This is a genomic window from Polaromonas sp. AER18D-145 (assembly GCF_002379095.1).
Lineage (GTDB): Bacteria > Pseudomonadota > Gammaproteobacteria > Burkholderiales > Burkholderiaceae_C > Polaromonas.
In genome coordinates this window covers 1-56,006 of record NZ_NBZV01000010.1, presented here as the reverse complement: position 1 = coordinate 56,006, position 56,006 = coordinate 1, and the positions used below count along the sequence as shown (strand labels likewise).

The 56,006-nt window shown below is 64.5% G+C and carries 55 protein-coding genes and 1 pseudogene (1 of these 56 running past the window's edge); 14 read left to right on the top strand and 42 right to left on the bottom strand.

What is annotated here, in order from left to right; genetic code table 11:
- The 4 genes in view from B7G52_RS07605 to B7G52_RS07590 are tightly spaced (at most 21 nt apart) and all read right to left on the bottom strand, a layout consistent with a single transcriptional unit that may run on beyond the window.
- Window positions 1–661 carry the 5' portion of an acyl-CoA dehydrogenase family protein gene (locus tag B7G52_RS07605; protein WP_096697016.1) on the bottom strand. Its footprint begins 626 nt before the window's first position, so 661 of the gene's 1,287 nt are visible here — the first part of the coding sequence; its start codon is at window positions 659–661; the stop codon falls past the left edge of the window.
- Window positions 662–682: 21 nt separating this feature from the next.
- On the bottom strand, window positions 683–1,465 hold the full coding sequence (locus B7G52_RS07600) for an alpha/beta fold hydrolase (RefSeq protein ID WP_096697015.1): 783 nt from the start codon (window positions 1,463–1,465) through the stop codon (window positions 683–685).
- 3 nt (window positions 1,466–1,468) lie between these two features.
- Window positions 1,469–2,515, bottom strand: coding sequence for a peptidase M29 (locus B7G52_RS07595; protein WP_096697014.1), 1,047 nt, complete (start codon window positions 2,513–2,515; stop codon window positions 1,469–1,471).
- Window positions 2,516–2,534: 19 nt separating this feature from the next.
- Entirely contained in the window at window positions 2,535–3,068 is a 534-nt protein-coding gene (locus B7G52_RS07590; protein ID WP_096697013.1) for a flavin reductase family protein, read from the bottom strand.
- 74 nt (window positions 3,069–3,142) lie between these two features.
- On the opposite strand from B7G52_RS07590, the gene B7G52_RS07585 reads away from it, so the two are divergent.
- From B7G52_RS07585 to B7G52_RS07565, 5 genes are all read left to right on the top strand, one after another.
- Entirely contained in the window at window positions 3,143–3,613 is a 471-nt protein-coding gene (locus B7G52_RS07585) for a MarR family winged helix-turn-helix transcriptional regulator (protein ID WP_096697012.1), read from the top strand.
- A gap of 64 nt (window positions 3,614–3,677) precedes the next feature.
- Window positions 3,678–4,616: a GNAT family N-acetyltransferase gene (locus B7G52_RS07580; protein ID WP_371329001.1), complete on the top strand. Its 939-nt coding sequence runs from the start codon at window positions 3,678–3,680 to the stop codon at window positions 4,614–4,616.
- A 16-nt stretch (window positions 4,617–4,632) separates the two neighbouring features.
- The gene (locus B7G52_RS07575) at window positions 4,633–5,526 is read left to right on the top strand and encodes a DMT family transporter (protein ID WP_205853035.1); all 894 of its coding nucleotides are present in this window, start codon (window positions 4,633–4,635) and stop codon (window positions 5,524–5,526) included.
- Between the two features lie 7 nt (window positions 5,527–5,533).
- Window positions 5,534–6,118, top strand: coding sequence for a chromate transporter (locus B7G52_RS07570; RefSeq protein ID WP_096697010.1), 585 nt, complete (start codon window positions 5,534–5,536; stop codon window positions 6,116–6,118).
- The gene (locus B7G52_RS07565; RefSeq protein ID WP_096697009.1) at window positions 6,115–6,687 is read left to right on the top strand and encodes a chromate transporter; all 573 of its coding nucleotides are present in this window, start codon (window positions 6,115–6,117) and stop codon (window positions 6,685–6,687) included. The genes B7G52_RS07570 and B7G52_RS07565 overlap by 4 nt, the downstream gene beginning before the upstream one ends.
- 111 nt (window positions 6,688–6,798) lie before the next feature.
- Here the strand turns inward: B7G52_RS07565 and rlmB are convergent, their stop codons facing one another.
- Entirely contained in the window at window positions 6,799–7,548 is a 750-nt protein-coding gene (gene rlmB / locus B7G52_RS07560) for a 23S rRNA (guanosine(2251)-2'-O)-methyltransferase RlmB (protein WP_096662517.1), read from the bottom strand.
- A 731-nt stretch (window positions 7,549–8,279) separates the two neighbouring features.
- On the opposite strand from rlmB, the gene B7G52_RS07555 reads away from it, so the two are divergent.
- Entirely contained in the window at window positions 8,280–9,137 is an 858-nt protein-coding gene (locus B7G52_RS07555; RefSeq protein WP_141397400.1) for an adenylate/guanylate cyclase domain-containing protein, read from the top strand.
- Between the two features lie 85 nt (window positions 9,138–9,222).
- On the opposite strand, the gene B7G52_RS07550 is transcribed toward B7G52_RS07555, so the two are convergent.
- A complete protein-coding gene (locus tag B7G52_RS07550) occupies window positions 9,223–9,960 on the bottom strand; it encodes an ABC transporter ATP-binding protein (RefSeq protein ID WP_096697007.1) in 738 nt (245 codons plus the stop codon).
- A 106-nt stretch (window positions 9,961–10,066) separates the two neighbouring features.
- On the opposite strand from B7G52_RS07550, the gene B7G52_RS07545 reads away from it, so the two are divergent.
- Both B7G52_RS07545 and mnmH read left to right on the top strand, forming a co-directional pair.
- A complete protein-coding gene (locus tag B7G52_RS07545; RefSeq protein ID WP_205853036.1) occupies window positions 10,067–10,684 on the top strand; it encodes an arylesterase in 618 nt (205 codons plus the stop codon).
- Window positions 10,681–11,736, top strand: coding sequence for a tRNA 2-selenouridine(34) synthase MnmH (mnmH, locus tag B7G52_RS07540; RefSeq protein ID WP_096697006.1), 1,056 nt, complete (start codon window positions 10,681–10,683; stop codon window positions 11,734–11,736). Before B7G52_RS07545 ends, mnmH begins: the two co-directional genes overlap by 4 nt.
- Before the next feature lie 153 nt (window positions 11,737–11,889).
- Here mnmH and B7G52_RS23550 read toward each other — a convergent pair whose 3' ends face one another.
- From B7G52_RS23550 to B7G52_RS07435, 22 genes are all read right to left on the bottom strand, one after another.
- Window positions 11,890–12,063, bottom strand: a complete 174-nt coding sequence (locus B7G52_RS23550) for a hypothetical protein (protein WP_170954706.1) — start codon at window positions 12,061–12,063, stop codon at window positions 11,890–11,892.
- A 25-nt stretch (window positions 12,064–12,088) separates the two neighbouring features.
- Window positions 12,089–13,276, bottom strand: coding sequence for a PLP-dependent transferase (locus B7G52_RS07535; protein WP_096697005.1), 1,188 nt, complete (start codon window positions 13,274–13,276; stop codon window positions 12,089–12,091).
- A gap of 152 nt (window positions 13,277–13,428) precedes the next feature.
- Window positions 13,429–13,953: a phosphoribosyltransferase gene (locus tag B7G52_RS07530; protein WP_096697004.1), complete on the bottom strand. Its 525-nt coding sequence runs from the start codon at window positions 13,951–13,953 to the stop codon at window positions 13,429–13,431.
- An 83-nt stretch (window positions 13,954–14,036) separates the two neighbouring features.
- A complete protein-coding gene (locus B7G52_RS07525) occupies window positions 14,037–15,365 on the bottom strand; it encodes an adenylosuccinate synthase (RefSeq protein WP_096697067.1) in 1,329 nt (442 codons plus the stop codon).
- 58 nt (window positions 15,366–15,423) lie between these two features.
- Window positions 15,424–16,638, bottom strand: a complete 1,215-nt coding sequence (locus tag B7G52_RS07520) for an ATP phosphoribosyltransferase regulatory subunit (protein WP_096697003.1) — start codon at window positions 16,636–16,638, stop codon at window positions 15,424–15,426.
- A gap of 128 nt (window positions 16,639–16,766) precedes the next feature.
- The gene (locus B7G52_RS07515; protein ID WP_096662537.1) at window positions 16,767–16,955 is read right to left on the bottom strand and encodes a DUF2065 domain-containing protein; all 189 of its coding nucleotides are present in this window, start codon (window positions 16,953–16,955) and stop codon (window positions 16,767–16,769) included.
- 9 nt (window positions 16,956–16,964) lie between these two features.
- Window positions 16,965–17,867 carry a protease modulator HflC gene (gene hflC / locus B7G52_RS07510; RefSeq protein ID WP_096662539.1) on the bottom strand — a complete coding sequence of 301 codons (903 nt, stop codon included), beginning with the start codon at window positions 17,865–17,867 and terminating at the stop codon, window positions 16,965–16,967.
- 9 nt (window positions 17,868–17,876) lie between these two features.
- Window positions 17,877–19,307, bottom strand: a complete 1,431-nt coding sequence (gene hflK / locus B7G52_RS07505) for an FtsH protease activity modulator HflK (protein WP_096697002.1) — start codon at window positions 19,305–19,307, stop codon at window positions 17,877–17,879.
- 43 nt (window positions 19,308–19,350) lie between these two features.
- On the bottom strand, window positions 19,351–20,490 hold the full coding sequence (gene hflX, locus B7G52_RS07500; RefSeq protein ID WP_240523363.1) for a GTPase HflX: 1,140 nt from the start codon (window positions 20,488–20,490) through the stop codon (window positions 19,351–19,353).
- 38 nt (window positions 20,491–20,528) lie between these two features.
- Window positions 20,529–20,798 carry an RNA chaperone Hfq gene (gene hfq, locus B7G52_RS07495; RefSeq protein WP_096697000.1) on the bottom strand — a complete coding sequence of 90 codons (270 nt, stop codon included), beginning with the start codon at window positions 20,796–20,798 and terminating at the stop codon, window positions 20,529–20,531.
- 50 nt (window positions 20,799–20,848) lie between these two features.
- Window positions 20,849–22,192: a ribosome biogenesis GTPase Der gene (gene der, locus B7G52_RS07490; protein WP_096696999.1), complete on the bottom strand. Its 1,344-nt coding sequence runs from the start codon at window positions 22,190–22,192 to the stop codon at window positions 20,849–20,851.
- Between the two features lie 182 nt (window positions 22,193–22,374).
- Window positions 22,375–23,496 (bottom strand): outer membrane protein assembly factor BamB, encoded by a 1,122-nt coding sequence (gene bamB, locus B7G52_RS07485; protein ID WP_096696998.1) that lies wholly within the window; start codon window positions 23,494–23,496, stop codon window positions 22,375–22,377.
- A 29-nt stretch (window positions 23,497–23,525) separates the two neighbouring features.
- On the bottom strand, window positions 23,526–24,236 hold the full coding sequence (locus B7G52_RS07480) for a tetratricopeptide repeat protein (RefSeq protein WP_096696997.1): 711 nt from the start codon (window positions 24,234–24,236) through the stop codon (window positions 23,526–23,528).
- A 51-nt stretch (window positions 24,237–24,287) separates the two neighbouring features.
- Window positions 24,288–25,598 (bottom strand): histidine--tRNA ligase, encoded by a 1,311-nt coding sequence (gene hisS, locus B7G52_RS07475; RefSeq protein WP_096696996.1) that lies wholly within the window; start codon window positions 25,596–25,598, stop codon window positions 24,288–24,290.
- Between the two features lie 11 nt (window positions 25,599–25,609).
- Window positions 25,610–26,884 (bottom strand): flavodoxin-dependent (E)-4-hydroxy-3-methylbut-2-enyl-diphosphate synthase, encoded by a 1,275-nt coding sequence (gene ispG / locus B7G52_RS07470; protein WP_096696995.1) that lies wholly within the window; start codon window positions 26,882–26,884, stop codon window positions 25,610–25,612.
- Window positions 26,884–27,909, bottom strand: coding sequence for a helix-turn-helix domain-containing protein (locus tag B7G52_RS07465; protein WP_096696994.1), 1,026 nt, complete (start codon window positions 27,907–27,909; stop codon window positions 26,884–26,886). Before B7G52_RS07465 ends, ispG begins: the two co-directional genes overlap by 1 nt.
- On the bottom strand, window positions 27,902–28,717 hold the full coding sequence (pilW, locus tag B7G52_RS07460) for a type IV pilus biogenesis/stability protein PilW (RefSeq protein WP_096696993.1): 816 nt from the start codon (window positions 28,715–28,717) through the stop codon (window positions 27,902–27,904). The genes B7G52_RS07465 and pilW overlap by 8 nt, the downstream gene beginning before the upstream one ends.
- Entirely contained in the window at window positions 28,714–29,859 is a 1,146-nt protein-coding gene (gene rlmN, locus B7G52_RS07455; RefSeq protein WP_096696992.1) for a 23S rRNA (adenine(2503)-C(2))-methyltransferase RlmN, read from the bottom strand. The genes pilW and rlmN overlap by 4 nt, the downstream gene beginning before the upstream one ends.
- 99 nt (window positions 29,860–29,958) lie before the next feature.
- Complete coding sequence (ndk, locus tag B7G52_RS07450) at window positions 29,959–30,384, bottom strand: nucleoside-diphosphate kinase (protein WP_096696991.1); 426 nt, start codon at window positions 30,382–30,384, stop codon at window positions 29,959–29,961.
- Between the two features lie 112 nt (window positions 30,385–30,496).
- A complete protein-coding gene (locus B7G52_RS07445; RefSeq protein WP_096696990.1) occupies window positions 30,497–32,182 on the bottom strand; it encodes a pseudouridine synthase in 1,686 nt (561 codons plus the stop codon).
- 10 nt (window positions 32,183–32,192) lie between these two features.
- The gene (gene scpB, locus B7G52_RS07440) at window positions 32,193–32,882 is read right to left on the bottom strand and encodes an SMC-Scp complex subunit ScpB (RefSeq protein WP_096696989.1); all 690 of its coding nucleotides are present in this window, start codon (window positions 32,880–32,882) and stop codon (window positions 32,193–32,195) included.
- A gap of 104 nt (window positions 32,883–32,986) precedes the next feature.
- Entirely contained in the window at window positions 32,987–34,021 is a 1,035-nt protein-coding gene (locus B7G52_RS07435; protein ID WP_096696988.1) for an RluA family pseudouridine synthase, read from the bottom strand.
- Between the two features lie 17 nt (window positions 34,022–34,038).
- Here B7G52_RS07435 and B7G52_RS07430 point away from each other — a divergent pair, with 17 nt between their 5' ends.
- The gene (locus tag B7G52_RS07430) at window positions 34,039–34,860 is read left to right on the top strand and encodes an outer membrane protein assembly factor BamD (protein WP_096696987.1); all 822 of its coding nucleotides are present in this window, start codon (window positions 34,039–34,041) and stop codon (window positions 34,858–34,860) included.
- On the opposite strand, the gene B7G52_RS07425 is transcribed toward B7G52_RS07430, so the two are convergent.
- Both B7G52_RS07425 and B7G52_RS07420 read right to left on the bottom strand, forming a co-directional pair.
- On the bottom strand, window positions 34,823–36,826 hold the full coding sequence (locus B7G52_RS07425; protein WP_096696986.1) for an ATP-dependent DNA helicase: 2,004 nt from the start codon (window positions 36,824–36,826) through the stop codon (window positions 34,823–34,825). The genes B7G52_RS07430 and B7G52_RS07425 overlap by 38 nt on opposite strands.
- The gene (locus B7G52_RS07420; RefSeq protein ID WP_096696985.1) at window positions 36,826–37,029 is read right to left on the bottom strand and encodes a DUF465 domain-containing protein; all 204 of its coding nucleotides are present in this window, start codon (window positions 37,027–37,029) and stop codon (window positions 36,826–36,828) included. The genes B7G52_RS07425 and B7G52_RS07420 overlap by 1 nt, the downstream gene beginning before the upstream one ends.
- 85 nt (window positions 37,030–37,114) lie before the next feature.
- Between B7G52_RS07420 and B7G52_RS07415 the strand changes: the two genes are divergently transcribed.
- Window positions 37,115–37,873 carry a PP2C family serine/threonine-protein phosphatase gene (locus tag B7G52_RS07415; protein WP_096696984.1) on the top strand — a complete coding sequence of 253 codons (759 nt, stop codon included), beginning with the start codon at window positions 37,115–37,117 and terminating at the stop codon, window positions 37,871–37,873.
- A 2-nt stretch (window positions 37,874–37,875) separates the two neighbouring features.
- Here the strand turns inward: B7G52_RS07415 and B7G52_RS07410 are convergent, their stop codons facing one another.
- The 6 genes and pseudogenes from B7G52_RS07410 to B7G52_RS07385 form a co-directional block, all read right to left on the bottom strand.
- Window positions 37,876–38,520, bottom strand: a complete 645-nt coding sequence (locus B7G52_RS07410) for a hypothetical protein (protein ID WP_096696983.1) — start codon at window positions 38,518–38,520, stop codon at window positions 37,876–37,878.
- Window positions 38,517–39,614, bottom strand: a complete 1,098-nt coding sequence (gene zapE, locus B7G52_RS07405) for a cell division protein ZapE (RefSeq protein WP_096696982.1) — start codon at window positions 39,612–39,614, stop codon at window positions 38,517–38,519. Before zapE ends, B7G52_RS07410 begins: the two co-directional genes overlap by 4 nt.
- Before the next feature lie 23 nt (window positions 39,615–39,637).
- Window positions 39,638–41,065, bottom strand: a complete 1,428-nt coding sequence (gene lpdA / locus B7G52_RS07400) for a dihydrolipoyl dehydrogenase (RefSeq protein WP_096696981.1) — start codon at window positions 41,063–41,065, stop codon at window positions 39,638–39,640.
- 135 nt (window positions 41,066–41,200) lie between these two features.
- Entirely contained in the window at window positions 41,201–42,478 is a 1,278-nt protein-coding gene (gene odhB / locus B7G52_RS07395) for a 2-oxoglutarate dehydrogenase complex dihydrolipoyllysine-residue succinyltransferase (protein ID WP_096696980.1), read from the bottom strand.
- A gap of 54 nt (window positions 42,479–42,532) precedes the next feature.
- Entirely contained in the window at window positions 42,533–45,412 is a 2,880-nt protein-coding gene (locus B7G52_RS07390; RefSeq protein WP_371329000.1) for a 2-oxoglutarate dehydrogenase E1 component, read from the bottom strand.
- Window positions 45,413–45,657: 245 nt separating this feature from the next.
- A pseudogene (locus B7G52_RS07385) lies at window positions 45,658–46,005 on the bottom strand (5'-nucleotidase C-terminal domain-containing protein); the annotation flags it as partial.
- On the opposite strand from B7G52_RS07385, the gene B7G52_RS24420 reads away from it, so the two are divergent.
- The 3 genes from B7G52_RS24420 to B7G52_RS07370 all read left to right on the top strand — a co-directional run bounded on the left by B7G52_RS24420 (window position 45,992) and on the right by B7G52_RS07370 (window position 49,161).
- The gene (locus tag B7G52_RS24420; RefSeq protein WP_170954705.1) at window positions 45,992–46,150 is read left to right on the top strand and encodes a hypothetical protein; all 159 of its coding nucleotides are present in this window, start codon (window positions 45,992–45,994) and stop codon (window positions 46,148–46,150) included. The pseudogene B7G52_RS07385 and the gene B7G52_RS24420 overlap by 14 nt on opposite strands.
- A gap of 289 nt (window positions 46,151–46,439) precedes the next feature.
- Window positions 46,440–47,741 (top strand): tetratricopeptide repeat protein, encoded by a 1,302-nt coding sequence (locus tag B7G52_RS07375; protein ID WP_170954704.1) that lies wholly within the window; start codon window positions 46,440–46,442, stop codon window positions 47,739–47,741.
- A 70-nt stretch (window positions 47,742–47,811) separates the two neighbouring features.
- Window positions 47,812–49,161 carry a FecR domain-containing protein gene (locus tag B7G52_RS07370; protein WP_096696978.1) on the top strand — a complete coding sequence of 450 codons (1,350 nt, stop codon included), beginning with the start codon at window positions 47,812–47,814 and terminating at the stop codon, window positions 49,159–49,161.
- A gap of 150 nt (window positions 49,162–49,311) precedes the next feature.
- Here the strand turns inward: B7G52_RS07370 and B7G52_RS07365 are convergent, their stop codons facing one another.
- The 6 genes from B7G52_RS07365 to B7G52_RS07340 all read right to left on the bottom strand — a co-directional run bounded on the left by B7G52_RS07365 (window position 49,312) and on the right by B7G52_RS07340 (window position 54,784).
- Window positions 49,312–51,225 (bottom strand): propionate--CoA ligase, encoded by a 1,914-nt coding sequence (locus tag B7G52_RS07365; RefSeq protein WP_096696977.1) that lies wholly within the window; start codon window positions 51,223–51,225, stop codon window positions 49,312–49,314.
- Between the two features lie 36 nt (window positions 51,226–51,261).
- A complete protein-coding gene (locus B7G52_RS07360) occupies window positions 51,262–52,239 on the bottom strand; it encodes an MDR family oxidoreductase (RefSeq protein WP_096696976.1) in 978 nt (325 codons plus the stop codon).
- A gap of 235 nt (window positions 52,240–52,474) precedes the next feature.
- Window positions 52,475–52,969, bottom strand: a complete 495-nt coding sequence (locus B7G52_RS07355; protein ID WP_096696975.1) for a heme-binding protein — start codon at window positions 52,967–52,969, stop codon at window positions 52,475–52,477.
- A gap of 247 nt (window positions 52,970–53,216) precedes the next feature.
- Entirely contained in the window at window positions 53,217–53,504 is a 288-nt protein-coding gene (locus B7G52_RS07350) for an encapsulin-associated ferritin-like protein (RefSeq protein ID WP_096662592.1), read from the bottom strand.
- Between the two features lie 100 nt (window positions 53,505–53,604).
- Complete coding sequence (locus tag B7G52_RS07345; protein ID WP_096696974.1) at window positions 53,605–54,228, bottom strand: isochorismatase family protein; 624 nt, start codon at window positions 54,226–54,228, stop codon at window positions 53,605–53,607.
- An 88-nt stretch (window positions 54,229–54,316) separates the two neighbouring features.
- On the bottom strand, window positions 54,317–54,784 hold the full coding sequence (locus tag B7G52_RS07340; RefSeq protein ID WP_096696973.1) for a DUF2721 domain-containing protein: 468 nt from the start codon (window positions 54,782–54,784) through the stop codon (window positions 54,317–54,319).
- A 300-nt stretch (window positions 54,785–55,084) separates the two neighbouring features.
- Between B7G52_RS07340 and B7G52_RS07335 the strand changes: the two genes are divergently transcribed.
- Entirely contained in the window at window positions 55,085–55,786 is a 702-nt protein-coding gene (locus B7G52_RS07335; RefSeq protein WP_096696972.1) for a hypothetical protein, read from the top strand.
- Window positions 55,787–56,006: the final 220 nt, after the last annotated feature.

Sequence of the window (56,006 nt, the reverse complement as noted above, 5' to 3'; positions counted from 1 at the left end):
CAACCGCCAGGTACAGCGAATCGCGCTGGGTCGCGCCCGGCTTGTCCAGCGTGCACAAAATGCCGTAGTAGTCGGCTGCGCCGGCCAGCGAGGCAAAAATCTTCTTGCCGTTGACGATGTAGCCGCCGTCAACCTTTCGGGCCAGGGTGCCGAAAGGCGCCTTGCCGGCGGCAGCGGCACCACCTTCGGAAAAAGGCTGCGAGTAAACCTTGCCCTGCTTCACCACGCGCTCGTAATGGATCTTGCGGTGGGCCTCGTGGTTGGCACGCTGCTCGGGCGTCATGTCGAGGTCGTCGGCGATGAAGCCGGTCCACATGGTGGAGCTCACATGCATGTTCAGCGTCAGCGCGGTGGCGCCGCAATGCCGGCCGATTTCGGCGGCGGTCATCACATAGGTGGCAAAGTCGGCGCCCCAGCCGCCGTCTTCTTCGGGCACACAGATGCCGAGCAGGCCGGCTTCGCGCAGGTCGGCGTAGTTCTCGAAGGGGAACACCGCATCGCGGTCAATCTGCTGCGCGCGCGGCGCGAATTTTTCGCGGCCGAGGCGGGCAGCAATCGCCAGCAGCTCGGTCTGCTTGGGCGTGAGTTCGGTGTAGTCGCCGGCGATCGACGGCGGCAGGTAGCGGGCAGCAGGAGGTGGGGAGACAGGCAGTGCAGACATGGGTCGGTTCCTCGGGTCAGGTCAGGGCAAAAAGTGTTGTTTCAGGAATGTCAGGACAGCGTGGTTGAACAGCTCGGGCTGCTCGATGTTGGCGATGTGGCCCACCTGCGGCAGGCAGACATAGGCGGCGCCGGGGATGCGGCCGGCCATTTTTTCCACCACCGCGGGCGACGCGTTGAGGTCCAGCTCACCGGCCAGGCACAGGGTGGGCACGGCAATGTTGCCCAGCGCGGCCAGCCGGTTGAAGGACACGATGGCCGACAGTGCGGCGCGGTAACTTTCCGCGGGGACGCGGGCCATCAGCGCGGCGCCTTCGGCGATCCGCACCGGCTCGGCGTCGGGCGCGAACATGGTCGGCACCAGTTTGTGGGCGAGGCCTGCCATGCCCAGCCCCTGGTCCAGCGGCGCAAAACGGCTCTGCAAGAACTGCTGTTGCCAAGCGCCATCGGCCTTGCCGAAAGCCGGCGAGGTGCTGTAGAGAATCAAGCCATGCACCAGCGCGGGATGCAGGGCCGCCAGCTCCTGCGCAATCATGCCGCCCATGCTGTGGCCGAGCAGCACGTTGCGCCTGGCGCCCACATGCTCGATCAGGGTTTTCAAGGCATCGGCCAGCAGCGCGTTGGTGCATGGCGACAGGGGCGCTGATGCGCCATAACCCGGCATGTCCCAGGCCACCGTCCTGAAGTCCTGGCTCGCCAACACCGGCTGGTTGTGTGCCCAGGCTTCCTTGCCGCCACCCACGCCGTGCAGCAGGAACACGGCGGTGTCGCCCTCACCTTGTTCGAGATAGGCCGGCATCGCCATGGCTCAGGCCAGCTCGCCGGTCAATTGCCCGGCGTCCACGATCACCTGACCGTCCAGCGCCACGGTGCAGCCGCGCAGCGGCAGATCGAAGTGCCCCAAGGTATGGCGCCCCGCCACCTCGTTGGCGCCTGTCGAGTACAGGAAGTTGCCGGCGAAGGCGCGCAGCTCGGTGCCGTTGAAGTCCTTCTTGTCGTACAGGGCCATCGCATCCCAGTGCGCCTTGGGGTTCATGCCCCAGCCCACATGCGAGACGGCGTAGGCTTCGCGGTCGCCCCAGGCAGCCCAGTAGCTGCGCATCAGGTCGGCGTCGACATGCTGGCCGGCAATGTCGGTCACGAAGTCGTTTTCAATCGTCAGCACCACGGCTTGTTCGAGGTAACGCTTGAAGGTCAGGTTGACATCGCCGGGGGCCAGCACCAGCCGTCCGTTGACGCTGCCCCGGGCCGGAAAGGCCAGGCACAGACCGCCCGGCCAGTGCGAGATGGTGCCGGGCCGGGCCGTGTAACCCCAGCCGCCACCGGCCTGCGCCCCGACCAGCGAAATGGCCAGGTCGGTGCCCGCCTGCGAAGTCACACGCATGGCCTTGGCGCTGCGCAGCAGCTTGATGCCGGCCTTGACCTTGGGTTCGAGCACGGGATCGGGCAGGCAGCGCTCGAGGATTTCGGGGTGTTCGTTGGACACCATGAGCACGCGCGCGCCGCCCTTCAGAATGTCGGGCAGCTCGGCCGCATGCAGCAGGCCTTCCACCGTCAGGTCGGCCACAAAGGTGCTGGCTGCGAGGGCCTGCACGACCGGCGCGAGCTGGCCGATGGCGTCCGAGGCGCCGGTCGAGCGCACCGGCACCGGCGCGGCCAGCCGGGGTGTGCTCAGCACCAGGTGAAAGGCCCGCGCGCCGAGGCGCGCCAGCGCAAGCTCGGCGAGCTGCACATTGACCGGCCGCGACTGCGTCTCGGAGAGAATGGCCGCGCTGTCGCCGGCCTTGACGCCACACAGCGCAAAAGTCTCGGCGAAGCAGTCAATCCATTTGGCTTCAATTCGTTCCTGCAGCATGAAAACTCTTTCTTAAAGGCTAAAGGCGTGAGCCGAGCGCGAAATACCCGCCGGCATGAAACAGGAGCGGCGCAGCCTCGGACAGCGTGAAACGCTCGACTTCGGCAATGAACAGACAATGGTCGCCGGCGATTTGCCGCGACACCGTGCGGCATTCAAACCAGGCACTGGCGCCATGCAAGAGCGGCAGGCCCCAGGCGTTTTCCGCATGCGCCACCCCCTCGAACTTGTCGTCCTGCGGCAAGGCAAAACGGCGTGACACCTCCACCTGGGCTTCGGCCAGCACGTTGACAACAAAACGATCAACCGCCTCGAAGACCGGCAGGCTGGGCGAACTGCAGCGCAGTGACCAGAGGATCAGCGGCGGCTCCAGCGACAGCGCCGAAAACGAATTGACCGTGAGCCCGACAAAGGCACTGTTGCTGGCACGGGTGGTCACCACCGTGATGCCGGTGGCGAACTGGCCCAGCGCGATGCGCAGGGCCCGGCTGTCCGGCGCCGCAGCGGGAACAAGGGCATCGGAACCCGGGGTGGCTTGCAGGGCAGCATTCATTCGTCGCATAATATATGAATATTCATGCAATACGCAAGCGCATCCACCCGGCCTCCTGTTTCGCGAGGCCCCCCATGAGCCGCTCCCGCAAACCGGCCGCTGCCCCAGCGGCCGAGGGTCGTTTCATCGACGGCTACCTGTCCTACCTGCTCGCGCGGGCCAGCCACACCGTGTACAGCGAATTCCACGCCCTAGTCCAGGCCGCCGGTTTGAGCCAGCTGGAATGGCGGCTGCTGGCCACCTTGTCGGACGGTGACGGCCTGACGATTGGCGAACTCGCGCGCGAGATCCTGGCCCAGCAACCGACGCTGACCAAACTCGTGCAGCGCATGGAGAAAGCCGGCTGGGTGCGGCGCGGCGAAGACCCGGCCGACGCACGCCGCACGCTGGTGTTCGAGACCGAACAGGGCCGTGCCACCGTGGCCGCACTGCTGGCCCAGGCCAAGGCGCACGAAACGTCGCTCTTGCAGGACTTCAGCGAACGTGACGTCACGACCCTGAAGAAGATCCTGCGTACCCTGATCAGCCGCGGCGACGGGGGCTAACACCAGTTGCCGGGTCGGCGTAAATTACTTGACTTTGTCAAGTAATTGATGAATCATGGCTTCCATGACACCGAGTACCGCTACCGTCTCCGCCGCTCACGTCAAGGCGGTTCGCCGCTTCAATCGCTTCTACACCCAGCGCATCGGCGTGCTGGCCCCTTACCTGGGCAGCGAGTTTTCATTGACGGAGGTGCGTGTGTTGTACGAACTGGCGCATCGCGACCAGCCCACGGCCACCGAGCTGGGCCGCGACCTCGCGCTGGATGCGGGCTACCTCAGCCGCATCCTGCGTCGTTTCGAGGCTCAAGGATGGATGGCCCGCATGCCCTCGCCCGCTGATGCCCGGCAAAGCCTGCTGCAACTCACCGAGGCCGGCCACCAGGCGTTTGCACCGCTGCAACAACGCTCGCGCGACGAGGCGGCCGCCCTGCTGGCACCGCTGCCCAGGCCGGCGCAGCAGCAACTGACTCAGGCGCTGGCCACCGTCCAGCGCCTGCTGGCATCTGACGCTTCCCCCGCCCCCCAAAACGTGGTGCTGCGCGACCCGCAGCCCGGCGACATGGGCTGGGTGGTGCAGCAGCATGGCGAGGTCTACGCCCGCGAGTACGGCTGGGACAACACCTTCGAAGCGCTGGTGGCGGAGATCGTCGCCGGTTATGTGTGCCAGCACCAGCCCGACTGGGAACGCTGCTGGATCGCCGAGGTCGACGGCGAGCGGGTCGGTTCGGTGTTTGTCGTGCGCAAGTCCAAAACCGTGGCGCAGCTGCGCCTGCTGATCCTGACGCCGCAGGCCCGCGGGCTGGGGCTGGGCGCACGCCTGACCGATGAATGCCTGGCCTTTGCGCGCGGCAAGGGCTACAAAAAAATGGTGCTCTGGACCAACAGCTGCCTGGACAGCGCGCGCGCCCTGTACGCCAGGCGCGGCTTCAAGCTGGTCAAAAGCGAGCCCTACACCGGCTTCGGCAAAGACCTGGTCGGCGAGACCTGGGAACTGCGGCTGTGAACCGCCCGCCGCCCCGGTGAAGCTCAACCTGGCCCTGCTGGCCGCGGCCGCCACCGGCGTGCAGGTCGGCGCCGCCATCGTGACCTCGCGTTTTGTCGTGGCCGACGTGCCGCCGCTGACCCTGGCGCTGCTGCGGTACGCGATTGGTTTTGCCTGCCTGCGGCCCTTCTTCTTGAAGTCTCTCATGGCCCCAGCCCTTGAGGGACAAGCGCGAGCAGCTCTTAAAAATATAGCAACCGCCGACTGGCTGGTCATGGCCGCGCTCGGCACCGGCCAGTTTGCGGTGTTGATCGCGCTGCTCAACTACGGCTTGCAGCACATCGGTGCCGCCCAGGCGGCGCTGATCTTCAGCCTGTTCCCGCTGCTGACCCTGTTGCTGTCCAGTGCCCTCGGGCGCGAACGCATTTCTGCCGCGCTGCTGGCCGGCGTGTTGCTGTCCATCAGCGGCGTGGCGCTGTCGCTGTGGCCCAAACTCCAGGCGCCGCACCCGGGCCACTGGTGGGGTGAGGCGGCGGTGCTGGCCAGTGCCGGCGTCGGGGCGCTGTGCAGCGTGTTGTACCGCCCTTACCTGCAGCGCTACCCGACGCTGGCGGTGTCCAGTTTTGCGATACTGGTGTCGGTGCTGTTTCTCGGCCTGCTGGCCCTGACCGAAAACTGGCCGGCGCGGGTCATGGCGCTCGGCCTGATCGGCATCTCCAGCGGCATTGGCTACTTCTGGTGGCTCTACGCCCTCAAGCACGAGTCGCCGACGCGGGTCACCGTGTTTCTCGCGCTCAACCCGCTGACGGCGGCCCTGCTCGGCGTGCTTTTTCTTGGCGAAGCCCTTTCCCCGTGGTCGGCAGCAGCTATCTTTTTAATAGCGTCCGGTTTGTGGCTGGCGACCCGCGGCGCGGCGCCGGCCCGGCGATAATCGGCCCATGAATGCACCGCCCGGCCCAGAAAAAGCCACCCGCCCGCAGCCCCAGTCCCTGACCGACCTGTTTGTCTCCTTCACCCTGCTGGCGCTGCAGGGTTTCGGCGGTGTGCTGGCCGTCGTGCAGCGTGAACTGGTCGAGAAAAAACGCTGGATGACGCGCGAGGAGTTTGTCGAGGAATGGGCCGTCGCGCAAATCATGCCCGGGCCCAACGTCGTCAACCTCTCGCTGATGATCGGTCACCGCTACTTCGGCCTGCGCGGCGCCATGGTGGCCCTGGCCGGCATGCTGGCGGTGCCGCTGCTGGTGGTGTTGCTGCTGGCGCTGGTGTACGCGCAGTTCGCCGGCAACCCCGGCGTGGCCGGCGCCCTGCGCGGCATGGGGGCGGTGGCCGCGGGCCTGATTGCCGCCACCGGCCTCAAACTCATGGGCGCGCTGAAAACCCACCCGCTGGGGCTGCCGGTCTGCATTGCCCTGGCCGTGGCGTGTTTTGCCGCCATCGCCTTGCTGCGCCTGCCGCTGGCTTATGTGCTGCTCGGCCTCGGCGGGCTGGCCTGCACCCTGACCTTCCGCAAGCTCGCGCCATGAGCCTGAACCTGCAATGGACCGACTGGCTCGGCATGTTTGTGCATTTCCTGTCGCTGTCGCTGCTGTCGATAGGCGGCGCCATCACCACCGCGCCCGACATGCACCGCTACCTGGTGGACCGGCAGCACTGGCTGACCGATCCGCAGTTCAACGCCTCGGTGGCGATTGCGCAGGCCGCGCCCGGACCCAACGTGCTGTTTGTCGCGCTGATGGGCTGGCAGGTGGGACTGAACGCGGGGGGCCCGCTGCTGGGCCTGTTCGGCGTGCTGGTCACCATGCTGGGCATCATGCTGCCCAGCACCACGCTGACCTACCTGGCCGCCAGCTGGGGCCACCGCAACCGCAACCTGCGCTGGGTGCGCGCCTTCAAGCAGGGCATGGCGCCCATCGTGATTGCGCTGCTGATCGCCACCGGCTGGATCCTCGCCAGCGCCAACGTCACCAGCCAGAAAGACTGGCCGGTGGCGCTGCTGACCGTGGTGACGGCGCTGATTGTCTGGCGCACCCGCATGCACTTGCTGTGGCTGCTGGGGGCCGGCGCGCTGCTGGGCTGGTTCGGCTGGATCTAGCCGCACAGCACATACCCTGCCGCGAGGCTGGTGGCTTGAAATGAAAATGGGCTTGCGCCCTTTCGGGTCGGGCGCCAGCAGCTATCAAAAAGAGAGCAATTGGCGCCGCACTCAGCTACGCTGGCGCAGAGCCTCATAAAGGCAGACGCCGCTGGCCACCGAGACGTTGAGGCTTTCGACGGCGCCGCGCATCGGGATGCGGACCAGCTCGTCGCAGGTCTTGCGTGTCAGCTGGCGCATGCCCTCGCCTTCGGCGCCCAGCACCAGGGCCACCGGGCCCTTCAGGTCCACGTCGTAAATGGTTTTTTCGGCATCGTCGCTGGTGCCTATGCACCAGATGTTGCGTTCCTTGAGCTCACCCAGGGTGCGCGCCAGGTTGGTCACCATGAAATACGGCATGGTTTCGGCGGCGCCGCTGGCCACCTTGGCGACCGTCGCGCTGATGCCGGCCGCATGGTCCTTGGGCGCAATCACCGCGTGCGCGCCGGCCCCGTCGGCCACACGCAGGCAGGCGCCGAGGTTGTGCGGGTCGGTCACGCCGTCGAGCACCAGCAGCAGCGGCGACTCTTCCCCGGCGGCCTCGAGCTGCTCGAGCAGTTCGTCCAGCGACTTGACCTGCGGCACGGCATCGACCCGCGCCACCACGCCCTGGTGGCCGTGGCTGCCGCACATCTTGGCCAGCCGCAGCCCGTCCGACTCGATCAGCCGGATGCCGGCCTCCCGGGCACGGTCAACAAACTGGCGCATGCGCGCGTCGCGCCGCGACACGTCAAAAAACACCTCGAAAACGGATTGCGGCGCGGTTTTGATGCGCACGCCGACGGCATGGAAGCCGAACAGGACTTTGGGGGAAGAAGACATTCTTTGATTATCGCTGCACCACCTCGCCTCCTGACAGCAGGGGGGCGCCGGGGAGATAGGCGGCAGGACGGCCAGCCCAAAATGGCAACTATTGATGTTTTCGTAATTCATGACGCCACACCGTTCGGGCTGAGCCTGTCGAAGCCCTTCGACAAGCTCAGGGCGAACGGTAGTAAGTTGCCTATCATGATTTATGGAAGTCTCAATAAATGTATTGAGATTTTGAGATGGCTTTCCAAACGGAGACGTGATGGGTTTACGCCTGAAGTTCAATCTGGTGCTGGTGATCGTGTTCCTGGCCGGTTTTGCGGCCAGGAAGCCACGCTGAACCCGCCCCACCCGCGTGTGGCGTCCGTACAGGACGACGCCATGCCCGGGGCCGTGGACATCGGCAACACCGCGGTGGCTGGCCAAGCACTGCTGCGCCCCATCGACCGGGTGCCGAGCCCGCACGAAGACAGCAGCGCCGGCACGCCGCGCAGGAATGTGCTGGGCATCGTGATGTTCCTGAACCTGGTGGCCTCTGCCAGACATCCGGTGGACCAGCACATGGCGCTCAGGGAGCGCTTCAACGAACTGATTGGCAAGGCGCTCAAGGGTGTGGCCGAATCCTCGCGCATCGTGATGGACACCGGCGACGGCGTGGCCGTCTGCTTTCTCGGCGACCCCGAGGAGGCGCTGCAATCGGCGCTGCTGCTGTGCGCGGGCTGCTGCTGCAGAAATATGGCCAGATGCCGGCGGTACGCATCGGGTTGCATTTGGGGCCGGTGCGCATGGTGCATGACGCCCACCAGCGTATCAGCGTGGTCGGTGACGGCATCAACGTGGCCCAGCGCATCATGGACTTTGCCCAGCCCAACCAGATCGTGGTTTCGCGGGCCTACCACGACGTCATTTCGCGCATCATGGACAACGCCGCCGGCATGTTCAGTGCCATGGGTCCGCACCTGGACAAACACCTGCGTTCACACGAGATCCATGCCGTGCTGGACCGGCCATCGCGGCCGCCCCCTGCCGCGCCGGCGCGCAGCGGGTTTGAAAACACCGCCTCGTTCGCGGCCCTGGCCACGCTGACGCCCGAGGCGGTGGCCGAGATCGAAGCCGAACTCGCCAGAAGCATCGGGCCGCTGGCCAAAGTCCTCGTCGGCAAGGCCGTAGCGCGCACCGTCAGTGCCCAAGGCCTGCGCGAGCTGCTGGCGGTGTCGATTCCCGACCCGGCGACGCGGCAGCTGTTCCTCCAGCCGAAAAACCACAAGACCCAGCCTGTGCCCCACCCGGCCAGCCGGCCGGACTGGTCCGGCACCCTCAACCCATTCCATCCCTCCAGCCGGCCGCGCACGGACCCCAGCCAGAGCGTCAGTTCGCGCAGCACGACGGTATCGGCCCTCTCCTCCCCCTGCTTCAGCGACGCGCAGCTCGCGCAACTGGAGCGGGCCCTGAGCCAGCTCATCGGCCCGCTGGCGAAAATGATTGTGAAGAAGGAAGTGGCGCGGCATACCGCGCTGGAGACGCTGCTGCAGTCCCTGGCGGCCGAAATCGACCGGCCTGTCGACCGGGCCGGCTTTCTGGCGGCGATGCAAAAACTCTAGCGCCAGGGTCTGCGCCGTGCCCCGATCGCTATTCTATTGATAGCATCCTGCACAGGTAAATCGGGCGCTACAGGCCAATTTTACCCTAAGCCGCGACGACCTGCCCAGCCTCGATGGTGATGCGCCGCTCGCAGCGCGCAGCGATGCCGGGGTCGTGCGTCACGAGCACCAGCGTGGTGCCCAGTTCCTGGTTGAGTTCGAACATCAGCGCCATGACTTTTTCGCCGGTGGCAAAGTCCAGGCTGCCGGTGGGCTCGTCGGCCAGCAGCACCGCAGGCTGCACCACAAAGGCCCGGGCCAGCGCCACCCGCTGCTGCTCGCCGCCCGACAGCACCTTGGGGTAGTGGCCCAGGCGTTCACCGAGGCCGACCCGCTTGAGCATCTCGGTGGCCTGCGCCCGGGCGTTTTTTGCGCCCGACAGTTCCAGCGGCAGCATCACGTTTTCCAGCGCGTTGAGGTTGCCCATGAGCTGAAAACTCTGGAACACAAAGCCGACCTTCTGGGCCCGCAGCGCCGCGCGGTCGTCTTCACTGAGCGCAAACAGGTCCTGGCCGGCCAGCCGCACCGTGCCCTGGGTGGGCGTGTCCAGCCCGGCGATGATGGACAGCAGCGTGCTTTTGCCCGAACCGGAAGCACCGACAATGGCGGCAGTCTCCCTGGCCGCGAGTGCGAAGTCAATATCGCGCAAAATGGTCAGCGTGCCCGTCGAGTCGCTCACGCTCTTGAAAACATGCTCGACGGAAATAATTGAAGGTGAACGGTTTCCCGCCCCTGCCGCCAAGGTGGACGGCGCCGCAGAAACAGGAACAACGGGTTCAAACATGCCAGCCTTGTCGGATATTTTGGGAATTATTTTTGGAATGAATCGCCCTGACTTTACCAAGCCCGGGCGGCGCGCGGGTCTGCTGGGCCTGATGCTCTGCACTTTCATGCTGGTATTGCCGCAGAACGGGCGGGCCCAGGCAGTTGCCCAGGCGGCGGCCGGCACCGGACCGACGATTCTGGTGGTCGGCGATTCGCTGAGCGCCGAATACGGCCTCAAACGCGGCAGCGGCTGGGTCAGGCTGATGGAGCAGCGCCTGGCCAGCGAAAAAATTCCGGCCCGGGTGGTCAACGCCAGCATCAGCGGCGACACCACCTCGGGCGGGCGCTCGCGCCTGCCGGCCCTGCTGAGCCAGCACAAGCCCGGCGTGGTCATCATCGAGCTGGGCGGCAACGACGCCCTGCGCGGCCTGCCGCTGGACATGACCGAAGGCAACCTGCGCGCCATGACGCAGGCGGCCCAGAAGGCCGGCGCCAGGGTGCTGCTGGTGGGCATGCAGGTGCCGCCCAACTACGGCAGCGACTACGCGGCCAAATTTTCCGGCCTGTTTGCCAAGGTCGCGAAAGACCGCAAGGCGGCGCTGGTGCCTTTCCTGCTCAAGGGCGTGGGCGACACCGACGATGCCACCCGGCTGTTCCAGGCCGACCGCATCCACCCGAACGAGCAGGCGCATCCGCTGATGCTGGCCAATGTCTGGCCGGAACTGGGAAAACTTCTCAAGTGAGCGTCGACCGCATCACGGCCCAGGAGGCGCTGGTCCGCCTTGCCGATTTCTCAACCATCATCGACGCCCGCAGCGAAGGCGAATACGCCGAGGACCACCTGCCCGGCGCCGTCAACTGGCCCAGCCTGAACGACGAGGAACGCAGGATTGTCGGCACGCGTTACAAGCAGATCAACCAGTTCGAGGCGAAAAAGCTGGGCGCCGCGCTGGTCGCCAAAAACATTGCGGCCCACATCCAGCGCGAGGTGCTGGACAAGCCGCGCGAATGGCAACCGCTGGTGTACTGCTGGCGCGGCGGCAAGCGCAGCGGCTCGCTGGCGCTGATCCTGGACCAGATCGGTTTCAAGGTGACCCTGGTGGACGGCGGCTACAAGGCCTTCCGGGCCGCCCTGGTCGCCGACCTGCCGCAACTCGCCGCCCGCCACAGCTACCAGGTGGTGTGCGGCACCACCGGCAGCGGCAAGACCCGGCTGCTGCAGGCCCTGCAGGCCCAGGGTGCGCAGGTGCTGGACCTGGAAGCGCTGGCCAACCACCGCAGTTCGGTGCTGGGCCTGATCCCCGGTGTGCCGCAGCCCAGCCAGAAGGCTTTTGACAGCCTGATCTGGGCCGCGCTGCGCAGCTTCGATCCGGCCCGCCCGGTCTACATCGAGAGCGAAAGCAAGAAGGTCGGCAACGTGGCCGTGCCCGAAGGCCTGATCGCCGCCATGCGCGCCGCCCCCTGCCTGCAGCTGGAGCTGGCCGAAGACGAACGTGTCGCGCTGCTGCTCGAGGACTATGATTTTTTCGTCAAGGACATCGCGTTTTTCTGCGAACGCCTGGGCGCGCTGACCGAGGCCCGCGGCAAGGAGACCGTGCAGGACTGGCAGGCGCGTGCGCGCAGCGGCGACGTGGCGTCCGTGGTGCGCGAGTTGCTGGTCAGGCACTACGACCCGGTGTACCTGCAGTCGATGCGGCGCAACTTCAGCCACTACGAAACCGCCCGGGTCCTCGCGCCACGCGACCACACGGCCGCAGCGATGGCCGAGCTCGCAGCCCGCATGCTGGCCAGCTGAAACGCAGACGCCAACAAACAGGCCCCGGAGGAACAGCTGCCTGTCCCTGCGGGGCCTGGTTGCCGCATCAGCTATCAAAAAGAGAGCTGCTTGCGCTGGTAGATCAAGGGCTGGAGCCCGATTTGATTCAGATGACCGAAGGTCTCCGGCACCTCAGGGTGCGGGATCGGCCGGTGGCGGCGTGCCGCCTGCGTCTTCGCCATCGGGCGTATCGTCATCGGGCAGGTCCGGCTTGCCTTCGGCCTTGCGCTTGAGCTTTTCTTCTTTCTTCTTCTTTTTGGCCAGCTCTTTCTGACGTTTTTCGTAGGAATAATTGGGAGTTGCCACAGCGTGCTTTCTTCAGGAATATGTCCTAACTGTACTGCATAGCCGCCAGCGCCTTCGCCAGGTCGGCCTGCAGGTCGGCCACCGCCTCCAGCCCGATCGAAAACCGCACCAGGCCGCCCTGGAAGGGCCAGGGCGTGGTCCGTATCGCCGGCACGTCGTAAGGCACGCACAGGCTCATGGGGCCGGCCCAGCTGTAGCCGAGCTTGAACAGCTGCAGGCTGTCGCAGAAGCTGTCCACCTGGGCTTGCGGGTAGCCGGCCTTGAACACGATGCTCAGCAGGCAGGCCGCGGCTGTGCAGTCGCGTTGCCAGGTCGCATGGCCGGGCGAGCCGGCCAGCGCCGGGTGCAGCACGGCTTCGATCTGCGGCTGCTGCTGCAGCCAGGCCGCCAGCGTGCGCGTGGCGCTGTCCTGCGCGGCGTAACGCAGGGCCATGCTGCCCAGCCCGCGCAGCACCAGTTCGGCGTCGTTGCCGGCCACGCCGTAACCGACACGCATATGGCAGAAATGCACCAGGTGATGCAACGCCTCGTCGCGCGTGACGACCGAACCCATCAGCACGTCGGCGCCGCCGCTGGGGTACTTGGTCAGGGCCTGCACGGAAATGTCGGCGCCCAGCGCAAAGGCATTAAAGGCGATGCCGGCGCCCCAGGTGTTGTCCAGTGCGGTCACGATGCCTTGCGGATGCACGTCGCCATGCGCCTTGACAACCGCCACCAGCGCTGGCAGGTCCGGAAACTCCAGCGTGATCGAACCCGGCGCCTCGAGCCAGACCAGGCGCGTTTTGCCACTCAGTTTGGCGGCCAGATCGGCGGGCTGCATGGCGTCGTAATAACGGGTGCTGACGCCCCAAGCGGCCAGCTCATGCTGCGCAAAGGCCTTGTTGGGGCCGTAGGCGTTGTCCGGAACCAGCACCTCGTCGCCAGCCTTGAGCAGCGCCATGTCCACCAGCACCACCGCCGCCAGCCCGCTGGGAACCAGGGTGCAGAAGCTGCCGCCTTCCAGCGTGGCGATGCGCTCTTCCAGCGTGAAGGTGGTCGGCGTGCCATGCAGGCCGTAGGTGTAGCCGGTCTTGTGTTTCCAGTCGCGTTGGCGCAAGGCCGCAACATTAGGAAAGATGACCGTCGAGGCCTTCTGGACGGCGGGATTGACGGCGTCAAAGCCGGCGGGCGGCTTGTAGGGATGGTGGATCAGCTGGGTGGAAATATCGCTCATGCACCGATGTTAGCTGAGCCCCCCCGGTCGCTCACTGCGTGTAGCTCCCTGCCCCCCCGAGGGGGCCGCTGCGCCTGCGGTCCGGCAAAGCCGGTCCCGCGGCCCCTGCTTGAAGGGAAAGGCCGCGATTCAGGCGTCAATCCCCGGTGGGGCTAAATCTTCCACTTTTCCATCAGTTGCGCGGGTCGCAACGCATCGTAGCCCTCAAAGGGCTGGTGAATCCACGGGTTGGTCGGCAGGAACTCGACCGAGTAGTCGGGCTGGAAGGCGGACACGCCCTTGGTCCAGATCACCGCGCTGCGCAGCTCGCTGATCGGCTTGTAGTTGTTGCGCAGCTGGTGGATCACGGCGTTGAGTGTGTGGCCGGTGTCGGCCAGGTCGTCAACCAGCAGCACCTTGCCGGCGATCTCGCCCTTGGGCGTGGTGATGAAACGCGCGATGTCGAGGTTGCCCTGCACCGTGCCGGAGTCGGCGCGGTAGGAGCTGGTGGACATGATGGCCAGCGGCTTGTCGAAAATGCGCGAGAGGATGTCGCCGGGCCGCATGCCGCCGCGCGCCAGGCACAGGATGGTGTCGAACTTCCAGTCGGACTGGTGGATCTTGATCGCCAGTTTTTCAATCAGGTTGTGGTACTCGTCATAACTGACATAAAGGTGCTTGCCGTCTTCGGTCAACATGAAAATGCTCCTGATTCAATAGCTGGTTGCGCCCGCCCCGACTGGGCTGGAGCACGATTTAACTGAAAACCCTGCAAAAACGCTCAGGCCACGAACGGGTGGCGCAACAAGATCGTGTGGTCGCGGTCGGGGCTGGTCGAGATCATGTGAATCGGCACGCCGGTGACTTCCGCGATGCGGTGCAGGTAGCGCTGGGCTGCGGCCGGCAGCTTGTCGTAGTCGGTCACACCCACCGTGCTCTGGGTCCAGCCCGGCAGGGTTTCGTAGATCGGCTTGCAGCGGGCAATCTCTTCGGCGCCCATGGGCAGGATGTCGGTAAGGTGGCCGTCAAGTTCGTAGCCGGTGCACAGCTCCAACTGCTCGATGCCGTCGAGCACGTCGAGCTTGGTGATGCACAGGCCGGACAGGCCATTGACCTGCGCCGAACGTTTGAGCAGGGCCGCGTCGAACCAGCCGCAGCGCCGGCTGCGCCCGGTGGTCACGCCTTTTTCGGCACCCACGGTGCTCATGTGGTAACCCGGCGTGCCCGGTGTTTCCCAATCGAGCTCGGTCGGGAAAGGACCGCCGCCCACGCGGGTGCAGTAGGCCTTGGTGATGCCCAGGATGTAGTGCAGCATGCCCGGGCCGACACCGGCGCCGGCGGCCGCGTTGCCGGCCACGCAGTTGCTGGAGGTCACAAACGGGTAGGTGCCGTGATCCACGTCGAGCAGCGTGCCCTGCGCGCCTTCGAACAGCAGATTCGCGCCCTCGGCATGCGCGTCGTTGAGTTCGCGCGACACGTCGGCCATCATGGGCTTGAGCAGTTCGGCGTGGCGCATGGCTTCGTCATAGACAGGCTGAAACTCGATGGCCGGCGCGTTGAGGTAGCCGGTCAGCACGAAGTTGTGCAGGTCCAGCAGCTCGCGCAGCTTGGCGGCAAAGCGCTCGGGGTACTTGAGGTCCTGCACGCGCAGGGCGCGGCGGGCGATCTTGTCTTCATAGGCCGGGCCGATGCCGCGGCCGGTGGTGCCGATCTTGACGGTGCCGCCGGTTTCGCGGCGGGTCTCGCGCGCAATGTCGAGGGCCGCGTGGAACGGCAGGATCAGCGGGCAGGCTTCGCTGATGCGCAGGCGCGAACGCACCTCGACACCGGCTTTTTCCAGCCCTTCGATTTCTTCAAACAGCTTGGCGGCCGACAGCACCACGCCGTTGCCGATGTAACACTTGACGCCCGGGCGCATGATGCCGCTGGGGATCAGGTGCAGGGCCGTCTTGATGCCGTTGATGACCAGCGTGTGGCCGGCATTGTGGCCGCCCTGGAAACGCACCACGCCCTGCGCGCTTTCGGTCAGCCAGTCCACCAGCTTGCCCTTGCCCTCGTCACCCCACTGGGTACCCACGACCACCACGTTGCGGCCGGCGGTTGCGGCGATTGTCTTTGTCATCTTCAGTCTGCTTTCAGGAGGGGTTAGTTATGCGGGCGGCGCGGCTTCAGGCCGGCTTGTTGCCCAGCGGCTGGACCTGCCACTGGCCGGCCACGCTGGCCAGTTCGCGGTCACAGTCAAATTCATCAACTTCGTGTTCATGGCCGGGCAACACGCAGGCCACGGTTTCACCGCCGGCGCGCAGCGCGGCAATTGCGCTGCGCAGCCCGGCTTCTTCGCCCCAGGGGGCGCGGATGGCGGGACGCAAGGGTTTGGGTGTCAGCACGCTGACCAGTTCTTTCAGGTCCAAGCTGAAGCCGGCGGCCGGACGGTTGCGCCCGAACACGGCGCCGACCTCGTCATACCGGCCGCCGCGCACCAGCTCGGCGCCCTGGGCGCCGTCGCGCTGGCCACGGCCATAAATCGCAAAACGGGTGCCGCTGTAATAGGCATAACCACGCAGGTCGGCCAGGTCAAAACCGATGCTGACATTGTTCGCCAGGCTGCTGACATGGGTGGCCAGCCACTTCAGGTTCTGCAGCGCCTTGAGCGCTTCGGGCAAAGCCTTGAACGCTTTTTCGGCCTCAAGCAGTACCTTCTCGTCGCCATAGAACTGCAGCAGTGCGAGCAGTCCCTGGCGTGCCGCGGCGGGCAACTCGCCATTGAGGCTGGCCGTCAGGCTTGCCAGCTCACTGGCATCCTTGCTCGCCAGGGCGGCATGAATGCGGGCCAGCATGGCCGCACTGACTTTGGCGCCTGCCAGCAGGCTGCTCACGATGCGCACATCGGCCATGTCCACCGACAGCTTCGTTACGCCGGCGGCGGTCAGCCCCTCCAGCGCCAGCAACTGGGCTTCGAGGTCGGCTTCCAGGCCGGCGTGACCATAAATTTCAGCGCCGAACTGCAGCGGCTCGCGCGTGGCATGCGGGCGGTCGGCGCGGGTGTGCAGCACCGGGCCGCAATAACACAGGCGGGCCACGCCCTGGCGGTTGAGCAGGTGGGCGTCGATGCGGGCCACCTGCGGTGTGGTGTCGGCGCGCAAGCCCAGGGTGCGGCCCGAGAGCTGGTCCACCAGCTTGAAGGTCTGCAGGTCCAGCGCCTCACCGGTGCCGGTCAGCAGGGATTCGAGATGTTCGAGCAGCGGCGGCATGACCAGCTCGTAGCCGTAGCTGCGCGCCGTGTCGAGAAACAGGCGACGCAGCTCTTCAATGTGACGCGCCTCGGAGGGCAGGACATCGGCAATTTGATCCGGCAATTGCCATGATGACGACCAGGCGGGCATGTATTTATCGTGGGCTGTTAAAAACAGGATTTTACCGGGCTTGGGGCCTGTTTTCGGCCCGCGCCGGCACACAGGTGCCCGACGGACTCAAATACAGGCGCCAGACCAGCCGCGTCAGCAGCTGGCGATCAGAGCAGAAAGGCCATCCACACCAGGCCGGCAACGATGCTGCCCAACCCGAAAAAGCGGATCTGGCCATCCGTGAGTTTGAGGATCTTCTCGAACATGCCGCGCCAGCCGCGCGGCGAGAAAAACGGCAGCAGCCCCTCGATCACCAGCATCAACGCCAGTGCCTGCCAGATCGTGCTGCCGTCCAAGAGGGGCCGTTACTTTTTGCCGGCCGGAGCCGTACCGCTGCCTGAGCTGCGCATGGCCTTGAAGAAGTCGGACGAAGGATCGATCACCATCACGTCGCCTTTTTTGTCGAAGCTGGCCTTGTAGGCGTCCAGGCTGCGATAGAACTGGGCGAACTGCGGGTCACGGCCAAAGGCGTCGCTGTAGGCGGCGGCAGCCTGCGCATCGCCCTCACCCTTGATTTTCTGCGCTTCGCGGTAGGCATTGGCGATGGTGACCTCGCGCTGCCGGTCGGCATCGGCGCGGATTTTCTCGCCCTCGGCAGCACCGGTGGAGCGCAACTCGTTGGCGACCCGCTTGCGCTCGGCCTCCATGCGGCGGTAAACCGACTCGGTGATGGCCTCCACATAGTCGACACGCGTGATGCGCACGTCGATCACGTCAATGCCCCAGGGTTTGGCGCCGCGCACGACTTCCAGCACCTCGGTTTTCACGTCGGCCATCAGGGCTTCACGCTTGAGCGACAGCAGGTCCTTGACGGTCCGCTTGTTGATGGCTTCCTGGAAGGCATTGCGCACAACCCGGTTCAGCTGGTTGGCACCGGCACGCTCGTCCAGACCCACGTTGCGGATGTACTCCGAGGGCTGGGTGATGCGCCATTTGACATACCAGTCGATCACCACGCGCTGCTTCTCGGCAGTCAGCATCGGTTCGGCATCGGTGCTGTCCAGGGTCAGCAGCCGCCGGTCGATGTACGACACGTTCTGGAAAGGCGGCGGCAACTTGAAGTTCAGGCCAGGCTCGAGGATGACTTCCTTGATCTGGCCCAGTGCGTACACCACACCGAACTGCCGCTGGTCGACCACAAACAGCATGGAACTGAGCAATGCCAGCGCCACCAGCATCGAAGAAGCAATAAATCCAACTCTATTCACGGCAGTTCCTTAGCGTGTTTCGCGGTCGCGGGTGCGTGAGGTGTCACGGGCCCGCGTATCAAGGGTCGAGGTGGAGGGAGCGACCGGGGGCAAGGCCGCCGAGCCGGCCGGCTCGGCGCCGGTCTTGGCGGCACCACCCTGGGCGGTGGCCTGCATCAGCTTGTCGAGCGGCAGGTACAGCAGGTTGGAACCCTGGCGCGACTCCACCAGCACCTTGGTCACGTTGCTGTAGACCTGTTGCATGGCGTCGGTGTACATGCGGTCGCGCGTCACCTGGGGCGCCTTCTGGTACTCCGCCAGCACGGAGCGGAAGCGCTGTGCATCACCCTGGGCCTGTGCCACCACCCTGGCCTTGTAGGCTTCCGACTCTTCCTTGAGGCGCGATGCCGAACCGACCGCGCGCGGAATCACGTCGTTGGCGTAGGCCTGGGCTTCGTTCTTCGCGCGTTCGCGCTCCTGCCCGGCCTTGAGCACGTCGTCAAACGAGGCCTGCACCTGCTCGGGCGGACGTACACCGCTTTGCTGCAAATTGATGCCGACCACTTCCACGCCGACCTTGTAGCGGTCCAGGATGGTCTGCATCAGGGTGCGCACGCGCGGTCCGATCTGGTCGCGCTCCTCGGCCAGCGCCGAGTCCATTTTCATCTTGCCGACCACCTCGCGCACCGCGGTTTCAGCCGCCTGCACCACGGTAGCGGCCGGATCACGCGTCTCGAAAAGGTAGGCGCGCGCGTCGTTCAGGCGGTACTGGACCGCAAACTTGATCTCGACGATGTTCTCGTCTTCCGTGAGCATGGCCGACTCACGCAGGCCGGTGGCCTTGATGATGGTGTCGCGGCCCACGTCGACGGAGCGGATCTGGGACGCCACGACGATTTCATGGCGCTGCACAGGGTAAGGAAGGCGCCAGTTGAAACCGGCACCCACGGTCGAGTTGTACTTGCCGAACTGGGTGATGACGGCCTGCTGGCCCTCCTGCACGATGAAAAAGCCGGTACCCAGCCAGATCAGCACGGCCACGCCGGCGATCAGGCCGATACCGATACCCGCACTTTTCATGTCGGGCTGGAACCCGCCGGGGCCGCCACTGCCGCCCCCGCCGCCCAGTCCACCGGTGCCACGGCCGCGCTGCCCGGCATTTTTGGCGCCGCCAAAAAGACCGCCCAGCTTGCGGTTGAAGTCACGCCACAATTCGTCGAGATCGGGCGGTCCCTGGTTGGGGCCCTGACCCTGACCCTGACCCTGCGGCCGGTTCGGCGCTGGTGGCCGCACAGGCGGCACCTCATCGCGGCCGGACTCGGGCTTGGACTCGTCGGGCGGGGTCTTGCTGTCGTCGTCGCGGCCCCAGCGCGGATCGTTCAAATTGAACATTCCTCGGGCGCGATGCCTCAGCCTTCCTGGCAGGGTGGTCAGCGTCTGTAACACAGGGTTCAGGTTCATGAAATCGAGCTCACTTTTTTTATGATTCCCACATTGTGCCTAATCAGGCCACGGCCTCATCGATTGGGGGGCTATCTTCGACGGGCGCTTGCAACGCATGCCGGGCCAGCAGCTCGCGCAACAGCGGCAGGCCCTCGCCGGTCTGTGCGCTGACAAAAACCCGGTCCACACGCCGGCCCGTGTCCGAAAAGGCATCCTTGACCTCGAAACTGTCACTTAGCTGCAGCGGCCGGCGCGCTTTTTCAAGGGCGTCGAGCTTGTTGAAGACCAGAATCTGCGGCACGTCGGCCGCGCCGATCTCGGCCAACACGCGCTGCACCTGCTCGATCTGCTCGAGATGGTCCGGGTTCGCGCCATCGACCACATGCAGCAGCAAATCGGCGTCTGCGGCCTCCTGCAGCGTGGCGGCAAACGCATCCACCAGGCCGTGCGGCAGGTCGCGGATGAAGCCGACCGTGTCCGACAGCGACACCGACCGGGCGGCGTCGCCAAGGTACAGCTGCCGGGTCGTGGTGTCCAGCGTCGCGAACAGCTGGTCGGCCGCGTAAGCGCGCGCCTTGACCAGGACGTTGAACAGCGTCGTCTTGCCGGCATTGGTGTAGCCGACCAGGGAAATCGTGAAGGAGTTGCGCCGCTCACGCTGGCGCCGCTGGGTCTGGCGCTGCTTCTTGACCTTCGTCAGGCGTTCCTTGGTGCGCTTGATGGACTCGCCGATCATGCGTTTGTCGAGTTCGATCTGTTTCTCGCCCGGACCGCCGCGAACACCGGCGCCGCCAGTCTGCCGCTCCAGGTGGGACCAGCGCCTGACCAGACGCGTCGACAGGTACTGCAGGCGCGCCAGCTCGACCTGCAGCTTGCCTTCATGGCTGCGCGCGCGCTGGGCAAAAATCTCGAGAATCAGCAGGGTGCGGTCGTTGACCGGCAGGCCGAGCACCCGCTCCAGATTGCGTTGCTGGGCCGGGCTCAGGGACTGGTCAAACAGGATTTCGCTGGCGCCCGTCTCCAGCGCGAGCATCTTGATCTCGTCGGCCTTGCCGCTGCCGATGAACAGGGCTGCATCCGGCGCCCTGCGCTTGCAGACCACACGGGCAACCGGCTGCAGGCCGGCCGTCTGGGCCAGCAGGCCCAACTCTTCCAGGCCGGCATCAAAATTGGGGAGGCCCAGATCGACCCCGACCAAAATGGCCAGAGGCGCTGCCGCCGGGGAGAGGTCCTGGGAACTCAGCTGGCTGGGCTTTCTTGGGATTCTGATGCAGCGAAGTTGACTGCACGGCCAGGAACAATGGTCGAAATGGCGTGTTTGTAGACCATCTGGGTGACGGTGTTGCGCAGCAGGACCACATACTGATCGAAAGATTCGATCTGACCCTGAAGCTTGATGCCGTTGACGAGGTAAATCGACACCGGCACATGCTCCCGGCGCAAAGTATTGAGGAAAGGGTCCTGCAAGAGCTGACCTTTGTTGTTGCTCACGATATTTTCCGTGTTCAAGAGTTGATAAGACTTCACCTTACCACAGCCGATTGGCCGTGCATGTAGTCCTAGGTGGAATCTTTGTCCGCATAGGGGTTGCTGGACGATTTCATCTGGATGCGCAGCGGCGTGCCCACCAGGTCAAACTCCTTGCGGAAGCGCCCTTCCAGAAAGCGCTTGTAGGCGTCGGTGACGTGTTCCAGCGAATTGCCGTGAACAATGATGATGGGCGGGTTCATGCCGCCCTGATGCGCATAACGCAGCTTGGGACGGAACATGCCGGCCCGTTGCGGGCTCTGGAACTGCACCGCCTCGAGCAGCAGGCGGGTCAGCACCGGGGTCGACATCTTGCGGTTGGCCGAGGCATGGGCCTGGACAATCGACTTCCAGACCGGACCCAGGCCCTGGCGCTTGATCGCCGAAATATTGTGGATGGTGGCAAACTTCAGGAAGGACAGCCGGGTTTCGATGGAGCGCTGCAGGATTTCCTTCTGGTAGGCGTCCACCGCATCCCATTTGTTGACGGCCAGCACCACCGCGCGCCCGCTTTCCAGGATGTAGCCGGCAATATGGGCGTCCTGGTCGGTCACGCCCTGGGTCGCATCCAGCAGCAGCAGCACCACATTGGCGCTTTCGATGGCCTGCAGGGTCTTGACCACCGAGAACTTTTCAATCGCCTCGAACACCTTGCCCTTGCGGCGCAAACCGGCGGTGTCGATCAGCTCGAATTTCTGCCCGCCGCGCTCGAAGGGCACGGAAATGGCGTCACGCGTGGTACCGGGCTGGTCAAATGCCACCAGGCGCTCTTCGCCCAGCCAGGTGTTGATCAGCGTCGATTTGCCCACATTGGGGCGTCCCGCCACCGCCAGCTTGATCACCGACGGGTCGCTTGGCTCGCCCTCCTCGTCCGGGTCCGGCAGGTTCAGCGGCTGCAGCGCCATCTCGACCAGCGTGCGCATGCCCTGCCCGTGCGAGGCAGACACCGGAAGGACCTCGCCCAGACCGAGCTCGAAAAACTCGGACAGCTGCACGCCCTCGGTCATGCCCTCGGCCTTGTTGGCGGTCAACACCGTCGGCTTGCCCAGCTTGCGCAGGTATTTGGCGATCTCGTGGTCCTGGGCATTGACCCCGGCACGCGCATCGACCACAAACACCACGACGTCGGCCTCAGCCACCGCCTGCCGGGTCTGCTTGGCCATTTCCTTGTAGATGCCATCGACGGCCTTGGGCTCGAAGCCGCCGGTGTCGATGACGATGAACTCCTGTGCGCCCAAATGGCCATTGCCGTAGTGGCGGTCCCGCGTCAGGCCGGCATAGTCGGCCACGATCGCGTCACGCGACTTGGTCAGGCGGTTGAAAATCGTCGATTTGCCCACATTGGGGCGTCCGACCAGGGCGATAACAGGTTTCACAAGAGAGCATTCAGGGTGGGGGGAAGAGCCCCCAGGGGGGACAGCGAAGTGCACGACATGATGATCGTGGCGGCTATCTTCATACCAGCAGGGGCCGCGGATCTGGCTCTGCCAGTCCGCAGGCGCAGCGCCCCCCCGGGGGGCAGCGCAGTACACGAAGTGACAAGCGTGGGGGCCAACATTTACTCGGGCGCGAAGCCGAAAACAGCGCCTGAACGCGTGACCGCAATCAGGATATTGCCGGCCAGCACCGGAGAGGCCGCCACCGGCGAGCCGTCGGTCACGAGGCGGTTCAGCGAGGAGCCGTCCGCGCGGGACAACAGGTGCACAAACCCGGCGGAGTCACCGACGGCGATGGAGCGGCCCACGACCAGCGGCGCACTCAGGCTGCGGTAACGCAGGCTGTCCGAGCTCCAGGCGCTTTCACCGTCGCTGCGGCGCCAGGCCAGAACCTTGCCGTCGGCTTCGGTGCCAAACACCAGGCTGTCGTCGCCATCGATCCCTTGCGCGCCGTTGGCGGGCTTGGTCCACAGCAGGACGCCGCGCTGGGCATCGACACAGCCGACGCTGGCCTGGAAAGCCCGGGCGCAGACCGTGTTGCCGGTGCGGCTCACGGTGCCGACCAGGTCCACCAGGCGCTCCACATCATTGATGCCGCGCGGCGAGGCAATCGGGGCTTCCCAGCGGATGCTGCCATTGAGCGGATTGAGGCCGGTCAGGCGGCCGGCCAGGCCCACCACCAGTGTGTCGCCGACGGCGAGCATGACACCCGACTGGCGCAGCACCAGCGGTTCGCTGGGGCGCTGCTGGGCCCAGAGCTTGCGCCCGGTCTGCCCGTCAAAAGCATTGACCGACCGGTCAGCCGCGAGCACAAACACCCGGCCGCCGGCCACAAACGGTGCGGTGAAGGCCTGGGCCGCCAGTTTCTGGCGCCAGATTTCCTTGCCACCCGACAGGGCCACCACTTCATTGGCCCGCGTGACCACAGCGGCGACCTTGCCGTCACTGCCCACGCCGGCCGCGATTGGTGCGCCGACACTCGCGCGCCAGAAGTCGCGGCCACTGCGCGCGTCCAGCGCCACCACGGTGCCGTCGGTGCTAGCGGCCACCACGGTGTCGCCCGAGACGTTCACCTGGAGCGGGAAAGCAACCTCGCCGATACGGGCGGTCCAGACCTGTTTGGCCGGTACCAGCGCCACCACCGGCTGCAATTCGGCCGGCTGCGGCTTTTTGACGGAGCTGCTGAACATCGAGCACCCCGCCAGGGATGCTACCAAAAAGATAGCTGCAGGCGCTTTCAACATATGGGCCAGAGACCGAAAAGACTTGAAAATCACGGCTTGACCTCCGGGGCGGGCGCGGGAGAAACTGCAGCGGCGGCTGCAGCAGGGGCCAATGCCGCCGACGGGTTCAACCCGAGCGCATTGAGTTTGACTTCGACCAGGCGCCGGTACTCGGTGCGCTCATCCATGCCTTTGTAGGCTTTTTCGTATTCGGCCCGGGCTTCGCTTTTCTTGCCTTGTGCGGCGAGGATGTCGCCGCGGCGATCCGCCGCCAGCGGGATAAAGTCCTTGGGAAAGGTGCCGGTGAGCTGCTGCAGGGCCTCGTCGTAGGCCTTGGCTTCCAGCAGCAATCCCGCCAGGCGCAGCTTGGCAATCGCCTGGTACCCCTCATCGGCGCTCTTGCCGGCCACCCAGCTCAGGGAGCCCTTGGCGGCATCGATGTTGCCCTTGTCGTAGTAGGTCCTGGCCGCCAGCAGGCCGGCCTGCTGGGCGAAGGCCGTCCCGGCAAAACGTTCCTTCATGTCGGTCATGGCGCGGTCCAGCCGGCTGGCGTCTCCCGACTGGGCGGCACGCTCGACCTCGTCGTACATCATGGCCGCCTTGGCGGACTGATCGCGCTGCCAGTAGTTGTAGCCGTTCCAGGCTGCAAAAGCGCCAAAAATGACAATCAAGCCCCAGGTGATCAGGTCGCCGTACTGCTTCCAGAAGTGTTTCAGCTCGTCGAGCTGCTCCTGTTCTTCCAAATCGAGATGTTTTGCCATAGAGCTCTGCTGGTTCCGCCAAATGAATTATGTTGATTGTAGGGGTCGCTGTCAGACGCCGGCCCGCAGGCTGTGCGCCCACAGGGCCACGGTCTCCAGCGGCTGCAGGGTTTGCGCCTGGGCGGCCTCGACCTTTTCGCCGCGCAGGGGCTTGACGGCCACGCTGCCCTGCGCCAGTTCGGCCTCGCCAAAGATCAGGGCGAAGCGGGCGCCGCTGGCATCGGCCTTCTTGAACTGGGATTTCATGCTGCCCATGCCGTCGGCGGCCGCGCCGGCGGCCGCATGCATCTGCACACTGACGCCCAGGGCGCGCAAGGCCTGCAGGGTTTTCAGCACCACGGGCAAAGCCGAGGCTTCAGGAACAATCGCATAGGCGTCCGGCACCGGCAGGTCCGCGGCCCCGCCCTGCTCCTTGATCAGCTCGAGCACCCGCTCCACGCCCAGCGCCCAGCCCACGGCAGGCGCGGCCTTGCCGCCGATCTGCTCGATCAGGTAGTCGTAACGGCCGCCGCCGCAAATCGTTCCCTGCGAGCCCAGGCTGTCGGTGATGAACTCGAACACCGTGAGGTTGTAGTAGTCCATGCCACGCACCAGCCGCGGGTTGATGCTGTAGGCGATGCCGTTGGCCTCGAGAATGGCCTTGACGCTGCTGAAATGGGCCAGCGATGCCTCCCCCAGGAAATCAATCAGCCGCGGCGCGGCCTCCACCAGGGCCTGCATTTTCGGATTTTTGGTGTCCAGGATGCGTAGCGGATTGCTGTGCAGCCGGCGTTTGGCTTCTTCGTCGAGCTGGTCGGCGCTGGTTTCGAAATAGCTGATCAGCGCCGCGCGGTGCTGCCTGCGTTCGTCGGGCTGTCCCAGGCTGTTGAGCTCCAGCCGCACGTCCTTCAGGCCCAGCTCTTTCCACAAGGCATCGGCCAGCAGGATCAGCTCGGCGTCGACTTCGGCGCCGGGAAAGCCCAGCGCTTCGGCGCCGATCTGGTGAAACTGCCGGTAGCGGCCGCGCTGCGGGCGCTCGTGCCGGAACATCGGGCCCATGTAATACAGGCGCTTGCCACCGTCGTAAAGCATGCTGTGCTCGGCCACGGCCCGGACCACACCGGCGGTGTTTTCGGGCCGCAGGGTCAGGGCTTCGCCGTTAAGCCTGTCCTCGAACGAGTACATCTCTTTTTCGACAATGTCGGTCACCTCGCCGAGGCCGCGCACAAACAGCGCCGTCGGCTCGACGATGGGCGTGCGGATGTTGCGGTAGGCATAACGCGCCATCAGCGCACGCACCTTGTCCTCCAGCCATTCCCAGCGCGCCGAATCAGGCGGCAATATGTCGTTCATGCCTTTGACGGCAGTCAGTTTTTCAGCCATGGAATCTTTGTTTAAGCGACCTGGGCGACGGCTGGCGTGCCAAAGCGCTTTTCAATGTAGTTTTCGACAATGACCCGGAACTCCTGCGCGATCTGGTCGCCGCGCAGCGTCACCGCTTTTTCGCCGTCAATATAGACCGGTGCGGCCGGTGCTTCGCCCGAACCCGGCAGGCTGATGCCGATGTCGGCATGTTTGCTCTCGCCCGGTCCGTTGACGATGCAGCCCATCACCGCGACCTTGAGTTTCTCGACGCCGGGGTAGCGGGCCCGCCAGACCGGCATCTGGGCGCGCAGGAAATCGTCGATTTCCTTGGTCAGTTCCTGGAAAGTGGTGCTGGTCGTGCGGCCGCAGCCGGGACAGGCGGTGACGCTGGGCACAAAGCTGCGCAGGCCCAGCGCCTGCAGGATCTCGGAGGCGATCAGCACCTCTTGCGTGCGCGCTTCACCGGGCTGCGGCGTCAGCGAGACACGGATGGTGTCGCCGATGCCTTCCTGCAGCAGGATCGACAGTGCGGCGGCGGACGCCACCGTGCCTTTGGTACCCATGCCGGCTTCGGTCAGGCCAAGATGCAGCGCATAACGCGAGCGTTTGGAAAGTTCACGGTAAACCGAGATCAGGTCCTGCACGCCGCTAACCTTGCAGGACAGGATGATCTGGTGTCTGTCCATGCCCATCTGTTCGGCCAGTTCGGCCGAGCCAATGGCCGAGGTGATCAGCGCCTCGTACATCACCTGTTTCGCGTCCCAGGGCTGGGCACGCCGGCTGTTCTCGTCCATCAGGGCGGCCAGCAGTTCCTGGTCCAGGCTGCCCCAGTTGACACCAATGCGCACCGGCTTGTTCCAGCGGACCGCCGCTTCTATCATCTGCCCGAACTGCCGGTCGTGTTTGTCGCCCTTGCCCACGTTGCCGGGGTTGATGCGGTACTTGGACAGCGCCTCGGCACAAGCCGGGTAGTCGGTCAGCAGCCGGTGGCCGTTGTAATGGAAGTCGCCGATCAGCGGCACGTCGATGCCCATGCGGTCGAGCTGCTCGCGGATATACGGCACCTGCGCCGCAGCTTCCGGCGTGTTGACGGTGATGCGGACCATTTCCGAGCCGGCAATGGCCAGTTCCTTGACCTGGATGGCCGTGCCGATCGCGTCCACCGTGTCGGTGTTGGTCATGGACTGCACACGCACGGGCGCATCGCCGCCCACGGTGACCACACGCGAACCCCAGACCACACGTGCCTGGGACGACAGACGCGCCTTGGGCGCGGCCGACTCCACGGGAAAACATGCTGCCACTACTTCACCTCAAAACGTGCAACGTTGTCTTTGCTCACAGTAACCAGGTCAAAGGCCTTGCCCCGCACCTCGACCTGCGTCGCATCGACCCGACCCACCACGGCCGCCAGCGGCAGGACACCCGCTGCCCCCGCCTCCTCGCCAGCAGCCAGGGTACGGCGCAAAACCACCGTGCCTTTGGCATCGGTGACTTCGACCCAGGACGCCCCTTTGGCCTTGAACACGATGATGCCGGCCGCTGCGGGCGACACGGTCACCGCCGCAGCCGGCGTGGCTGGTACCGCCATGGCCACCGACACAGCTACAGGCACTGGCGGCGGCGCGACAGTGGACAGCTGCGGTGCCAGCGCAGGGGCGGCTGGAGCCACACCCGCAGAGGCAGACGGCTGGGCCGCGCTGTCGGCCACGGCGGGTTTGTCCATTTCCAGCAATTCGGTCTTGGCCATGGCCACCCCGGACAGCGCGCCCGGCGGGGCCGCAGGTGTGTCGGCAACGGCAGGCGAAGGTGTCGCCAGCTGGTTGGCGATGCCGGACTGCTGGGCGGCTGGCAGGAAGATCAGGACCAGGGCACCCAGCACCAGCAGCAAGCCCGCCAGAACGGCTGGCCGGGAGATCTGCGCCAGCAGGGAGGGACCGGGTCCATCACCAGGGGAACGGAACGGGGCGTTGATGGGCGCACTCTGCTGCCCGAGATTGGGCTTGCCGGTTTGCGGCAACAGCGCCAGCACCTGAGCCGTATCGATCTTGAGGGTGCGGCAGACGCTCGCTGCCAGCGCTCGGACAAATACGGCGTCCGGCAACAGGTCCAGCCTGTCGGCCTCCAGCGCTTCGAGCTTTTTGACCGGTACCTTCAATGCCACAGCCAGCGCCGCGATATGCAGGCCTGCGGCCTCGCGCGCCTGCCGGATCAGGGAACCGGCACTGACCGCAGGCACGGCATCTGCCTGGTCTTGCAGGACGTGAGGCGGCAAGTCTTGCTGCGCCAGTGCAGCACTGCCCCGCAGTTGGCCGTCAGCGTCAGTCATTGAAGGCTCCTCTTTCGTAAGCTGCGGCCTCGCGTGACTGGCCGAAGCGCTTTTTCAGCTGATCGGCCAGCTGCAGCATCGCTTCGCGGTTGCCCAGGCTGCGCTCCACCTTCACACCCAGCCACAACGTTTCGGCATTGGCCAGGTTGCTGTTATTCAAACGGCGAATGTAAAACTGCGCGCGTACCAGGTCCCCGCGCTGGAAAAGCAGGCTCGCCAGGTTGTAGCCGGTGACCGGGTTGCCGGCGTCCAGCTCATAGGACTGCAACAGGCTGCGCTCGCCCTCCGCTTTCTGCCCTGCCCGCACCTGACAAAGCCCCTGCGTCATGAGTGTTTTGGCCTGGCCGCTGTACTGGGGCGTGGCGATGGCCCGCGCGAACAGTGCGGCCGATTCGCTGTGGCGGTTTTGCTGGCATAGCAGCCAGCCATAGTTGTGCAGCACGTCGCCATCCCGCGGATTGAGCGACATGGCCCGGCGGAAACTGTCCTCGGCGAGCGCGTTGTCATTCATGCGCATGTAGACCAGGCCGCGCAGGTTGTAGGCATCGGCATAGGTCGGGTCGGTCACCAGCGCCTGCTTGAGTTCGTCGAGGGCGACGTTGGTCTGCCCCTGCTGAAAATAATTGGCAGCCAGCTCCAGGCGGATGCGCGCGCGTTTGCGCACGTCCGGCTCGTCCGACTCCGTCATGATTTCCCCGCGCCCGCTCGCGGCGCCCGGGGCGGAACCCGGTTTGCCGGCACAGCCGGCGAGCAGCACAGCCGCCCACCAGCAGACAGACATCAACAGGACATTGCGGACACGCTTCATACACCGACCTCTCTGGAGACTATCTTGATGCCCTTGAGCATACCTTGCCGCTGCGTGGCCATGCGCTGCTGGACGCCGGTGCGGTCCTGCACATCGCCGGCGAGCTGGCCGCAGGCGGCATCGATGTCGTCGCCCCGGGTTTTTCGCACGGTGGTCACGATGCCGGCATCCATCAGGATTTTGGCGAAAGCGATTACCTGCGGCATGTCGGAACGCTTCAAGCCGGAGGCCGGAAACGGATTGAAGGGGATCAGGTTGAACTTGCAGGCCAGGCCTTGCAGTGAATGCCTGCGCATCAATTCCACCAGCATGCGCGCATGTTCGGGCTGGTCATTGACGCCGTCGAGCATGCAGTATTCAAAGGTAATGAAGTCCCTGGGCGCCGCGGCCTGGTAACGCGTGCAGGCCTCGAGCAACTCAGCGATCGGGTATTTTTTGTTCAGCGGCACCAGGTTGCTGCGCAGCTCGTCTTCCGGCGCATGCAGCGACACCGCCAGCGCGACCGGGCAATCCTGCGCCAGGCGGTCCATCATGGGAACGACGCCCGAGGTCGAGACAGTCACGCGCCGGCGCGAAAGACCATAGGCATGGTCGTCCAGCATCACGCGCAGGGCCGGCAGCAGTTGCGCGTAGTTTTGCAGCGGTTCGCCCATGCCCATCATCACCACGTTGGAAATGACGCGCTCGGTTTTACCAAGGTGCTTGCGCAAAAAGTGTTCGGCATACCAGAGCTGGCCGATAATCTCGGCCGTTGTCAGGTTGCGGCTGAAGCCCTGGTGCCCGGTGGAGCAAAAACGGCAGCCAACGGCGCAGCCGGCCTGCGACGAAATGCAAAGCGTTCCGCGGTCGGCTTCGGGGATAAAAACGGTTTCAATGACATCGCCGGCACCGACGTCGAACAGCCACTTGATGGTGCCGTCGGCCGAATCGTGCCGGGAGACCGGCTTGAGGCCCTGGATATGGGCCGCACCGGCGAGTTTTTCGCGCAGCGACTTGGCCAGATCGGTCATCTGGTCGAAATCTGTCGCGCCCTTCTGGTGAATCCAGCGAAAAAGCTGGGTAGCCCGGAAACGCTTTTCCCCGAGCTGCCCGCAAAAGGCGGCCAGACCTTCCAGATCGTAATCAAGCAGGTTGGCCGTCATTGCATGGAGAATCCGCGCCGGCGCAGTGCCGGACCGCCCCAAACGCACCGACACCCCCACGGGGGGCAGCGAAACGCAGTGGAGCGTGGGGGCAACATGTCAGCGCGAATAGATGTTCATGCCCGCGAAGAAGAAGCTGATCTCCACCTGGGCAGTTTCGACGGCGTCGGAGCCATGCACGGCATTGGCATCAATGCTGTCGGCGAAATCGGCGCGAATGGTACCGGCGGCGGCTTTCTTCGGATCCGTCGCACCCATCAGGTCGCGGTGTTTCAGGATCGCGTTTTCGCCTTCCAGGGCGGAAATCATGACCGGGCCGGACATCATGAACTCAACCAGATCCTTGAAGAAAGGACGCTCCTTATGCACCGCATAAAAGGCTTCGGCTTCGCCGCGCGACAGATGCGCCATCCGCGCAGCAACCACCTTCAGGCCGGCAGCCTCAAAGCGTGCATAAATTTGACCAATGACATTTTTTGCCACTGCATCGGGTTTGATGATGGAGAGAGTGCGTTCGATCGCCATGAGATTTCCTTAACCTTGATTTTCTGGGATTTATTCAAATCGAATAAAGCCTCTGATTTTAACCCGCGGACAATGGCCCTTGGGCAAAAGAGCATGTGGACGCGCCGGGGAGTCAGCGGTTTCCACCGCGGTTGCCGCCCCCGCTGCGATTTCCGCCGCGGTTTCCACCTCCACCTCCACCGCTGCGCCGTGGGCCCGAAGCACCGCCGCCGCCGCCGCCCGTACCGCTACCTCCGCGGCGTTGGCCCTGGCCCGGTGCCTGCCGCTGGCGGGTAAAGGTTTCCGCGCCGATATAACCAAACGAGGTTTTCATCGGGTCGGGCTGCGCTCCGCCGGGGCCCTTGTCACCGCGGTCGCCGCCCCGGTCGTCGCGGCGTTTCGGGCCCTGCCCGCCGGTGTTGCCGCCAAACTTGCCGGGCGGGCCGGACCGGGGACCGGCGCCGGGGTTGCCCCCGTTGCCGCGCCCCCCCTTGGCGCCACGGCGACGGTTGGCGTCACGCGGCGCTTCGTTGCGGTTCATCGGTGGCTGGAGGTCCAGCGGATCGTGGCCGGCCTCATCGCCTGGTTCCCCCGGCTCGGCTGCCCGGCTTTTTTCCGGCATGACCTGCGCATCCGGTGCCCGGTTGGCGCCGTTGTCGGGCCGTCCCCGTCCGCCGCGTGGGCGGTCGTTGCGGCGCGGCCCGCGCCCTGTCCGGCCCTCGCCGGAGCCGGCTTCCCCGCCCGCCCCTGCTTCCCCGGTGCTCCTGTTGGGCCCACGCGGATCGGCGCGAGCTTCCGAACGTCCGACAGCGCTGGTCAGCGCGTCGATGTCGCGTTCGTCGAGTTCGACAAAGGCGCCGCGCTTGAGACCTCGCGGCAGCACCACCGCACCGTAACGGATGCGGATCAGTCGGCTGACGGCGTGACCCACCGCTTCGAACATGCGGCGCACCTCGCGGTTGCGACCTTCTGAAATCGTCACGCGGTACCAGCAGTTGGCGCCCTCGCCGCCGCCGGCTTCAATCGTGCTGAACTGGGCCAGGCCGTCGTCAAGCTGCACGCCGTCGAGCAGGCGCTTTTTCTCTTCGTTGTTCAGCGCGCCCAGCACACGCACCGCGTACTCTCGCTCCAGACCAAAACGGGGATGCATGAGTTTGTTGGCGAGTTCACCGGAACTGGTCAGCAGCAAAAGCCCCTCGGTGTTCAGGTCGAGCCGGCCCACCGATTGCCACTTGCCCTGAAACAGCTTGGGCAGACGGCGAAACACCGTCGGCCGGTTTTGCGGATCGTCATGCGACACCACCTCACCGGCAGGCTTGTGGTAGGCGATGATCCGCGGCGGCGGCGGGTCGATGCGCACGCGGATCGGCTTGCCGTTGACCTTGACCGTGTCGCCAAACTGGATGCGCTGGCCAATGTGGGCCGGTTCGCCATTGACGGAAATCCGGCCTTCCAGAATCAGCTGCTCCATTTCCAGCCGGGAACCAAGTCCCGCTTGCGCCAGCACCTTGTGCAGCTTGGGCGTTTCCGGCTGGGGCAGCAGCACGCGCTTGGGAAGCTCAAGCGCCACGTCCTCCTCTTCATCGGCATCGAACTGGCCGGTCACCACGTCTTCAAAACGGGCCAGCGCCGGCGTCACCTGCGCCACGCGCTCGAGCCTGCCCGGCAGCGCATTTGCCGCATCGCCAGCAGGCGGCACCTCGATTGCTATCAAATCAGGAGCTGACTGCGCAGCTGAATCGGGGGCTGGCGGCACAATGGGCTCATCAACCTGGGGGGTGGGAGCGGTGACCGGAGGCGGATTGTCTTTTTGATTCATGCGTTTGCGTTCAGGCGTTGGGATCGGTGGCCGTGAGGCTGGTTAACGGAGCGTCCTGCGAATGGCCGGCATCCGCCGCATCGGAAAGTTCTGCGACCAGCAAGCCGGCCGGCCCGGGCGCCGCCTCGTCGCCGGCCACAGCCGCGGACATGCCAAACTCGATCTGATCGAGCATGGACGCCTGCGCCGCCGTGGTGTCCATGACCGGCAACTGGTCCAGCGACTCCAGTCCCAGATCGTCGAGAAACTGCCGCGTCGTTGCATACAGCCCCGGCCGCCCGACAGTTTCGCGGTGGCCGATGACCTCGACCCAACCGCGGTCCTCAAGCTGCTTGAGAATCATGCTGTTGATGGTCACGCCCCGGATGTCTTCCATGTCGCCACGTGTCACCGGCTGTCGGTAGGCAATGATGGCCAGCGTCTCCAGCGTGGCACGGGTATAGCGCGGCGGTTTTTCAGGGTGCAGGCGATCGAGGTACTCGCGCATTTGCGGCCGGCTCTGGAAACGCCAGCCGGTCGCGACATGCACCAGCTCCACCCCCCGCCCGGACCAGTCGTTTTGCAGATCCTCCAGCAGGAGCTTGAGGGTGTCGGCTGTCAGTGCCCCGTTGAACAATACACCCATCTCACGCAAAGGCAGCGGCTGCTGCGCGCAAATAAGTGCCGTTTCGAGGACGCGCTTGGCATCCGTCGTATTCATGGTCTTGGTTCCGAAATGATTCGAGATAAAGGCGCCTGGCGGCGCAGTTCACATTCATGCGCAACCACAACATCTGGGCGCGCCATGCGGCGGGTAGCAGAAAACTACTGAATTTGATTGTATCCCAGCCCCAGCTGGGCAAGCGCCGCGGCCAGATCCGCCGGCAGCGGCGCCCTGAACTCGAGGGCTGCGCCGGTGACGGGGTGGGTAAAAGCCAGGCGGCAGGCATGCAGGGCCTGCCGCTCCATGCCCGCGGCAGGCTTGCCGCCATACACCTCGTCGGCCACCAGCGGATGGCCGATGGAGGCCATGTGCACCCTGATCTGGTGGGTCCGGCCGGTCTGCAGCCGGCAGCGCACCAGGCAATACGCCCCTTCGTTTTGCAGCAGGTAAAAGCCGGTGGAAGCGGTCTTGCCGGTCGTTTTTTCCAGGTCCACCACCGCCATGCGCAGGCGATTGCGCGGGTCGCGGCCAATCGGCGCCTCGACCTGGCGCGACTTCGACCCTTCCCAAGCGCCGTGGGCCAGCGCGATGTATTCACGACTGACACTTCGCTCGGCAATCATGGCCACCAGCTGGTCCATGACCTGGCGCCTGCGCGCCACCACCATCAGGCCGCTGGTGTCCTTGTCCAGCCGGTGCACAATGCCCGCGCGCGGCAGCAGGCTGGCCTGGGGATCGCGCGCCAGCAGCCCGTTGAGCAGCGTGCCGCTCCAGTTGCCGGGCGCCGGATGCACCACCAGGCCGGCCGGTTTGTTGATGACCAGCAGATGCTCGTCTTCAAAAAGAACCTCCAGCGCCATCACCTCCGGCTTGAAGGCCTGGCTTTGCGGCGTGGGTTTCAGTTCGATCTTGAGGTCGTCGCCGGCCTTGACCTTGGCGGAGACCTTGGTCACCGTGACGCCATTGAGCTGCACGGCAGCCGCCTCGATCAGTTGCTGCAGATAGCTGCGGGAGAACTCGGGCACAATGCCAGCCAGTGCCCGGTCCAGACGCGCACCGTGACTCTCCACGGGAACACTGACCTCGCGCAACTCGGCATCGGCGGCCGTCTCGCCCTCCCCCAGAATGTCATCGGTCAGAGTGCCCGCCGCAGTGGCGCTCGATATAATCAGTTTGCTTTGTACAGAATCAGTCATCAATAGGATCAATTGCGATGTTTTCCACCAAATTATCGGTTGTTCCGGCCACACGCCCCGTGGCAGCGGCCATGCTCGTCTGTGCATTTCTCCTTTCGGCATGTTCTTCCACCGTGAAAGACTCCACGGCCAACTGGAGCCCCAACAAGATTTACACGGAAGCCAGAGACGAAGCGAATTCCGGCGCCTACGACAAGGCTGTCCCGCTGTTTGAAAAGCTCGAAGGCCGCGCGGCCGGTACACCGCTGGCGCAACAAGCCCAGCTGGAAAAAGCCTATGCCCAGTTCAAGAGTGGCGAGCAGGCACAGGCACTGGCCACGCTGGACCGCTTCATGAAGCTGCATCCGGCCAGCCCGGCGATCGACTACGCGCTGTACCTCAAGGGTCTGGTCAACTTCAACGAGAACCTGGGCCTGTTCAGCTTTCTGTACAAACAGGACCTGTCCGAGCGGGACCAGAAGGCCGCCAAGGAGTCCTTCGAGTCCTTCAAGGATCTGGTCAATCGTTTTCCCGAGTCCAAATACTCGGCCGACGCACGCCTGCGCATGAACTACATCGTCAACTCCCTGGCCCAGTATGAAGTCCATGTGGCCAGCTACTACTACTCCCGCGGGGCCTACATCTCGGCCATCAACCGTGCGCAAACCGCGATTGCGGACTACCGCGATGTGCCGGTGCTCGAAGAAGCCCTGTTCATTCTGTACAAGTCCTATGACGCCCTCAACATGACCCAGCTGCGCGACGACACCAAACGCGTGATGGAAAGAAGCTTCCCGCAGAGCGAATACCTGTCCAAGGGCTTCAAGTCGGTGGATGGGCCCTGGTACAAGTTCTGGTAAGCAGATCCAGCCGTTCGCTCAACTCCTCTTCCGACGCGAGGCGCTGCATGGGCGGCAGCGCACGCAGCAGACGCTTGCCGTAACCCATGACGGCCAGGCGGCTGTCGCAGACCACCAGCACGCCCTGATCGGTTTCGCGGCGTATCAGGCGCCCGGCGCCCTGCTTCAGCGCCACAGCAGCTTCCGGCAGGAAATAGTCGTTGAAAGCGCTTTTTCCTTCTGACTCCAGCAGCCGCGACCTGGCCTCCACCATCGGGTCGTTGGGCGGCGGGAAAGGCAGCTTGTCGATGATCACCAGCTGCAGCGCATCACCCGGCACATCGATGCCTTCCCAGAAGGAGGCGGACGCCACCAGCACACAGCCGCGTCCGCCATGGCTGTCGGCCTGGCGAAAACGCTCAATCAGGGTCCGTTTGGGCATCGCTCCCTGCACCAGCACCTCGATCTCGGCCGAACTCTCAAAGCTCGCCTGCAGGGCCTCGCCGATGGCGCGCAAGGCGCGCAAGGTCGTTGTCAGCACCATGGTGCGGCCGCCCAGCCGGCGTGCCCAGTCCGCAGCGGAGGCCGCCACCGCAGCCGTGTGCGTCGGGTCGCCCGGCTTGGGGAAGTCTCGAGGAACGTAAAACGCCGCCTGGCGCGCATAGTCGAAAGGGCTGCCCACCTGCAACACCGTGGCGCCGGTCAAGCCGCAGGGCTGCGTGAACCAGCTCAATTGCGCATCGTCGCCCAAGGTGGCCGAGGTGAAGACCCAGGTTTTCGCCGCCTTGTCGTCGGTGAACACCCTGGCCTGGATGGCTTGGGCGATGTCCAGCGGGGACTCCACCAGCCGCAGCTGGGTGCCCACATCCAGCCAGCGGACACCGCCGGGCTCGGGCGCAAGGGCAAACGCACGGGCACGCGCCTCCAGTTCGGCCGCGCGCTCCTGCAGGCGCACGAAGTCCGGTGCCATGCCACTGACCGTGTTCAGGGCCTCACAGGCGCCAGCCAGCGCGGTGCTGACGGCCGCCAGCGCCTGCGTCCATTCGGCAGGGGCCAGGCCTTCGGGCGCGCCATCGTTCCAACGCAGCTTGCTGCCCGGATAGGCATTGCCCACGCACAGACGCAGGTCACGGGCCGCATGTTCGGTCGCCCCGGCCAGCGCCTGCCAGTCCAGCAGGCCGCGCGCCAGCTGCAGCCCGGTGCCCAGCATGTCGCGCGCAAAATCGAGGAGTTGCCCGGTCGACAGGTTTTTCCCGAGGAACTGCACGCCGGTTTCATTGAGCTGGTGTGCCTCGTCAAAAATCGCAATGCGCACTGTCGGCAGCAGTTCGGCCACGCCCGATTCACGCACCGCCAGGTCCGCAAAAAACAGGTGGTGGTTGATCACCACCACGTCGGCCGCCAGTGCTTCCCGCCGTGCATGGTTGACGTGGCAGGCGCGAAAGCGTGGGCACTGGGCGCCGAGGCAGTTTTCCCGGGTCGAGGTCACCCAGGGGATCACCGGTGAGCGTTCGTCCAGTCCGGGGAGTTCAGCCAGATCGCCAGTGTCCGTTCCACGTGCCCACTCCTCCACCTTGGCCAGCGCGCGAAGCGAGCTGCGCTCCGGAAAGTTGGCGTCATGGCGGGCCATCTCCATGCGGTGCAGACAGAGGTAACTGCCGCGCCCCTTGAGCAGGGCGGTGCTGACCGGCACGCCCAGAGCCTTGACCAGGGCCGGCAGGTCACGTCCAAACAACTGGTCCTGCAGGGCCTTGGTGGCAGTGGACAGCAGCACCCGCTCGCCGCTGAGCAGGGCCGGCACCAGGTAAGAGAAGGTTTTTCCGACACCGGTGCTGGCCTCCACCACCAGCGGATACGCGCCTTCGATGGCGCGCGCCACAGCCAGGGCCATCTCGGTCTGTCCGCTGCGCGGGACAAAATGCTCGGCTGCGCGCGCCAGCACACCTTCGGGGGCAAAAGCCTCCAGAACTTGCGATTCCAGGTTCATCAGGCGGGTTCGGGCGGGTCGAGGGCCAGCTCGAGCTGGGAGATCAGGTCACGCAGGAGCAGGCGGCGTTTTTTCAGGCGCCTGAGCATCAACTCGTCGATCGGCACGGCATGTGCGGTGAGGTCCACCAGGGCATTGAGATCCGCATGTTCGATTTTGAGGTCTATGAGGCGACGCTCCGGGGAGTGCAGGTTGAAGTCCAAGTTTTTTGATCCGGGAGGGCAGCTTCATCTGATAATACGTTGATTACGGAGATAAATCGAGTCCACATGACTCGGCCATTTCAATATGTCCAAAGGTTATCGAATCACGGCGTCAACCGGTATCCACAAGGGAGACCGCGACTACCAGCAGGACCAGGTGGCCCTGCTCAGCCATCCGCGCATCGCCGGCTGCATGCTCGGCATCGTGGCCGACGGCATGGGCGGCCGAAGCGGTGGGCGCAAGGCGTCCGACCAGGTCATGATGACCGCCAAACAGCTGTTCGAGCGTTATGCCCCCGACACCGACGATGCGGTGGCCATGCTCAAACAGCTGGTGGAAGAAGCCCACACCGTGATCAAGCTCACGGCCATTTCCGCCGAACAGGAGCCGCACAGCACGCTGGCTGCGTTTGTGATCAACCCGGGCGGCGACTGCCACTGGGTCCACGTCGGCGACTCACGTATTTACCATTTTCGGGGCGCCAAGCTGGTCACGCGGACCATCGACCACTCGTATGTCCAGACATTGGTGGACAAAGGCGAACTCACCGAGGAAGAAGCCAACGTGCATCCGCAGTCCAACATCCTGATGGGCTGCCTGGGCACCGAGGAGGCGCCACCGGTGAGCCAGCACTACATTCCCCACCTGGGTCCGGGCGACTCGCTGATCGCCTGCAGCGACGGTGTCTGGCATTATTTCAGTCCCAGTGAGATGGGCTCCGCCTTGTCAATGTTGTCGCCGCGCGAGGCCACCGAATTCCTGATCCAGAAAGCGCGGTCGCGGGCTCATGGCAGCGGTGACAACCTGTCGCTGGTGATCGTCAAGTTGGAGGCGCTGGCCTGACCTCAGCCAGGTGCGGGCAAGGGCTTGGCCGCCGGCTTGGTCTGCTCGCGCAGCCTCTGCTCGCGGGTGGCTTTTCTCTCCTGCGCTTCCTGCTGCTTGTCCTTGTAAATCTGGGCCTCTTTGGCACTGGCGGCCTGTTTGTCTGCACGCGCCTGGGCCCGCGCCTTCGAACCCTGGTCCTTGCCGGCAGCCTCGGCCGCATTCACCGCTTCGTTCTGCTTCAAATCAATGCGGTCGCTGGCCTTCTGGCGCGTCCGCTCTTCCCGGGCTTTGGTGGCCTCCAGCGCCGTCGCGCGGCGCTCGGCCGCCTGCCGCTCAGCCTCGGGCGACGATTTTTCCTCGGTCTTGCGAACCTGCTCGGCCGCCTTTTGCCTGCGCTCCTGCTCATTGAGGGCAACTTCCCGGAACTTCAGGTCGGCCATCGCCTCGCGCCGTCTGGCTTTGATGGCATTGAGGCAGTTGTTGACAAAAAACCTCTTGTAGCAGGCGTCTTCTTCCGCATCAAACGCCGCCTCCAGGGTGGTGCGCTCGGCGTTGATGCGCTGCCGTTCGCGATCGGCGGCGGCCGACACCAGTTCATCCTGGGTCTGAGCGCTTGAAGCGAAACCCAGGGTGGACAGCAGCAGAAAAAGAAACAGTTTTTTCATGTCAGGGTGGTATCCACATTTCTGCGCTCCAGCGCAAGAAACTCGGCAGACTGCATTTCATTGAGCCTGGACACCGTCCGGGGAAACTCGTGTGCCAGGGGACCTTCTGTATATAACGCCTCAGGGGGGACTTCCGCCGACATGATGAGTTTGACACGCCGGTCGTACAACACATCGACGAGCCAGGTAAAGCGCCGCGCCTCGGATGCCATGCGCACGGGCATGTGCGGCACATTGCTGAGAAGCACCGTGTGAAACTGGGTGGCGATTTCCAGATAGTCATTTTGCGAACGCGGCCCGCCGCACAGGGTCTTGAAATCGAACCAGACGACGCCGCCCGCCTTGCGCCTGGCATGGATTTTCCGTGACTCGATATGCAGCACCGGCGATTCATCATGGGACTCCGCCAGCCGCTGAAAAGTTTCCTCCATCTCCGCGTCTGCCTGCGGACCCAGCGGCGTGTGGTACAGCTTGACCTGCTCGAGCGTGCGCCGGCGGTAGTCGGTCCCGTTGTCCACGCTGAGCACTTCAAGGTTCTGCTTGAGCAGCGCAATCGCAGGGAGGATGCGGTCCCGGTGCAGGCCGTTCGGGTACAGGTCGTCAGGATGGAAATTGGAGGTGGTGACAAAACCTACGCCGTTGTCAAACAGCGCCGCCAGCAGGCGGTGCAGAATCATCGCATCGGTGATGTCGGCGACGTGAAACTCGTCAAAGCAGATGAGGCGGTAACGTTTGGCAATACGTTTGCCCAGCTCGTCGAGCGGATTGACCGTGCCCTGGAGGTCGCGCAGTTCCCGGTGGACTTCACGCATGAACTCGTGAAAATGCAGGCGCGTCTTGCGCTTGAGCGGAACCGCGTTGTAAAAGCAGTCCATCAGAAAGCTTTTGCCGCGCCCCACCCCGCCGTGCATGTAAACCCCGCGCGGAATGTCGGGCCTGTTGATCAGCTTCTTGAGCGGATTGGAACGCTTCTCCTTGAACGCCGCCCACTCGGTGGCGCAACGCTCCAGCGCGTCCACCGCCCGCAACTGGGCGGGGTCACTGGTGTAACCCCGCGTCTTCAGTTCAGACTCGTAATCCGAACGCACCGACATCGTCAAGACTTCGATGCCGGGAATCAGAAATTCAGCGTCCGCTTGTCGACGGCCAGCGCCGCCTCCTTGGTGGCCTCGCTGAGCGACGGATGGGCATGGCAGATTCTCGCAATGTCCTCTGCGCTGGCACGGAATTCCATGGCCACCACACATTCGGCGATCAGTTCGCTGGCGAAGGGGCCGACGATGTGCACGCCGAGAATTTCGTCGGTGGTGGCGTCCGCCAGCATTTTCACCATGCCGGTGGTGTCACCCAGGGCGCGCGCGCGGCCATTGGCCATGAAGGGGAAGGTGCCGGCCTTGTAGGCCCGGCCCGCCGCCTTGAGCTGTTCTTCGGTCTGCCCGACCCAGGCAATCTCGGGGTTGGTGTAGATGACCCAGGGAATGGTGTTGAAGTTGACATGGCCGTGCTGGCCGGCGATGCGCTCGGCTACCGCCACGCCCTCTTCTTCCGCCTTGTGCGCCAGCATGGGGCCGCGCACCACATCACCGACGGCCCAGACGTTGGGCAAATTGGTTTTGCATTCCTCGTCGACCACGATGGCGCCACGCTCGTCGAGCTTCAGGCCCACGGTTTCCGGCGCCAGGCCAATGGTGTTGGCGGCCCGGCCGATCGAGACAATCAGCTTGTCGACATCGAGCGTCTGGGCCTCGCCCTTGGCGTTGGTCCAGGCGACGGACACACCTTTTTTGTCGGTCTTGATCTCACCGACTTTGACGCCGAGCTCGATCTTCAGGCCCTGCTTGACAAAGGCCTTGTGCGCTTCCTTGGCGATCTGCTGATCAACAGCACCCAGGAAGGTGGGCAGACCTTCCAGAATGGTCACCTCGGCACCGAGGCGCCGCCAGACCGAGCCCATTTCCAGGCCGATCACGCCGGAGCCGATCAGGCCCAGCTTTTTGGGCACCGCACCGATGCGCAGGGCACCGTCGTTGGACAGGATTGTTTCCTCGTCGAAAGGCGCGCCGGGCAAGGCGCGTGCATTCGAACCCGTGGCCACGATGACATGTTTGCCGGAGAGGGTTTCCTCGGCGGCTCCCGCCACCTTGATGTCATAGAGACCGTCCTTCGCCGCGACGAAAGAACCCCGGCCATGGAAGAAGGTGACCTTGTTCTTCTTGAACAGGTAGACGATGCCGTCGTTGTTCTGCTTGACGACCGTGTCCTTGCGCGCCAGCATCTTCGCGACGTCCAGGCCCAGGCCCTTGACCTCGATGCCATGGTCGGCAAAGTGGTGAGCGGCATGGTCGTAATGTTCGGACGATTGCAGCAAGGCCTTGGACGGAATGCAGCCGATGTTGGTGCAGGTACCGCCCAGGGCCGGGCCGCCCTTGGCGTTTTTCCACTCGTCGATGCAGGCCACGTTGAAGCCCAGCTGGGCAGCGCGGATGGCGGCGATGTAGCCGCCGGGGCCGCCACCGATGACGATGACGTCAAATTGTTTGGACATGGTGATTCCTTGGTTGAAAGCGTAGCGAGCGGCTTCAGGGCAAGGTGCGGGTGACGGGCAACCGGAACGTACGCCAAGTACGTGAGAATTGCCCGAACAGGACCCGCCATGCCGCCATGAGGTCGCGCATTAGCTTTAGATATCGAATAGCAGACGAGCCGGATCTTCCAGCGCTTCCTTCATCGCGACCAGGCCCAGCACGGCTTCACGGCCGTCGATGATGCGGTGGTCGTAGCTCATGGCGAGGTAGTTCATCGGGCGGATCACGATCTGACCGTTCTCTACAACGGCGCGGTCCTTGGTGGCATGCACGCCCAGGATGGCCGACTGCGGCGGGTTGATGATCGGGGTCGACAACATGGATCCGAAGGTGCCACCGTTGGAAATCGAGAACGTGCCGCCGGTCATTTCTTCAATGCCGAGCTTGCCTTCCTGTGCTTTTTTTCCGAACTCGGCAATCTTCTTTTCGATGTCGGCAAAACTCATCTGGTCGGCATTGCGCAGGATGGGCACCACCAGGCCGCGCGGGGAACCGACGGCGATGCCGATGTCGAAATAGCCGTGGTAGACGATGTCATTGCCGTCAACCGAAGCATTGATCACCGGAAATTTCTTCAGCGCATGCACGGCGGCTTTCACAAAGAAGCTCATGAAGCCGATCTTCACGCCGTGCTCCTTGGTGAACTGGTCCTGGAACTTCTTGCGCATCTCCATGACCGGCGCCATGTTGACTTCATTGAAGGTCGTCAGGATGGCGTTGGTCGACTGCGATTGCAGCAGACGCTCGGCAATGCGGGCACGCAGGCGGCTCATGGGCACGCGCTGCTCGGGACGGTCGCCCAGGTCGCGGGCCTTGGCCGGCGCCGCCACTTTAGGCAAGGAAGTGGTTGGAGCGCCCGTAGGTATTGCGCTGACAGCTACTGATTTAGGAGCAGAGGGAGCGCCACCGGCCACCGCGATTAGCACGTCGCCCTTGGTGACACGGCCATCCTTGCCGGTGCCGGGAACCGAGCCGGAAGCCAGCTGGTTATCGGCCATCAGCTTGGCGGCGGCAGGCATCGGTACACCAGCCATGCTGCCACCGGAAGCCGCAGGCGCACTGGCGGGGGCGGAGGCAGTGGCCACAGCCGTCGCAGCCGCTGCTGCGGCAGGTGCAGCAGCAGCGACCTTGCCCTCGGTATCGATTCTGGCAATCAGCTGCTCGGCGGTCACCGTGCCGCCGTCGGCGACCAGGATTTCGGCCAGGACACCGGCGGCAGGCGCGGGCACTTCCAGCACCACCTTGTCGGTTTCGATCTCGATCAGGATTTCGTCGATGGCGATGGCGTCGCCGACTTTTTTCTTCCATTGCAGCATGGTGGCTTCCGCCACGGATTCGGACAACTGCGGGACCTTGACTTCTACGATAGCCATGTGAATTCTTTCGGGTTGTGGGTTCGATGGGGTGCGCCAGCCGGCGCAGCCCTCTTATTTGGTCAGGACAAAGCCCTTGAGCTTGCCGAAGGCGCCGTCGACCAGCGCTTTTTGCTGCTCCTGGTGCAGGTGCGAATAACCCACGGCCGGGGACGCCGAGGCCGCACGGCCCGAGTAACCCAGCTTCTGGCCTTCGGCCATGTTTTCATGGATGTAGTGCTGCACGAAGAACCAGGCGCCCTGGTTCTGCGGCTCGTCCTGGCACCAGACGATGTCGGTGACATTCGGGTACTTCTTCAGCTCGGCCGCGAAGGCCTTGTGCGGAAAGGGATAGAGCTGCTCCACACGCAGGATGGCGACGTCGTCCGCGCCCTTTTCCTCGCGCTTCTTGGCCAGGTCGTAGTAAACCTTGCCCGAACAGGCGACCACACGCTTGACCTTGTCGGCCTTGAGCCCGCCGCTGTCGGGAATCACCGTCTGGAAACCGCCCTTGGTGAACTCGGACAGTGGCGAGGTGGCGTCCTTGTTGCGCAGCAGCGACTTGGGCGTCATGATGACCAGCGGCTTGCGCAGGTTGCGCACCATCTGGCGGCGCAGAACATGGAAGATCTGGCTGGCCGTGGTCGGCTGGACCACCTGCATGTTGGTGTCGGCCGACAGCTGCATGAAACGCTCCAGGCGCGCCGAGCTGTGCTCCGGCCCCTGGCCTTCGTAGCCGTGCGGCAGCATCAGCGTGATGCCGTTGACACGGCCCCACTTGACCTCGCCCGAGGCGATGAACTGGTCGATCACGACCTGCGCACCATTGGCGAAGTCGCCGAACTGGGCTTCCCAGATCACCAGCGTGTTGGGATCGTTGGAGGCATAGCCGTATTCGAACGCCAGCACCGCCTCTTCCGACAGGATGGAGTCGATGACCACAAACGGGGCCTGGTTGTCGGCCACGTTCTGCAGCGGCACATAGGTGCCGGTGTCCCACTTCTCGCGGCTCTGGTCGTGGATCACCGAATGGCGGTGGGTGAAGGTGCCGCGTCCGCAGTCCTCCCCGGACAGGCGCACCGGGTAGCCGCTGGCCACCAGCGAGGCCAGCGCCATGTGTTCGCCCATGCCCCAGTCCACCGGAATGTCACCGCGGCCCATGGCCGCGCGGTCGTCGTAGACCTTCTTGACGAGCTGGTGGGCCGTGACCGTCGGCGGGATGGTGCTGATTTTTTCGGACAGGCGTTTCCACTCGGCCATCGGAATGGCGGTGTCGCCGGCGTCGGTCCACTTCTTGCCCAGGTAAGGGCTCCAGTCCACCGCGTACTTGCTCTTGAAGTTGGTGATGACCGGGTCAAAGGTGCTCTTGCCGGCGTCCAGCGCGGCGCGCACGGCCTTGACCATGTCGTCACCCAGCGTCTCGCCCATGCCCTGCGCCGCCAGCTTGTCGGCGTACAGCTTGCGGGTACCGGGGTGTTGCGCAATTTTCTTGTACATCAGCGGCTGCGTGAGCGCCGGCGTGTCCTGCTCGTTGTGGCCCAGCTTGCGGAAACAGATGATGTCGACCACGACGTCCTTCTGGAACTCCATGCGGAACTCGAGCGCGAGCTGGGTGGCGAGCACCACGGCTTCCGGGTCGTCGCCGTTGACGTGCAGCACGGGTGCCTCGATCATCTTGACGACGTCGGTGCAGTACAGCGTGGAGCGGCTGTCGCGCGGGTCGCTGGTGGTGAAGCCGATCTGGTTGTTGATCACGATGTGCACCGTGCCGCCGGTGGAATAACCCCGGGTTTCGGCCAGCGCCAGGGTCTCCATGACCACGCCCTGCCCGGCAAACGCCGCATCGCCGTGCACCAGCACCGGCAACACCTGCAGGCCCTTGGGGTCGGCACGACGGTCCATGCGGGCGCGCACCGAGCCTTCGACCACCGGGTTGACGATTTCGAGGTGCGAGGGATTGAACGCCAGGCTCAGGTGCACCGGCCCGCCGGGGGTGGTGACGTCGGAGCTGAAACCCTGGTGGTACTTGACGTCGCCGCTGGGCAGGTCTTCCGGGGCGGTGTGCTCAAACTCGGCAAACAGGTCGGCCGGCACCTTGCCCAGCGAGTTGACCAGCACGTTCAGGCGGCCGCGGTGGGCCATGCCAATCACGATTTCCTGCACGCCGATGCTGCCGCCGCGCTGGATCAACTCGTCCATGCTGGCGATGAAGCTCTCGCCGCCTTCGAGCGAGAAGCGTTTTTGCCCGACATACTTGGTGTGGAGGAAACGCTCCAGGCCTTCCGCCGCCGACAGGCGGTCCAGGATGTGGCGTTTCTTCTCGGGCGTGAAATGAGGCTTGCTGCGGATGCCTTCGAGTTTTTGCTGCCACCAGCGCTTCTGGTTCTGGTCCGTCATGTACATGTACTCGGCACCGATGGTGCCGCAGTAGGTCTCGCGCAGCGCATTGAGCAGCTCGCGCAGGCTCATGGTTTCCTTGCCGAAGAAGGTGTTGCTGGTGTTGAACACCGCTTCCTGGTCAGCATCGGTGAACCCGTAGAAAGACGGGTCGAGCTCGGGAATGTTGTCGCGCTCGGTGCGTTTGAGGGGGTCCAGGTCGGCCCAGCGGGCGCCGACGTTGCGGTAGGCGGCAATCAGCTGCTGAACGGCCGTGCGTTTGCGCCCCCACTCGGAATCGGCGGTGGAAGCACCCACCACACGGGTCACGCCCTGCTTGGCGCGTTCGGCGAAAGCGTTGACGACCGGCAGGTGCGGCACGTCTTTGGCGTTGCTGCCGTCAACGGCGGGCACATTTTGCAGGGCGTCGAAATACTCGCGCCAGTTGTCGGGCACGCTGCCGGGGTTGGCAAGGTAGTTTTCGTACATCTCTTCGACATAGGGCGCATTGCCGCCGAAGAGATAGGTGTTGCCTTGATAGGCCGAATAGACGGACGATGCCGCCGGCAGGGAACTCATTACGCTGACCTCCGTTTCCCTTGGGGAAACATTAGCTGGCCACAACAGGATGTGGCTGGTTGATTAACCTTCCGCAACACGGCTGGACCGATTAGCGGATGCGACTGTGGCAAGGAAGGGCCTTCAGAAACACCTTCTAATTGTGCCACCGAATGGCTAAATGACGAAACCCGGGCCGCCACCAAGGCGCCCGGGTTTTGTCAGGAAGTGTCAGCCGCTGCCGGCTGAACCCGGCGCCAGGCGCCTCAGGCCAGGCCGGGGTTGCCGGCCATGCCGACCAGGCTCGGCACATTGAGTTTGGGCGGTTTCAGGACCTTGTGCGCCTTCAGGTAAGTCTCGACAACCTCCCAGACGGGCGGTCCGGCATTCTTGCTGGCTTCCTGGACCGGCGCCCAGCTGGCCACCTTGTAGTTTTTTCCGGCTTCGACGGGCTTGCCATTCAGGCGCATGTCCTGGATACGCTGACCCATTTTGGCGCCCGGCTCACAACGGTAGCTCAGGCCGCCAACCCGCACCATGTCGCCGCCCTGCTGGTAATAAGGGTCGAGGTTGAACAGGTTATCGCCGACATCTTCGAGGATGGTCTTGATCGTTGGTATCGATTTCGATCAGCAGTTCATTGACCGATTTCTCGCGCTGGGCACTGAGCACGCGCAGGCGCATCGGGATGGCCAAAACGGCGAACAATTCCGCCGCCAGCTCAAAAACCCGCCCCTGCGCGGAAGGGCGCCCGCTTGAATCATGTCATCCATAAATGGTGCGGGCATTTGAATTTGAGTAATTACTGGTGATAGAAGCTAACTCTCTGCAAATACATCGGATATACCCTTGGAACGCATGCACAGGGCGGGTGCGAAACGTTCCGGCGCGGCACCATGGCCACAGCAGCACCGGAGACGTCCCCCAACGGGGACAAAATCACCGTAATAATTGCTGCTTTTGTGTCACAGCGTGATATAAAACCTTGGCGTCCAGGGGGCTTTTTCTTTGTCAGGTGCCTATGCTCTTCCACCGGTTCGTTTTCCTGATGACTGCCGCCTGGCTTTCTGCAGCGCTCTCTGGCATGGCCCATGCCGAGGCCGACGCGCTGGTGCGTGAATCACTGGCGCTGGCGGAACAGGGCAAGGCCCAGCAGGCCTTTGACCAACTCGCCACCGTCGAGGCCGAGCGTGCAGGTGACCCCGACTTCGACACGGTACTGGGGATTGCCGCCAACGAAACCGGCCAGTTCACCCGAGCCGTGTTTGCACTCGAGCGGGTGCTGACGGTCCAGCCCGGCAACTCGCGCGCCCGCGCCGAACTGGGCCGAGCCTTGTTTGCACTGGGTGACAACCAGGCCGCGCGGCAAGTGCTGCAGGACACAAAACGGGACGTCATCCCCGCCGAAGTGGCCCGCAAGATCGACGAATTCCTGCAGGCCATTGACCGCAATGAAGAGGCCGCCAGGTCTTCTGTCAGGGCCTATGTCGAAACCGCCGCCGGCATCGACAGCAACATCAACAGCGGTCCCGGCAATGCCAACGTCGCCGTGCCGTCGCTCGGGGGGCTGGTTCTGACCCTGGGTCCGGCCGGCGTCAAGTTGAAGGACGATTTTTACAGCCTGGGCGCCGGCGTCTCCGGACGTTTCGTGATCGACCCGCGCCTATCGCTGATTGCCAGCGCCTCCGGCAATTACCGCTTCAATCAGGACCACAACGACTTCGACACCCGCCAGTTTGACGTGAGTGGCGGGGCCAGCTACCGGATCGGCAAGGACGAGTTCACCGCGGCAGTCCAGATCGGCACCTATGCCGCCGACAACACCACCGTACGCGACCAGCGCGGCGTGGTGGGCGAATGGACCCACAGACCGGACGGCGCCAGCCAGTGGACCACCTACCTGCAGCTCTCCACCCTGCGTTACCCCGGCCAGAACCTGCGGGATGCCAACCGCCATGTGCTGGGCACGTCCTACGCCCGGGCGTTTCGCGGCGGGCTGGTGGGTTTCGGCGGGCTGTACGCCGGCACCGAAGACGAACGTGCGTCCAACGTGCCCCACCTGGGACACCGGCTCATTGGCCTTCGCGTCGGCCTGCAGCAATCCATCAACGCGGATGTGGACCTGTTCGCCAACGCCGGGTATGAAACGCGCCACTATGGCGGCGCCGACCCGCTTTTCCTGGTGAACCGCCGTGACCGGCAGACCAACCTGAATCTCGGCCTGACTTGGGTTCCGGTGGTGAGCTGGCGTGTGACGCCGCAGTTGTCCCTGCTGAGAACGAACTCCAACATTGCCGTTTCAGACTTCAGCAAGCGCGTGTTGTCGGTGACCGTCCGCAAGGATTTTTAAGCGGCCGCACCCGCTTAGCCGTCTTGACCAAGCAAACCCCGTCATTGAACGATACGCCAGGGCCCACACCATGAAACATCACTTCCCGCTGAAAAATGCCGCCATGCTGATGGCGCTGGCGGCCGCCTGGCCGCTGCAGGCCCATGCGCTGGCCGGAATCGCCCAGTTCACCGCCGGTGAAGTCAACGTGCGGCAGACCGATGGCCGGATCACCACCCTTGCCAAAGGCGGCAACATCGACAGCGGCCATGCCATCGTCACCGGTAGCGATGGACGGGTCCAGGTCCGGTTCACTGACGGTGGCCTGGTTTCACTGCAACCGAACACCGAGTTCAAGATCGCCAACTATGTCGACCAGAACAACCCCAAGGAAGACCGCTTCCTGGTTGACCTGCTGCGCGGCAGCATGCGCGCCATCACCGGCCTGATCGGCAAACGCAACCGGGCCAACTACCGGCTCACCACGACCACGGCCACCATCGGTATCCGCGGCTCGGGCTTCAAGGTGGGCTACAACCCGGACGGCTCACTGGGCATCACCAGCGAACTCGACAAAATCGAGGTCTGCAACCAGAGCGGCTGCATTGGCCTCGTGGCAGGAGAGTCGGTGAAGGTTCTCGACAACGTGACGCCGCCGGTGCGTACCAGCGAACAGCCCAAGGTCGAGACGCCCGACACCAAGAAGGATCCCGTGGTCGTGGGCGACAAGGTCAACAACTCGGGCAAGGCCGAGATCGTGGAGGCGGTAAAGCCTGCCACAACCGCCACCATAACGCCTCCCGTCGAGCGCACCTTCACGGACATCAAGGTCGCGGCAGTCGGCGTCAACGGGGGCTCGGCGTACACCCTCTCGACCGGCACCGGCGCCACGACCGTTTTCAGCGACAACAAGCTGCTCAAGCTGCAGGACACCTCGGCCAACACGCCGAAGTGGTCGGAAGCCGGCACGGCGCAGCCGGTGACCAGTTTCAAGTCTGTCGGCAATGTGAGTGACGCCAACTTCATCGGCTGGGGCATGTGGACCACCGGTCAGAAAGAGGATCCGGGCGTCCTCTCGGTGGCCAACGTGCACTACGTCGCAGGACGGCCCACGACACAGACAGAACTTACCGCGCTGTCCTACAGCGGCGTTGCCAACTACACACTGGTGGGCAACACCGCCCCCACGCAAAACGGTGTTGCAGGCACGCTCAACAGCGCGACCTTCTCGGTCAATTTCCAGACGGGTTATGCCATCACGGTGGCGATCAACACCTCGTTCGGCAACTTCACCGACTCGGCGTCCGGCAGTACGCCCTCTTTCAGCGGCACCAATATCCAGGGCATGTTCGTCGGCACCAATGCCGCGTATGCGGGCCTGACCTATGCCAAGAACCCCGGTGCCGGCATGGTCACCGGCGCGGTGGTTTTCAAGAAATAGCCACGATCCGGTCGCAGGCCACCGCGATCGCATGTTTCCACCCGCCCAAGGCTATTGAAACAGCCGGAATGCTACATTTTTCATAGCTGATGGCGCACGCGCCAACAGCGCCAGCACCATTTTTTTGCATCAAAAAATGAGCCCGGGCTGTCAGGCTGCGCCCATCAGGTCCCGGATCTGCTGCAGTGCCGCCGGGTCGTCCATGGTGGTCAGGTCGCCTGCGTCTCGTCCCTCACACACGGCCTGGATCGCGCGCCGCAGCAGCTTGCCACTGCGGGTTTTCGGCAGCACCGACACAAAACGCACACGCGCTGGCCGCGCCAGCGCGCCCAGGTCCTGGTCCACGCGCCTCATGATCTCGCCTTCGAGCTTGAGTGCGGCGGCGCTGTCGGTCAGCACGCTGCTGTCCTTGGGCACCACAAACGCCATGGCCACCTGTCCCTTGAGGCTGTCCGCCACACCGACCACGGCCACCTCCGCCGCACCGGCATGGCCGGAAATGCTTTCCTCGATCTCGCGCGTGCCCAGCCGGTGTCCCGCCACGTTGATCACGTCGTCAGTGCGGCCCAGGATGAAGTAGTAACCATCCTCGTCCCGAATGCCCCAGTCGAAGGTGCTGTAGACCATCTTGCCGGGCACGCTTTTCCAGTAGGTGTTGACGAAACGCGCATCGTCCTTCCAGATCGTCTGCATGAAGCCCGGCGGCGTCGGACCCTCCAGCACGACCACCCCCTTTTCGTTCGGCTGTGTCAGCTCTTCGCCGGTCGATTCATGCAGCAGCTTGACGTTGTAGCCGTACATTGGAATGCCGGGGCTGCCGAACTTGCTGGTTTTTTTCTCGACCGCGTTGGCAATCGTCAGAATCGGCCAGCCGCTTTCGGTCTGCCAGTAGTTGTCGATGATGGGCACGTTCAGGCCCTCGCTGATCCAGCGCGCGGTCGGTTCGTCCAGCGGCTCGCCCGCCAGGAACAAGGCGCGCAGGCTGGACAGGTCGTATTTCTTGAGCAGCGCCGGGTCCTGCTTCTTCAAGACACGCACCGCTGTCGGTGCGCTGAACATGGCCGTGACCCTGTATTTTTCGACCAAGCGCCACCAGATGCCGCCGTCGGGCTGCTTGTCCAGCCCCTGCGTCGGCAGGCCCTCGTACATCAGCGTCGCCATGCCGGCAATCAGCGGGCCGTAGATGATGTAGCTGTGGCCGACGACCCATCCGATGTCGCTGGTCGAGAAATAGGTTTCGCCTGGCCGGCCGTCGAAGATGTGTTTCATGCTGGCGGCCAGCGCCACCGCGTATCCGCCGGTGTCGCGCTGCACGCCCTTGGGCTTGCCCGTGGTGCCGCTGGTGTAAATGGTGTAGCTGATGTCGGTGGACTTCATCCATTCGCAGGGCACCTGGTCGTCCAGGTGCCTGGCGCGCAGATCCGACCACAGCTGGTCGCGCCCGGCCACCAGTTGCATGGGCGAGAGCCCACGGTCCACCAGCAGCACCGCCTCGGGCTTGTGGCTGGACAGGCGGATCGCCTCGTCGAGCAGCGGCTTGTAGGGCACGATCTTGCCGCCGCGCGAACCAGCGTCGGCGCCGACGATGACCTTGGGCGTCGCGTCCTCGATGCGCGAGGCCAGCGAGCCGCTGGCAAACCCGCCGAACACCACGCAGTGGATGGCGCCTATGCGCGCGCAGGCCAGCATGGCAAACGCAGCCTCGGCAATCATGGGCATGTAGATCAGCACGCGGTCGCCCTTTTGCACGCCCAGTGCTTTCAGGCTGGCCGCCATGCGCTGCACTTCGACATGCAATTCGGCAAAGCTGTAGGTTTTTTCAATGCCGGTTTCGGTCGACACGTAGATCAGCGCCGCCTGGCTGGCCCGGTCTTTCAGATGCCGGTCCACCGCGTTGTGGCACAGATTGGTGGTTCCGCCTTCAAACCAGTTCACAAACGGCGGCTTGTCGTAGTTGCAGACCCGCGTGAAAGGCTGCTGCCAGTCAATCAGTCTGGCCTGCTCGGCCCAGAAGGCGTCGGGCTGCTCGATCGACTGACGGTAGAAGTCGGCGTAGCTTGTCATGCGCTTGTCTCCGGAATGTTTCGTTGGGCTCAGGGCTCAGATCTTGACCACGATGCGGCCGCGCACCTTGCCGGCCATCAAGTCAGCGGCTTTTTCTGCAGCCCGGCGCAGCGGTACTTCTTCCACGATGGCGTCGAGTTTGGCCGGGTCCAGGTCCGTCGCCAGCCTGTCCCAGGCCTGCTGGCGGCGCGCCAGCGGGGCCATCACGCTGTCGATGCCTGCCAGCGTCACGCCACGCAGGATGAAGGGAATCACCGTGACCGGAAAGTCCGCCCCTTGGGCCAGGCCGCAGGCCGCCACCACGCCGCCGTAACGCGTTTGCGCGCAGGCATTGGCCAGCGTATGCGAACCGACCGCGTCCACCACGGCAGCCCAGCGTTCCTTTTGCAGCGGCTTGCCCGGTGCAGCCAGTTCGGCCCGGTCCATCACGGCGCCTGCGCCCAGTTGCTTCAGATAAGCTTCCTCGCTGGCCTTGCCGGTGGCCGCCACCACGCGGTAACCGAGCTTGCCCAGCAGCGCCACCGCCACGCTGCCGACGCCGCCGGTGGCACCAGTGACCAGCACCTCGCCGTCGCCGGGCTTCAGGCCATGCTTTTCCAGCGCCAGCACACACAGCATGGCGGTGTAACCCGCCGTGCCAATGGCCATCGCCTGGCGCGTGGTGAAAGCCGCCGGCAGCCGGACCAGCCAGTCGCCCTGCAGGCGCGCCCGTTCAGCCATCAAACCCCAGCGGGTTTCGCCCAGGCCCCAGCCGTTGTGGATGAAGGGGTCGCCGGCTTTCCAGCCTGGGTGGCTGGATTCCAGCACCGTGCCCGCACCGTCAATGCCCGCCACCATGGGCCAGTTGCGCACCGCCGGCCCGGTGTTGGTGATGGCCAGGCCATCCTTGTAGTTCAGGGTCGAATACTCGACCTGCACCAGCACGTCGCCGGCTGGCAACTGGGCTTCATCGAGGGAAACAAGCGCGGCTGAAAAACCGGCATCGGACTTGTTGAGTTGCAGGGCTTTGAACACGCTTGTCTCCGGTTATTTTTAAACTGAATTCATAATTATTTATAACAGACTTGCGTGGGGCTGACAGGTTCTTCACAGCATCCCGGATACCGTCGGTGGTCCGCCGACTTGGCCGCCCAGCGCCAAACCGCATCAGCACAACCGAGCCACGGCAACACATGGAGTGCCTGCCAATGAAAACGACGGAAAGCCCTGCCATTGCCCCCAAACCGGCGGACAGCGCGCCTCGATGGCGTCAGAACTCAAGCGCGTCGGCGATCGCCTTGATGCCGGCCTGAGCGCAGACCTCATCAACTTCGCCGCCAGGAGCACCGGAAACACCAATGGCGCCATAGATGGAGCCGCCGCCCTCGATCAGAAGGCCACCACCCACCGCGAGCATGCGCGGCACGCCGCGTATGCCGCTCATGGACCGGCCTGCCTGGGTCTCCGCCGCCAGCGCCAGCGTGGAGGTGCGGAAACTGACGGCCGTCCACGCCTTGTTGGTGGCAACGTCCACGGTGTGGGGGCCCGCGAAACGGTCACGCAGAAAGACCTGCGTCAGGCCGGCACGGTCTACCACTGCCACGCCGACCTGGTAGCCCTGCTGGCGGCAAGCCTCCATGGCCGCCCTGGCCGCTGTCAGCGCCGTTTCCGGCGTGAGTGATTTGGTCTGAAACGTTGCCTGTTGCGCAAAGGCGAGTCCGGCCAGCCCAAAGAGCACAGGGGCCAGAAGGGTTGAAGTACGCATGGTGTCTCCTGCAGATTGCTGGGTTCCAGGGAAGAAACGGGACGGCCAACTTTCAGGCGGGCGGCGCCCGCACTGGTGGGGGTAGACAGTGACACCCCGCCGCGCGGGAAAGGTCACACGGTTCATCCCCCGACTGAAGGGCAAGTCCAGCACCATCGTAGCGGCTGGCGCCGATTTGGCAAAGCCCTCCTCACCCACCCTGTCAGCTCCCTGGTCGCCGGCTGCGCCGCGACCGGGAGCGCGTAGGTCACTTGTGCGCGATGGGCTTGTCCGTGAAGAGATAGTCTTTCATCTCACTGGAAAACTTCGGATCCTTCCTGCGGATCCACTCGAGAACCATGGCCGCGTGTTCCTTTTCCTCGTCACGGTTGTGCTGGAGGATGGCCTTGAGGTCGGGGTCCTTGCAGGCATCGGCGCGCTGGTTGTACCAGTCCACCGCCTCCAGCTCTTCCATGAGCGAGACGATGGCGCGATGCATGTCCCGGGTTTCGTCGGAAAGTTCGTTGATGGGTTCGTGGTAACCAACACTGGACATGGTGTGTTCTCCTGTTGCGGTCAGTTCTTATAACAAACCCAGCCCGACGGACGGTGATCAGGGTCCTTGTCCGATCGCTCCGCTCAATGAATTCCGCGCGCTACTTCACCAGAGCCAGCACGTCCCTGAACGCCGGATGCTCCGCGGTGCGCAGCCACTCAAACGCCACCATCTCGGTCGTCACCAGTTCGGCGCCGGCGCCGGCCAGGCGGTCGAAGGCCGCGTCGCGGTTGCGTTCGGTGCGCGAGCTGCAGGCGTCGGTCACGACCCAGACTTCGAACTCTTCTTCGAGCAGGCCCAGCGCGGTCTGCAGCAGGCACACGTGCGCCTCGCAGCCGGCCATCACGATGACGCCCCGCCCTTCTTCTTCCACCGGCGCGGCCTTCTGCAGGTGTTTGGGCAGGCTGCGGGCATTGCCTCCAGCAGGGGCCTTGCGCGCGGGTGGCCGCAGCCACTCGGCCAGGCCATCGTCCACGGCGTTGAAATGCATCTTGTCCAGCGTCCGGCCACCAGCCGCCGCGATGGCAGCACCGACCCCGGGCACGTTGGGACCCAGCTTGCCGGGCGTCTGCGCCGTTCCCCAGACCGGCACGGCCAACAGCCTGGCCATGCCGGCCAGGCGCAGCGCATTGGCAAGCACGAGATCGCCTTCAAAGATGGCGGGCATCAGGCGCACCTGGTAGTCCACCAGCACGAGTTGGGAGTCATCGGCATCAAGCAACATAGGTAGTCCTGAGAGTTGGGTTCAAAATGGTTTCTCGACCCGGTGCAGCGGGAGCGCCAGGCTCTTTTCACCGCAAGCCGGTGGAATGTCAGGGCGCCGGTGGCTGTACCGGCAGTTGTGCAAACTTGAGCAGGCGCGTTGCCAGCAGGGTTTCGGCCAGGAAACACAGCAACGCCAGCAGGAAACAGAACACCCCCGAGAGGAAACTCACCGTGGCGATCTTGAGCGTGGGCAGGTCGCTGGTCTCGCCGAGGAAAAGCAGCACAATGGTCAGACCGATCAGGATGGCGCAAAAGGTCAGCAGGGCCAGACAGCCGTTGACCAGCCAGCCACGGTGCCGCAGTTCGCCCAGCTCCGCATACATCCTGACGGCTTTGGCCTCCTCGACGCCGCCACTTTCCAGCCGATTCTCCAGAAAACGCGCGCGGTCAATGATGCGGGCCAGGCGGCCCGCCACGGCGGCGATCATGCCGGAAACGGCTGTGAGCAGGAACACCGGCGCCACAGCGAGCTGTATGCCGTGGGTAACCGCGGCAAGGTCAGGCGCAAAGTTCATGCAGGACTCCAGCTTATCGGTTGGGAAGAGCAGTATTTTGTCATGCGGCCATCAGCTTGCGCGCTGGTTGTTCAGCCTGGCCAAGCTTTTGCCGCGACCTTCCTACGCAAGAGTCGTCGCTGTCCGACACGCCGTTCCAGCAAGCTCCGGCAAACTGCGGGCTGTGCGTGGCGATGCCGCCCCCGCCGGACGGCACAAGCTGTCCCCGCTGGCGGCTTGCCCGCAACAGCAAGCGGCCGCGCAGCAAGGCCCCGATGATAGGATGTTTGAGTTGCCCTCCCTGAACGTGAATCAAAAGTTATGACACCCAACCCTGTGCTCCTGCCGGTAGCCGCCCCTACCCAGGACCTGCTCCGCGAAGAGGCCGCCCGCTACGCGCTGCTGCGCCGCATCGCGCCGGCCATCCGCCACCACATGGCCGGCACACTGCAGCCCATCGGCATGATTGCCGCCATTCTCGACCGGCGGCTGCAGGCAGAGACACCCGACTTGGCCGTGCTGCGCGACAACAGCAAGTCGATCAGCACGCTGTCGCGCTCGGCATCCGCCGCCAGCATGAATCTGATCACCTGGGTGGTCCCCAAGGAAAACGGAAGCATCGCGCTGGAGGCCGGCATCGAGGAAGCGCTGGGCATGCTGGCGACCGATCTGGCCTTTCGCGGCTTCACGGTCGCCAACCAGGTCAACGCGCCCGATGTCACCACCTCTGTTTTTGCGCTGCGCACCGTGTTCACCGCCAGCCTGATTGCGCTGACCGATGCGGCGCACGCCCCCGCCAGCGTGGTGCTCAGCAGCGAACCCGCCGGTGACCAGACCCGGGTGTGCATCACGGTCACCCGGACCGAAGGCACAGCGGCGCCGGACGAGGGGCGCGGCTACCGCGCCCTGGGCTGGGACGATGTACAGGCCCTGGCGGACGCCGAGCAGGTCAGCATCCGCTACAGCGCGGCACACGCCGACATGCTGTTCAGCAGGATCGAACAGGCGCTGGTGACCGGCTGAAGCCGGCACCGTCCGCTCTCGTTTTGATAGCTGCTTTCGACCGACAGTAAAGGGTCGATGGCTATTTTTACCGGCGGATTCAAGTACAAAGCGCAACAGAAGGCAGTGTAATCGGCTGCATCTTCAAGCCATAGAAGACCTCGTGCGGGGTGAGGTAACCCAGGCACTTGCGGGGTCTGTGGTTGAGCCGGTACACCGCATCATCGACCTCATGCTGGCG

What these genes read in the sequence shown, in the direction of transcription:
- B7G52_RS07600 (WP_096697015.1), bottom strand. Translation starts at nt 1,465, where the DNA reads ATGGCGATGCCGGCCTATCTCGAACAAGGTGAGGGCGACACCGCCGTG.
- B7G52_RS07595 (WP_096697014.1), bottom strand. Translation starts at nt 2,515, where the DNA reads ATGCTGCAGGAACGAATTGAAGCCAAATGGATTGACTGCTTCGCCGAG.
- B7G52_RS07590 (WP_096697013.1), bottom strand. Translation starts at nt 3,068, where the DNA reads ATGAATGCTGCCCTGCAAGCCACCCCGGGTTCCGATGCCCTTGTTCCC.
- B7G52_RS07585 (WP_096697012.1), top strand. Translation starts at nt 3,143, where the DNA reads ATGAGCCGCTCCCGCAAACCGGCCGCTGCCCCAGCGGCCGAGGGTCGT.
- B7G52_RS07580 (WP_371329001.1), top strand. Translation starts at nt 3,678, where the DNA reads ATGACACCGAGTACCGCTACCGTCTCCGCCGCTCACGTCAAGGCGGTT.
- B7G52_RS07570 (WP_096697010.1), top strand. Translation starts at nt 5,534, where the DNA reads ATGAATGCACCGCCCGGCCCAGAAAAAGCCACCCGCCCGCAGCCCCAG.
- B7G52_RS07565 (WP_096697009.1), top strand. Translation starts at nt 6,115, where the DNA reads ATGAGCCTGAACCTGCAATGGACCGACTGGCTCGGCATGTTTGTGCAT.
- rlmB (WP_096662517.1), bottom strand. Translation starts at nt 7,548, where the DNA reads ATGTCTTCTTCCCCCAAAGTCCTGTTCGGCTTCCATGCCGTCGGCGTG.
- B7G52_RS07555 (WP_141397400.1), top strand. Translation starts at nt 8,280, where the DNA reads ATGCCGGCGGTACGCATCGGGTTGCATTTGGGGCCGGTGCGCATGGTG.
- B7G52_RS07550 (WP_096697007.1), bottom strand. Translation starts at nt 9,960, where the DNA reads ATGTTTGAACCCGTTGTTCCTGTTTCTGCGGCGCCGTCCACCTTGGCG.
- B7G52_RS07545 (WP_205853036.1), top strand. Translation starts at nt 10,067, where the DNA reads ATGCTGGTATTGCCGCAGAACGGGCGGGCCCAGGCAGTTGCCCAGGCG.
- B7G52_RS07535 (WP_096697005.1), bottom strand. Translation starts at nt 13,276, where the DNA reads ATGAGCGATATTTCCACCCAGCTGATCCACCATCCCTACAAGCCGCCC.
- B7G52_RS07530 (WP_096697004.1), bottom strand. Translation starts at nt 13,953, where the DNA reads ATGTTGACCGAAGACGGCAAGCACCTTTATGTCAGTTATGACGAGTAC.
- B7G52_RS07520 (WP_096697003.1), bottom strand. Translation starts at nt 16,638, where the DNA reads ATGCCCGCCTGGTCGTCATCATGGCAATTGCCGGATCAAATTGCCGAT.
- hflK (WP_096697002.1), bottom strand. Translation starts at nt 19,307, where the DNA reads ATGAACCTGAACCCTGTGTTACAGACGCTGACCACCCTGCCAGGAAGG.
- bamB (WP_096696998.1), bottom strand. Translation starts at nt 23,496, where the DNA reads ATGTTGAAAGCGCCTGCAGCTATCTTTTTGGTAGCATCCCTGGCGGGG.
- B7G52_RS07480 (WP_096696997.1), bottom strand. Translation starts at nt 24,236, where the DNA reads ATGGCAAAACATCTCGATTTGGAAGAACAGGAGCAGCTCGACGAGCTG.
- hisS (WP_096696996.1), bottom strand. Translation starts at nt 25,598, where the DNA reads ATGGCTGAAAAACTGACTGCCGTCAAAGGCATGAACGACATATTGCCG.
- B7G52_RS07465 (WP_096696994.1), bottom strand. Translation starts at nt 27,909, where the DNA reads ATGACTGACGCTGACGGCCAACTGCGGGGCAGTGCTGCACTGGCGCAG.
- pilW (WP_096696993.1), bottom strand. Translation starts at nt 28,717, where the DNA reads ATGAAGCGTGTCCGCAATGTCCTGTTGATGTCTGTCTGCTGGTGGGCG.
- rlmN (WP_096696992.1), bottom strand. Translation starts at nt 29,859, where the DNA reads ATGACGGCCAACCTGCTTGATTACGATCTGGAAGGTCTGGCCGCCTTT.
- ndk (WP_096696991.1), bottom strand. Translation starts at nt 30,384, where the DNA reads ATGGCGATCGAACGCACTCTCTCCATCATCAAACCCGATGCAGTGGCA.
- B7G52_RS07445 (WP_096696990.1), bottom strand. Translation starts at nt 32,182, where the DNA reads ATGAATCAAAAAGACAATCCGCCTCCGGTCACCGCTCCCACCCCCCAG.
- scpB (WP_096696989.1), bottom strand. Translation starts at nt 32,882, where the DNA reads ATGAATACGACGGATGCCAAGCGCGTCCTCGAAACGGCACTTATTTGC.
- B7G52_RS07435 (WP_096696988.1), bottom strand. Translation starts at nt 34,021, where the DNA reads ATGACTGATTCTGTACAAAGCAAACTGATTATATCGAGCGCCACTGCG.
- B7G52_RS07430 (WP_096696987.1), top strand. Translation starts at nt 34,039, where the DNA reads ATGTTTTCCACCAAATTATCGGTTGTTCCGGCCACACGCCCCGTGGCA.
- B7G52_RS07425 (WP_096696986.1), bottom strand. Translation starts at nt 36,826, where the DNA reads ATGAACCTGGAATCGCAAGTTCTGGAGGCTTTTGCCCCCGAAGGTGTG.
- B7G52_RS07415 (WP_096696984.1), top strand. Translation starts at nt 37,115, where the DNA reads ATGTCCAAAGGTTATCGAATCACGGCGTCAACCGGTATCCACAAGGGA.
- B7G52_RS07410 (WP_096696983.1), bottom strand. Translation starts at nt 38,520, where the DNA reads ATGAAAAAACTGTTTCTTTTTCTGCTGCTGTCCACCCTGGGTTTCGCT.
- zapE (WP_096696982.1), bottom strand. Translation starts at nt 39,614, where the DNA reads ATGTCGGTGCGTTCGGATTACGAGTCTGAACTGAAGACGCGGGGTTAC.
- lpdA (WP_096696981.1), bottom strand. Translation starts at nt 41,065, where the DNA reads ATGTCCAAACAATTTGACGTCATCGTCATCGGTGGCGGCCCCGGCGGC.
- odhB (WP_096696980.1), bottom strand. Translation starts at nt 42,478, where the DNA reads ATGGCTATCGTAGAAGTCAAGGTCCCGCAGTTGTCCGAATCCGTGGCG.
- B7G52_RS07390 (WP_371329000.1), bottom strand. Translation starts at nt 45,412, where the DNA reads ATGAGTTCCCTGCCGGCGGCATCGTCCGTCTATTCGGCCTATCAAGGC.
- B7G52_RS24420 (WP_170954705.1), top strand. Translation starts at nt 45,992, where the DNA reads ATGGTCTTGATCGTTGGTATCGATTTCGATCAGCAGTTCATTGACCGA.
- B7G52_RS07375 (WP_170954704.1), top strand. Translation starts at nt 46,440, where the DNA reads ATGACTGCCGCCTGGCTTTCTGCAGCGCTCTCTGGCATGGCCCATGCC.
- B7G52_RS07370 (WP_096696978.1), top strand. Translation starts at nt 47,812, where the DNA reads ATGAAACATCACTTCCCGCTGAAAAATGCCGCCATGCTGATGGCGCTG.
- B7G52_RS07365 (WP_096696977.1), bottom strand. Translation starts at nt 51,225, where the DNA reads ATGACAAGCTACGCCGACTTCTACCGTCAGTCGATCGAGCAGCCCGAC.
- B7G52_RS07355 (WP_096696975.1), bottom strand. Translation starts at nt 52,969, where the DNA reads ATGCGTACTTCAACCCTTCTGGCCCCTGTGCTCTTTGGGCTGGCCGGA.
- B7G52_RS07350 (WP_096662592.1), bottom strand. Translation starts at nt 53,504, where the DNA reads ATGTCCAGTGTTGGTTACCACGAACCCATCAACGAACTTTCCGACGAA.
- B7G52_RS07345 (WP_096696974.1), bottom strand. Translation starts at nt 54,228, where the DNA reads ATGTTGCTTGATGCCGATGACTCCCAACTCGTGCTGGTGGACTACCAG.
- B7G52_RS07340 (WP_096696973.1), bottom strand. Translation starts at nt 54,784, where the DNA reads ATGAACTTTGCGCCTGACCTTGCCGCGGTTACCCACGGCATACAGCTC.
- B7G52_RS07335 (WP_096696972.1), top strand. Translation starts at nt 55,085, where the DNA reads ATGACACCCAACCCTGTGCTCCTGCCGGTAGCCGCCCCTACCCAGGAC.